Source organism: Marinobacter sp. DSM 26671, assembly GCF_900112835.1.
GTDB lineage: Bacteria > Pseudomonadota > Gammaproteobacteria > Pseudomonadales > Oleiphilaceae > Marinobacter > Marinobacter flavimaris.
In genome coordinates this window covers 172,335-229,531 of record NZ_FONF01000005.1, presented here as the reverse complement: position 1 = coordinate 229,531, position 57,197 = coordinate 172,335, and the positions used below count along the sequence as shown (strand labels likewise).

General features: G+C 57.9%; 54 protein-coding genes (2 of these 54 cut by a window edge). 29 read left to right on the top strand and 25 right to left on the bottom strand.

What is annotated here, in order from left to right; translation table 11 throughout:
* Positions 1-171: the start of a GTPase gene (locus BM035_RS07875; RefSeq protein ID WP_092031024.1), read on the bottom strand. The gene continues 1,635 nt to the left of window position 1, outside the view; 171 of the gene's 1,806 nt are visible here — the first part of the coding sequence; its start codon is at positions 169-171; the stop codon falls past the left edge of the window.
* Positions 172-393: 222 nt separating this feature from the next.
* On the bottom strand, positions 394-1,434 hold the full coding sequence (epmB, locus tag BM035_RS07870; RefSeq protein ID WP_008174110.1) for an EF-P beta-lysylation protein EpmB: 1,041 nt from the start codon (positions 1,432-1,434) through the stop codon (positions 394-396).
* A gap of 45 nt (positions 1,435-1,479) precedes the next feature.
* On the opposite strand from epmB, the gene efp reads away from it, so the two are divergent.
* Positions 1,480-2,055 carry an elongation factor P gene (gene efp, locus BM035_RS07865; RefSeq protein ID WP_092031022.1) on the top strand — a complete coding sequence of 192 codons (576 nt, stop codon included), beginning with the start codon at positions 1,480-1,482 and terminating at the stop codon, positions 2,053-2,055.
* A 7-nt stretch (positions 2,056-2,062) separates the two neighbouring features.
* A complete protein-coding gene (gene epmA, locus BM035_RS07860) occupies positions 2,063-3,031 on the top strand; it encodes an EF-P lysine aminoacylase EpmA (RefSeq protein ID WP_092031021.1) in 969 nt (322 codons plus the stop codon).
* A gap of 15 nt (positions 3,032-3,046) precedes the next feature.
* On the opposite strand, the gene asd is transcribed toward epmA, so the two are convergent.
* The gene (asd, locus tag BM035_RS07855; protein WP_092031019.1) at positions 3,047-3,901 is read right to left on the bottom strand and encodes an archaetidylserine decarboxylase; all 855 of its coding nucleotides are present in this window, start codon (positions 3,899-3,901) and stop codon (positions 3,047-3,049) included.
* Between the two features lie 174 nt (positions 3,902-4,075).
* Here asd and motA point away from each other — a divergent pair, with 174 nt between their 5' ends.
* Positions 4,076-4,927, top strand: a complete 852-nt coding sequence (motA, locus tag BM035_RS07850; protein WP_008174118.1) for a flagellar motor stator protein MotA — start codon at positions 4,076-4,078, stop codon at positions 4,925-4,927.
* A 31-nt stretch (positions 4,928-4,958) separates the two neighbouring features.
* Positions 4,959-5,918 carry a flagellar motor protein MotB gene (motB, locus tag BM035_RS07845; protein ID WP_092031018.1) on the top strand — a complete coding sequence of 320 codons (960 nt, stop codon included), beginning with the start codon at positions 4,959-4,961 and terminating at the stop codon, positions 5,916-5,918.
* Between the two features lie 11 nt (positions 5,919-5,929).
* On the opposite strand, the gene rsgA is transcribed toward motB, so the two are convergent.
* Positions 5,930-6,985 carry a small ribosomal subunit biogenesis GTPase RsgA gene (gene rsgA / locus BM035_RS07840; RefSeq protein ID WP_092031016.1) on the bottom strand — a complete coding sequence of 352 codons (1,056 nt, stop codon included), beginning with the start codon at positions 6,983-6,985 and terminating at the stop codon, positions 5,930-5,932.
* Positions 6,986-7,238: 253 nt separating this feature from the next.
* Here rsgA and orn point away from each other — a divergent pair, with 253 nt between their 5' ends.
* The gene (gene orn, locus BM035_RS07835) at positions 7,239-7,781 is read left to right on the top strand and encodes an oligoribonuclease (RefSeq protein ID WP_092031015.1); all 543 of its coding nucleotides are present in this window, start codon (positions 7,239-7,241) and stop codon (positions 7,779-7,781) included.
* On the opposite strand, the gene queG is transcribed toward orn, so the two are convergent.
* Positions 7,776-8,855: a tRNA epoxyqueuosine(34) reductase QueG gene (queG, locus tag BM035_RS07830; RefSeq protein ID WP_008174130.1), complete on the bottom strand. Its 1,080-nt coding sequence runs from the start codon at positions 8,853-8,855 to the stop codon at positions 7,776-7,778. The genes orn and queG overlap by 6 nt on opposite strands.
* A gap of 147 nt (positions 8,856-9,002) precedes the next feature.
* On the opposite strand from queG, the gene BM035_RS07825 reads away from it, so the two are divergent.
* The 11 genes from BM035_RS07825 (at position 9,003) to BM035_RS07775 (ending at position 21,998) form a co-directional block, all read left to right on the top strand.
* On the top strand, positions 9,003-10,556 hold the full coding sequence (locus tag BM035_RS07825; RefSeq protein WP_008174132.1) for a bifunctional ADP-dependent NAD(P)H-hydrate dehydratase/NAD(P)H-hydrate epimerase: 1,554 nt from the start codon (positions 9,003-9,005) through the stop codon (positions 10,554-10,556).
* Positions 10,553-11,050, top strand: coding sequence for a tRNA (adenosine(37)-N6)-threonylcarbamoyltransferase complex ATPase subunit type 1 TsaE (tsaE, locus tag BM035_RS07820; protein ID WP_092031013.1), 498 nt, complete (start codon positions 10,553-10,555; stop codon positions 11,048-11,050). The genes BM035_RS07825 and tsaE overlap by 4 nt, the downstream gene beginning before the upstream one ends.
* A 92-nt stretch (positions 11,051-11,142) precedes the next feature.
* Entirely contained in the window at positions 11,143-12,447 is a 1,305-nt protein-coding gene (locus BM035_RS07815; protein WP_405421045.1) for an N-acetylmuramoyl-L-alanine amidase, read from the top strand.
* A 20-nt stretch (positions 12,448-12,467) separates the two neighbouring features.
* The gene (gene mutL, locus BM035_RS07810; RefSeq protein ID WP_092031010.1) at positions 12,468-14,378 is read left to right on the top strand and encodes a DNA mismatch repair endonuclease MutL; all 1,911 of its coding nucleotides are present in this window, start codon (positions 12,468-12,470) and stop codon (positions 14,376-14,378) included.
* 28 nt (positions 14,379-14,406) lie between these two features.
* The gene (miaA, locus tag BM035_RS07805; RefSeq protein WP_081467497.1) at positions 14,407-15,411 is read left to right on the top strand and encodes a tRNA (adenosine(37)-N6)-dimethylallyltransferase MiaA; all 1,005 of its coding nucleotides are present in this window, start codon (positions 14,407-14,409) and stop codon (positions 15,409-15,411) included.
* 33 nt (positions 15,412-15,444) lie between these two features.
* Complete coding sequence (gene hfq, locus BM035_RS07800) at positions 15,445-15,696, top strand: RNA chaperone Hfq (RefSeq protein ID WP_008170056.1); 252 nt, start codon at positions 15,445-15,447, stop codon at positions 15,694-15,696.
* 118 nt (positions 15,697-15,814) lie between these two features.
* Entirely contained in the window at positions 15,815-17,113 is a 1,299-nt protein-coding gene (hflX, locus tag BM035_RS07795) for a ribosome rescue GTPase HflX (RefSeq protein ID WP_008170060.1), read from the top strand.
* 83 nt (positions 17,114-17,196) lie between these two features.
* The gene (gene hflK, locus BM035_RS07790) at positions 17,197-18,384 is read left to right on the top strand and encodes an FtsH protease activity modulator HflK (protein WP_053112707.1); all 1,188 of its coding nucleotides are present in this window, start codon (positions 17,197-17,199) and stop codon (positions 18,382-18,384) included.
* Between the two features lie 2 nt (positions 18,385-18,386).
* The gene (gene hflC, locus BM035_RS07785; RefSeq protein ID WP_008170064.1) at positions 18,387-19,262 is read left to right on the top strand and encodes a protease modulator HflC; all 876 of its coding nucleotides are present in this window, start codon (positions 18,387-18,389) and stop codon (positions 19,260-19,262) included.
* Between the two features lie 175 nt (positions 19,263-19,437).
* Entirely contained in the window at positions 19,438-20,619 is a 1,182-nt protein-coding gene (locus tag BM035_RS07780; protein ID WP_062781852.1) for an ATP phosphoribosyltransferase regulatory subunit, read from the top strand.
* 83 nt (positions 20,620-20,702) lie between these two features.
* A complete protein-coding gene (locus tag BM035_RS07775) occupies positions 20,703-21,998 on the top strand; it encodes an adenylosuccinate synthase (protein ID WP_008170068.1) in 1,296 nt (431 codons plus the stop codon).
* A gap of 55 nt (positions 21,999-22,053) precedes the next feature.
* On the opposite strand, the gene cmoB is transcribed toward BM035_RS07775, so the two are convergent.
* From cmoB to BM035_RS07750, 5 genes are read right to left on the bottom strand one after another with little or no spacing between them, the layout of a single operon-like run.
* Positions 22,054-23,046, bottom strand: coding sequence for a tRNA 5-methoxyuridine(34)/uridine 5-oxyacetic acid(34) synthase CmoB (cmoB, locus tag BM035_RS07770; protein ID WP_175497361.1), 993 nt, complete (start codon positions 23,044-23,046; stop codon positions 22,054-22,056).
* Between the two features lie 2 nt (positions 23,047-23,048).
* Complete coding sequence (gene cmoA, locus BM035_RS07765) at positions 23,049-23,825, bottom strand: carboxy-S-adenosyl-L-methionine synthase CmoA (protein WP_008170072.1); 777 nt, start codon at positions 23,823-23,825, stop codon at positions 23,049-23,051.
* The gene (locus BM035_RS07760) at positions 23,818-24,186 is read right to left on the bottom strand and encodes a hypothetical protein (RefSeq protein ID WP_008170074.1); all 369 of its coding nucleotides are present in this window, start codon (positions 24,184-24,186) and stop codon (positions 23,818-23,820) included. Before BM035_RS07760 ends, cmoA begins: the two co-directional genes overlap by 8 nt.
* Before the next feature lie 34 nt (positions 24,187-24,220).
* Positions 24,221-25,237: a serine/threonine protein kinase gene (locus BM035_RS07755; RefSeq protein WP_092031007.1), complete on the bottom strand. Its 1,017-nt coding sequence runs from the start codon at positions 25,235-25,237 to the stop codon at positions 24,221-24,223.
* Positions 25,238-25,247: 10 nt separating this feature from the next.
* On the bottom strand, positions 25,248-25,673 hold the full coding sequence (locus BM035_RS07750; RefSeq protein WP_008170078.1) for a hypothetical protein: 426 nt from the start codon (positions 25,671-25,673) through the stop codon (positions 25,248-25,250).
* 161 nt (positions 25,674-25,834) lie between these two features.
* On the opposite strand from BM035_RS07750, the gene BM035_RS07745 reads away from it, so the two are divergent.
* The gene (locus tag BM035_RS07745) at positions 25,835-26,932 is read left to right on the top strand and encodes an NAD(P)/FAD-dependent oxidoreductase (protein ID WP_092031005.1); all 1,098 of its coding nucleotides are present in this window, start codon (positions 25,835-25,837) and stop codon (positions 26,930-26,932) included.
* Here BM035_RS07745 and BM035_RS07740 read toward each other — a convergent pair.
* Entirely contained in the window at positions 26,929-27,450 is a 522-nt protein-coding gene (locus BM035_RS07740) for a ComF family protein (RefSeq protein WP_227497727.1), read from the bottom strand. The genes BM035_RS07745 and BM035_RS07740 overlap by 4 nt on opposite strands.
* A gap of 263 nt (positions 27,451-27,713) precedes the next feature.
* Here BM035_RS07740 and bioB point away from each other — a divergent pair, with 263 nt between their 5' ends.
* The 9 genes from bioB (at position 27,714) to BM035_RS07695 (ending at position 37,364) form a co-directional block, all read left to right on the top strand.
* The gene (bioB, locus tag BM035_RS07735) at positions 27,714-28,772 is read left to right on the top strand and encodes a biotin synthase BioB (RefSeq protein WP_092031003.1); all 1,059 of its coding nucleotides are present in this window, start codon (positions 27,714-27,716) and stop codon (positions 28,770-28,772) included.
* 73 nt (positions 28,773-28,845) lie between these two features.
* Complete coding sequence (bioF, locus tag BM035_RS07730; RefSeq protein ID WP_092031001.1) at positions 28,846-30,021, top strand: 8-amino-7-oxononanoate synthase; 1,176 nt, start codon at positions 28,846-28,848, stop codon at positions 30,019-30,021.
* Positions 30,018-30,773 carry an alpha/beta fold hydrolase gene (locus BM035_RS07725; RefSeq protein ID WP_092031000.1) on the top strand — a complete coding sequence of 252 codons (756 nt, stop codon included), beginning with the start codon at positions 30,018-30,020 and terminating at the stop codon, positions 30,771-30,773. Before bioF ends, BM035_RS07725 begins: the two co-directional genes overlap by 4 nt.
* Positions 30,761-31,591, top strand: a complete 831-nt coding sequence (gene bioC, locus BM035_RS07720) for a malonyl-ACP O-methyltransferase BioC (RefSeq protein WP_338355301.1) — start codon at positions 30,761-30,763, stop codon at positions 31,589-31,591. The genes BM035_RS07725 and bioC overlap by 13 nt, the downstream gene beginning before the upstream one ends.
* A gap of 22 nt (positions 31,592-31,613) precedes the next feature.
* Entirely contained in the window at positions 31,614-32,306 is a 693-nt protein-coding gene (bioD, locus tag BM035_RS07715; protein WP_053112697.1) for a dethiobiotin synthase, read from the top strand.
* Between the two features lie 51 nt (positions 32,307-32,357).
* A complete protein-coding gene (locus BM035_RS07710; RefSeq protein ID WP_092030998.1) occupies positions 32,358-32,603 on the top strand; it encodes a flagellar biosynthesis protein FlgE in 246 nt (81 codons plus the stop codon).
* A 22-nt stretch (positions 32,604-32,625) separates the two neighbouring features.
* Positions 32,626-33,294, top strand: a complete 669-nt coding sequence (locus BM035_RS07705) for a putative metalloprotease CJM1_0395 family protein (RefSeq protein WP_092030996.1) — start codon at positions 32,626-32,628, stop codon at positions 33,292-33,294.
* 269 nt (positions 33,295-33,563) lie between these two features.
* The gene (locus BM035_RS07700) at positions 33,564-35,363 is read left to right on the top strand and encodes an acyl-CoA dehydrogenase C-terminal domain-containing protein (RefSeq protein WP_092031066.1); all 1,800 of its coding nucleotides are present in this window, start codon (positions 33,564-33,566) and stop codon (positions 35,361-35,363) included.
* Positions 35,364-35,573: 210 nt separating this feature from the next.
* A complete protein-coding gene (locus BM035_RS07695; protein WP_092030995.1) occupies positions 35,574-37,364 on the top strand; it encodes an acyl-CoA dehydrogenase C-terminal domain-containing protein in 1,791 nt (596 codons plus the stop codon).
* Between the two features lie 89 nt (positions 37,365-37,453).
* Here BM035_RS07695 and BM035_RS07690 read toward each other — a convergent pair whose 3' ends face one another.
* The 5 genes from BM035_RS07690 to leuS all read right to left on the bottom strand — a co-directional run bounded on the left by BM035_RS07690 (position 37,454) and on the right by leuS (position 42,830).
* Positions 37,454-38,089, bottom strand: coding sequence for an endonuclease (locus tag BM035_RS07690; protein WP_008170100.1), 636 nt, complete (start codon positions 38,087-38,089; stop codon positions 37,454-37,456).
* Positions 38,090-38,276: 187 nt separating this feature from the next.
* Positions 38,277-38,540, bottom strand: coding sequence for a hypothetical protein (locus BM035_RS07685; protein ID WP_008170101.1), 264 nt, complete (start codon positions 38,538-38,540; stop codon positions 38,277-38,279).
* Positions 38,541-38,651: 111 nt separating this feature from the next.
* The gene (gene holA, locus BM035_RS07680) at positions 38,652-39,659 is read right to left on the bottom strand and encodes a DNA polymerase III subunit delta (protein WP_008170102.1); all 1,008 of its coding nucleotides are present in this window, start codon (positions 39,657-39,659) and stop codon (positions 38,652-38,654) included.
* Positions 39,656-40,243, bottom strand: coding sequence for an LPS-assembly lipoprotein LptE (locus BM035_RS07675; protein ID WP_092030994.1), 588 nt, complete (start codon positions 40,241-40,243; stop codon positions 39,656-39,658). Before BM035_RS07675 ends, holA begins: the two co-directional genes overlap by 4 nt.
* Before the next feature lies 1 nt (position 40,244).
* Positions 40,245-42,830 (bottom strand): leucine--tRNA ligase, encoded by a 2,586-nt coding sequence (leuS, locus tag BM035_RS07670; RefSeq protein WP_092031064.1) that lies wholly within the window; start codon positions 42,828-42,830, stop codon positions 40,245-40,247.
* A 449-nt stretch (positions 42,831-43,279) separates the two neighbouring features.
* On the opposite strand from leuS, the gene BM035_RS07665 reads away from it, so the two are divergent.
* Positions 43,280-43,828, top strand: a complete 549-nt coding sequence (locus tag BM035_RS07665) for a zinc ribbon-containing protein (RefSeq protein WP_092030992.1) — start codon at positions 43,280-43,282, stop codon at positions 43,826-43,828.
* On the opposite strand, the gene lnt is transcribed toward BM035_RS07665, so the two are convergent.
* The 6 genes from lnt to BM035_RS07635 form a co-directional block, all read right to left on the bottom strand.
* Positions 43,797-45,359 (bottom strand): apolipoprotein N-acyltransferase, encoded by a 1,563-nt coding sequence (lnt, locus tag BM035_RS07660; protein WP_092030990.1) that lies wholly within the window; start codon positions 45,357-45,359, stop codon positions 43,797-43,799. The genes BM035_RS07665 and lnt overlap by 32 nt on opposite strands.
* Positions 45,349-46,194, bottom strand: a complete 846-nt coding sequence (locus BM035_RS07655) for an HlyC/CorC family transporter (RefSeq protein ID WP_088827602.1) — start codon at positions 46,192-46,194, stop codon at positions 45,349-45,351. Before BM035_RS07655 ends, lnt begins: the two co-directional genes overlap by 11 nt.
* A complete protein-coding gene (ybeY, locus tag BM035_RS07650) occupies positions 46,191-46,664 on the bottom strand; it encodes an rRNA maturation RNase YbeY (RefSeq protein WP_008170109.1) in 474 nt (157 codons plus the stop codon). The genes BM035_RS07655 and ybeY overlap by 4 nt, the downstream gene beginning before the upstream one ends.
* Complete coding sequence (locus BM035_RS07645) at positions 46,661-47,644, bottom strand: PhoH family protein (protein ID WP_008170111.1); 984 nt, start codon at positions 47,642-47,644, stop codon at positions 46,661-46,663. The genes ybeY and BM035_RS07645 overlap by 4 nt, the downstream gene beginning before the upstream one ends.
* A gap of 475 nt (positions 47,645-48,119) precedes the next feature.
* Positions 48,120-49,466 (bottom strand): tRNA (N6-isopentenyl adenosine(37)-C2)-methylthiotransferase MiaB, encoded by a 1,347-nt coding sequence (miaB, locus tag BM035_RS07640; protein WP_092030989.1) that lies wholly within the window; start codon positions 49,464-49,466, stop codon positions 48,120-48,122.
* A 223-nt stretch (positions 49,467-49,689) separates the two neighbouring features.
* Positions 49,690-50,706, bottom strand: a complete 1,017-nt coding sequence (locus BM035_RS07635; RefSeq protein WP_092030987.1) for a nucleoid-associated protein — start codon at positions 50,704-50,706, stop codon at positions 49,690-49,692.
* A gap of 613 nt (positions 50,707-51,319) precedes the next feature.
* Between BM035_RS07635 and BM035_RS07630 the strand changes: the two genes are divergently transcribed.
* Positions 51,320-52,528, top strand: a complete 1,209-nt coding sequence (locus tag BM035_RS07630; protein ID WP_039881807.1) for an alginate export family protein — start codon at positions 51,320-51,322, stop codon at positions 52,526-52,528.
* A gap of 68 nt (positions 52,529-52,596) precedes the next feature.
* On the opposite strand, the gene cysN is transcribed toward BM035_RS07630, so the two are convergent.
* The 3 genes from cysN to BM035_RS07615 form a co-directional block, all read right to left on the bottom strand.
* Positions 52,597-54,255 carry a sulfate adenylyltransferase subunit CysN gene (gene cysN / locus BM035_RS07625; protein WP_008170122.1) on the bottom strand — a complete coding sequence of 553 codons (1,659 nt, stop codon included), beginning with the start codon at positions 54,253-54,255 and terminating at the stop codon, positions 52,597-52,599.
* Position 54,256: 1 nt separating this feature from the next.
* A complete protein-coding gene (gene cysD / locus BM035_RS07620) occupies positions 54,257-55,165 on the bottom strand; it encodes a sulfate adenylyltransferase subunit CysD (RefSeq protein WP_008170124.1) in 909 nt (302 codons plus the stop codon).
* Positions 55,166-55,325: 160 nt separating this feature from the next.
* Positions 55,326-55,736 carry a PilZ domain-containing protein gene (locus tag BM035_RS07615; RefSeq protein WP_008170127.1) on the bottom strand — a complete coding sequence of 137 codons (411 nt, stop codon included), beginning with the start codon at positions 55,734-55,736 and terminating at the stop codon, positions 55,326-55,328.
* Positions 55,737-56,051: 315 nt separating this feature from the next.
* Between BM035_RS07615 and rimO the strand changes: the two genes are divergently transcribed.
* On the top strand, positions 56,052-57,197 hold the 5' portion of the coding sequence (gene rimO, locus BM035_RS07610) for a 30S ribosomal protein S12 methylthiotransferase RimO (protein ID WP_092030986.1). Its footprint extends 201 nt past the window's final position; the window shows 1,146 of its 1,347 coding nt (coding positions 1-1,146); the start codon lies at positions 56,052-56,054; its stop codon lies beyond the right edge, outside the window.

The window sequence follows — 57,197 nt, the reverse complement described above, 5'->3', positions numbered from 1 at the left end:
GTTCAGTTCGATAATGGCGTGGTAAAGCTGTCGTGACACCTCGCCGATATTGGCCATCGGCAATTGGTCTATCCAGACCCGGAACGCCTTGGGCGTCGTGTCACAGAACGACAGGCTGGCCGTTTTCTGTTCGGGAACGCGGAGATCAGGTTTCAGGGTCTTACCTTCCATGAATGCATGCCAATGTCTGGACCACAGGTGGTATTCCGGGGTTGGCCCTGCCTGGCTGGCGGTTACCGGGTGTCCGCCGGCCTGTCAGGAAAACGCCGTAAATACATGTTTTTATCGTTAACGGTACTGGACTTTAAAGTAGCAAACCAGTCGTAAAAAGCGAGAAGATCATGAGTTGACAATCTTTGACAAGTGAATTTGGGCCGTTTTTTGCGAAACCGGTCACGGGAACAGGTTGATCGGGGTCTTGCTTTCCTTGCCAGGCTCTTCTCTCACCAGCTTCGGCACCAGAAAACCGGGCAGGCGCGCCAGCAGCTCACGCACCAGATTTCGGGCCTCATCATCGGATACGTCGAAATGGTGAGCGCCTGTCACTGGATCAAATGCATGCAGGTAATAGGGCAGGACGCCCGCATCAAACAGGGTCTCGCTCAACTCTTCAAGCACCGCCGTTCGATCATTTACACCCCTGAGGATCACGCTCTGGTTCAGGAGCGTTGCGCCTGCGGCCCGGAGGTATCCGAGCGCACGGCGAGTGGGGCCGTCGATCTCTGCCGGGTGGTTGATGTGCAGGACAATCACTACCTGGAGCGGAGTCGTCGACAGCCACTTCAGTAACTCGTCGCAAACCCTCTGGGGAATCACAACTGGCAAGCGGGTATGCAGGCGCAGCCGGCGGATGTGGGGTATCCCGCTGATAGCGCTTGCCCACTGACTGAGTAGGCGATCATTGACGGCCAGGGGATCGCCGCCGCTGAAGATGACTTCGTTGATTTCCGGGCTGGCGCCAAGGGTATCAATTACCCGCTGCCGGTCGTGAGGGCTCAGGCGTTGCTCGTCGTAGGGAAAGTGCCTGCGGAAGCAGTACCGGCAGTTGATCGCGCACTGTCCGGTCACCATGAGCAGGGCACGGCTGCGGTACTTGCGGATGAGCCCGGTGGTGGCGATGGCGCCGGATTCTTCGAGAGGATCGCTGACAAAACCGGGCGCGTGGCCGGCTTCGTCCGCCAGCGGAAGCACCTGTCTAAGCAAAGGGTCGGCCGGATTGCCCTTTTCCATCCGGTTGAGGAAGGGTTCAGGTACCCGGATCTGAAAAAGCCGGTGGCCTTGTTCTGCCCCTGCAAGCCACGGTTCCTCGGGCAACTCCAGGCGGCGGAGCAGCTCCTTCGGCGACTTAACAGCGCCCGACAGCAGTTGCTGCCAGCTGCGTTGTTCGTGGTCGGAAAGGTGGGCTTCTATACGGGCGGGGGTTCGCTGTATCATAACGCCCTTCGAATTCTAAACAGCATTTTGTCAGGTGGACATTTCATGGCTTCATATTCTACCAACGAATTTCGCGGCGGTCTTAAGGTTTTGCTGGATGGCGACCCCTGCATCATTCTCGAGAATGAGTTCGTCAAACCCGGGAAGGGTCAGGCCTTCAACCGGGTAAGGCTGCGTAACCTCATGACCAACCGGGTCTGGGAGCGCACGTTCAAGTCCGGCGAAAGTCTGGAAGCCGCAGATGTCATTGATCAGGACATGGAATACCTCTATACCGACGGTGAATTCTGGCACTTCATGCTGACTGACGGTTCCTTCGAGCAGTACCCGGCTGATGCCAAAGCGGTTGGCGACGCGCTGAAGTGGCTGAAAGAGCAGGACGTTTATACGGTAACGCTCTACAACGGCTCGCCGCTGTCCGTAACGCCCCCCAACTTCGTTGAACTTGAGGTGGTTGATACCGATCCGGGCATGAAAGGTGACACCGCCCAGGGTGGTTCCAAGCCGGCAACACTTTCTACCGGTGCGGTTGTCAACGTACCCCTGTTCATCACCATCGGCGAAATCCTGAAGGTTGATACCCGCTCTGGCGAGTACGTGAGCCGGGTAAAGAGCAGTTGATCCGGTCATGACCCGCGAACCTGTCTGGCAGCCCTCTGCCTCGCAGGCTGCCCTGAAAAGCCGCGCACAACAACTGTCGTTTGTGCGCGGCTTTTTTGCGAAGCGAGGAGTGCTGGAAGTCGAAACCCCAGTGCTTGGGCGATGTGGCGTTACTGATGTCAATCTTGACGGCATCCCCGCGCAGGTTTCTGCCGGCACACGCAAAGGCGGGTGGCTCCAGACGTCTCCCGAGTACCACATGAAGCGATTGCTTGCGGCCGGCTGTGGATCCATTTTTCAGATCTCCAGGGTGTTCCGCAATGGCGAACAGGGGCGTCGTCACAACCCCGAATTCTCCATGCTCGAATGGTATCGGACAGGCTTTGATGATGTGACGCTCATGGCTGAGGTGTCGGACCTTGTCTGCGGCTGGCTGGGCTGCGAGCGGCCGGAAATCATTCAGTATCGCGAGGCACTCAGGCGATGGGCGCACATTGACCCGTTCGCAGCGACGGACCGTGAACTGATGCGCCGCTGTGAGGAGTGGCTGGAGCCAGAGCAATTGGCTGACCTTGGTCGGGATGGCTGCCTCGATCTGCTGATGAGTTTTGCCGTGGAGCCGAATCTGGGACGGGGCAGGCCCGTATTTATAACGGGATATCCGGCCTCGCAGGCTTCACTGGCCAGAGTTTCGAAGTCTAGCGGCTATGAGACCGCGCATCGTTTTGAACTCTATGTTGATGGTCTGGAGCTCTGTAACGGTTACTGGGAATTGACCGATCCAGGAGAACAGAGGCTGCGCTTTGAGACTGATAACGAGCTGCGCAAGCGATCCGGAAAGCCTGAAATGGGGCTGGATGAGGCTTTTCTCGCTGCGCTTGATCAGGGCTTGCCCGAGTGCTCCGGTGTCGCACTCGGGCTGGACAGGCTGCTGATGCTCAAGCTGGGAGTCCAGGACATCCGTGAGGTTTTGGCGTTTCCGTTCGAGCGGGCTTGAGCCTGCCGAACGTGATCACGCCAGGGCGCCGAACGCCTCGCCCATGCGAACGGTTTTGCCGGCCACCTGATTGCTGTTCCAACTGACGGAGCCTTTTGGCATAACCATAATCACAGTGGAGCCCAGGCGGAACCGGCCCATTTCTTCACCCTTATCGAAGCTGATGGCCTGCTCGCCTTCGTACAGTGTTGATGTGACCTGCCGACTGCCGGGCACAACAACGCCTGCCCAGCGGGTTTCCACGCTGCCGACAATCATGGCGCCAACCAGTACCAGGGCCATGGGGCCGGAAGCGGTGTCGAAGATGCAGACAACCCGCTCATTGCGGGCGAACAGATTCGGGACATTTTCGGCGGTTACCGGGTTGACCGAAAAAAGCTTGCCGGGAACATGGATCATCTGTCGAAGCGTGCCGGCCATCGGCATGTGGATCCGGTGATAGTCCTTGGGCGAGAGGTAGATTGTAGAAAATTCGCCATCGGCAAACGGGGCTGTGGTCGCCTCTTCGCCACCGAGCAGCTCGCTCAGGCTGAACGACTGGCCCTTTGCCTGGAAAACCCGGTCTCCGGTGACCTGGCCGAGCTGGCTGATGGCGCCGTCAACGGGGCTGACCAGGGTTTTTTCGCCGTCCGCCAGGGGGCGGATGCCCGGCTTCAGCTCCCGGGTGAAGAAATCGTTGAACGTGGCGTAAGCTTCAGGGTTAGGCTCGGCGGCTTCGCTCATGTCAACGCCATAGCGGCCGATAAACCATTTTATAACCCGGTTCTTGAGCGCAGGGGAGCGGTCATTGTCCGCCAGGCGGCCGGCGAGGTTGGATACCCCCAGTTGCGGCGTTATGTACTGGCTAAGAACAAAAAGCTTGTCGAACATTAGATGTGATCCTTTGCGCTCAAAGGCGCGAAGTTTAACAAAGACTGCTACCTGTATAGAAATTGTTTCACGGCTTCGCGGTTATGACGCGGCCTTGCTATTATCGTGTCACCTTTTGCGTGACAGCTTCCGGCTCCGGCCGATAACCAATAAAATAAGGCGTGCGTAGATTCTATGTTACTGATCGTCGGTTCGATTATTGTTCTGGCCAGCGTACTGACTGGCTATGTTCTCCACGGCGGCAATCTGATGGTGCTCTGGCAGCCAACCGAAGTGTTAATAATTTTCGGGGCAGCTCTGGGCTCGTTCATCATTGCTAACCCCGTCCATACGCTCAAAGAGGTCTTTGGTAAGGGAGTCCAGTTACTAACAGGCTCACCCTACAAAAAGGCTTTCTACATGGATCTGTTGAGTCTGCTTTACGAGATCTTCGATAAATCCCGTAAACAAGGCGTCATGGCGATCGAGGAGGACATCGATAATCCCGAGGCAAGCCAGATTTTCAGTCGATACCCAGCTGTCATGAAGTCCAAGGAACTGCTTGCGTTCATCACGGACTATCTCCGCATCATCAGTTCCGGAAATATGGCGACCCACGAGCTGGAAGGCATGATGGAGAATGAGATCGACAGTCGTCAGCACGAGCTTGAGGAGCCTGCTCACGCGGTCAACAAAATTGCCGATGCGCTGCCGGGGCTTGGTATTGTCGCTGCGGTACTGGGTATCGTAATTACCATGAACTTTCTCACTGAAGGCCCGGAAAAGATTGGTCTCAGTGTGGCTGCAGCACTGGTGGGTACCTTTCTGGGTATTTTCATGGGGTATGGTTTTGTGGGTCCTGCTTCTATCGCCATGGAACACGCTGCGAAGTATGAGCTGAAGGCTTACGAGTGCGTCAAATCAGCGATTGTGGCGACGGTTTCCGGGCAAGCACCCCAAATGGCCATTGAGTTTGGCCGCAAGGCGTTGCCCACGGATAAGCGCCCTGGGTTCCAGGAGCTTAATGATCACGTTCGTTCCAAGTAAAAACGCCCTCATCTGAACCCGGAGCCGATTCGTGGAAGAGCAACCGATCATCATCAAGCGGAAAAAGGTTGTTGCAGGTGGCCATCACGGTGGCTCCTGGAAGGTCGCGTTTGCCGATTTCGCCACCGCCATGATGGCTTTCTTTCTGGTTCTCTGGTTAACCGCTACGGCATCGCCGGAGCAAAAAAAAGCGGTTGAGGGTTATTTCCGGGATCCTGTCGGCTTTACCGAGGGCGGCTCGCCCAATCCAGTTGATCTTGAGGGCAGTGCTTCGGTGGTCAATGAGGCAAGCCCGGATATTGAATCCAGCCAGATCCAGATTGAAGACGAGATGGTCGATGAGCTCTCCGAAACTCTGGAGCAGCGACGGATGCGTGAGCTGTTCCAGGAGTTGAAGGAACAGATCAAACAGGATGCAACCTTGCAGGAATTCAAGGACCAACTGTTGCTCGATATTACCGACGAAGGTTTGCGCATCCAGGTTGTCGATCGTTCCAACCGCCCCATGTTTGACAGCGGGCGGGCAGAACTCAAGTACTACTCTCAAGACATTCTGTTTGAGCTTGCGAAGACTCTGGGTTCAGTTAACAACAAGCTCAGCATTACCGGCCATACCGACTCGACACCGTTTAACGGCCGGCCTGGTTACACCAACTGGGAGTTGTCGGCAGACCGCGCAAACACGGCCCGTAGGGCGCTTGTTGCCGGGGGCGTGCGTCAGCAGCAAATTGCCCGCGTTGTGGGGCTGAGCGATTCCGTGCTGTTCGACAAGGATGACCCGAATGCGCCGGTGAACCGCCGCATATCCATCATCGTCCTGAACAAGAAAACCGTCGATAACATACAGACAAGTGCTGGCCGGTACGATGAACCTCTCATCGACCTCACCAAGCCGGCCGAAGACGAGCAAGAGGAGGCCCGTGAGCGCCTGGAAAGCGGCGAATGGCTGGAGGAACAAGAAGAGCCGGCGCCAGGAGAGCTAAACTGGTAGCGCTGGGATAGTCATTCCAGTTTTAGACCGCGGGCCTGCTGCTCCGTCATATCCTGAAGAATCCGGTGAAAGCTTTTCAGCCGCTCCGGGCTGATTTTCCCTTCCTCCGCAGCTCTGTCGATGGCGCAACCGGGGTCACCCATGTGCCGGCAGTTGCGGAACTTGCAGGTGCCGATCACCTCCCGAATTTCCCGAAAGCCATACTCGATCTCCTGCGCTGTCATATGCCAGAGCCCGAACTCACGGATCCCCGGCGAGTCAATCAGATCGCCTCCGAGCGGCAGGTGGAACAGTTTAGCCGTGGTTGTCGTGTGAATCCCCTTGCCGGTGCTCTCAGACACAGCCCCCACGCGAATGGCCTCATCGGGCATCAGAGTCTGGATAATGGATGACTTGCCCACCCCGGATTGCCCGACGAATACGCTGGTCTGATCTTTCACCAGTGCCTCAACCTCTGGCGAAGGTTTAGCACCGGACTCAGCGGCAGACGTTCGAACCACCTCATAGCCCAGTGCCTCATACCGGCCCAGAAGCGCGTCGATGTACTCCCGGTTGCTGTCGGTGATCAGATCGGTCTTGTTCAACAGAATCACTGCCGGAATGTCTGTGATCTCGGATGCCACCAGATACCGGTCAATCAGGTTATCGTGAGGTTCCGGCTCCGGCGCAATCACAAGAATAATATGATCAATGTTTGCGGCCACCGGCTTCAGGGCACCAAAATTATCCGGCCGCTGCAGCAGATTGCGGCGCTCACTGCGGGCAACGATAACGCCCGTCTCATTCTTCCCCGGCCGCCAGACAACCTTGTCGCCAGTTACCAGGCTATCGATATTGGCCCGAACAAAGCAGCGAACCACATCGCCTTCCTGGTCGCCTTCAAGCGCTTCGACATCCAGCTGTTGCCCGTAGTGAGCAATAACCAGCCCTTCCTGCTCTGGCCCGAGCTCGCCGGCGTCGGCCTGCTCCTGAACCTTCTTCTCCTTGCGCGCCGCCCGGGCCGCACGCTCCTCCTGGACTTTCTTGATGCGGAATTGCTGCTGTTTGTTCAGTCGCCGTTTTGCCATTTATGTCCCGGATAACCAGATGAAAGTTTCGCCCTTGGTGTGCCATCATACTGCAATCGTAGCTACTCGGCTTGGGCAATGCCGAGACGTTCAAGGTATATCACCTGATTTCGCAGTGGGGCTGGGTCCGGCTTTCCGGAAATGTCGGCGGCCATGGATGGCCGACGCCATGCGCACATGGATGTGCTCGTAGCGGTTTCCGGAAAGCCGGACCCAGCCCCACTATCACCGCACTTAGAAGGTTGGTAACAAAATGGCAGAAGGCAATCGCCTCGTTTGGATCGATCTGGAAATGACAGGCCTGGATCCGGAAAAAGAACGGATCATCGAAATGGCCACAATTATCACCGATTCGGAACTCAATATTGTCGCGGAAGGACCGGTTATTGCCGTCCATCAGCCACAATCCTTTCTGGATTCCATGGACGAATGGTGTACCCGTACCCATGGTGAAAGCGGACTCACCAAGCGCGTTCAGGAAAGCGATATCTCCGAGTCTCAAGCCGAACAGCAGACCATCGAATTCCTGAAAAAACACGTAGAAAAGGGCCAGTCACCCCTGTGCGGCAACAGCATTGGCCAGGATCGCCGGTTCCTCGTCAAATACATGCCCGAACTGGAAGACTTCTTCCATTACCGGAATCTCGATGTATCCACAGTGAAAGAACTTGCCCGCCGCTGGCGCCCGGATGTCCTCGCCGGCGTAAAAAAGAAAGGTAGCCACCTTGCACTCGACGACATCCGGGACTCCATCAACGAACTGCGTCATTACCGGGAACAGTTCTTCAAGCTATAGGCCATGCCGCTTCAGAGCCCACTGGACGTGCTCGCGGACCATCTCGGAAGGGTGGTCCGCGCGCTTTTTCAGGGCCTCAATTACCGGAATGGTTGACGGCGCATTGCCCAGCCCGACCGCCAGGTTGCGGAGCCAGCCCTCGTAGCCTGTTCGCCGAATTGCAGAGCCCTCGGTGCGTTTGAGGAATTGCTCCTTGGTCCAGAGAAAAAGCTCTGCCAGCGAGCTGTTGTCCAGTCCGTGCCTCGGTTGAAAGTCCTTTTCGCTGGTTGGTTTGCTGAACTTCTGCCATGGACACACCAACTGGCAGTCATCGCAACCGAAAACCCGGTTGCCCATCAGCGGCCGGAGTTCCTCTGGGATACTCCCTTTTAGCTCGATGGTTAGATAGCTGATGCAACGCCGGGCATCAAGCTTGTGCGAGCCAACAAAGGCGTCCGTCGGGCAAAGGTCGAGGCAGGCCGAACAGCTGCCGCAATGATCCGTTTCAAAGGGTTCATCAATGGGCAGGGGGGCGCTGGTGAAGATTTCCCCGAGGAAAAAGAACGAGCCGGCCTTCGGGTGAATCAGCATATTGTTCTTGCCGATCCAGCCGAGGCCTGCTCTCTGCGCCAGTGCGCGTTCCAGCACCGGAGCGCTGTCTACAAAAGCCCGGTAATCGTATCCGCTAACGGCCTCATCAATCTTCGCTGCCAGCTGTGCAAGACGCTTACGGATCAGTTTATGGTAATCCCGACCCAGCGCATAACGCGTGACATAAGCACCCTCCCGGTTAGTAAGCGCTTCTTTCGGACTGTCTGGTGAGGGCAAATAGTCCATTCTCACGGATATAACCCGCGTGGTGCCCGGCGCCAGAGAGGCAGGCGTATAGCGCTTGTCACCGTGGTGGGCCATGTAATCCATCTCGCCCTGGTAACCTGCCGCAAGCCAGTCCTTCAGATGGTCGGCGTGCTCGCCCGTGTCCGCGTTGGTAATGCCCACATCGGCAAACCCGAATTCAGCTGCCCACCGGCGGATGAGCGACGGCAGATCCGCAAGTTCCGGGTGTGTCGTGGTACAGGTTGCTGTGGTGCTCATAGTGACTGCCGATGCTGGAATTCGGTGCTGAACCCGTGTACGGATATTTAATCTGATTAAGTTATGACCTTTTCTACTGTTTTGCTATGCTTTACAGGTATCTGGCCAATTTTCTTAAACCGGTTTCTGTAACGGGAGCAAAGGTTCATGCCGCCGTCCGCTGGGCACAGTCTACCAGACGCACTGTTTTCCGCCGATGCGGTGAGGCAGATCGATCGCTATGTGATTGATCAGCAAGGTGTTGATGGTTTTGAACTGATGCAGTCCGCCGCCCACGCCGCTTTTCGCTGCCTGGTACGGCATTGGCCAAACTGCGGCTCGGTGCTGGTCCTGTGCGGTGCGGGTAACAACGGTGGTGACGGTTACCTGGTCGCGGCAAGTGCGAAAAGGCACGATCTGGACGTCAGCTGTGTCGCGGTTGCGCCAACCGGCAAATTGTCCGGCGACGCCCGTAAAGCCTGGCAAAAGGCCCTGGCGGACGGTGTAGATGTTCTTGACCTCGAGGCTCTCGGCGAGTCATCGCTGGACGATCTGTTTGCCAGCGCGGGCCTGATTGTTGATGCCATGCTCGGTACTGGCGTGTCCGGTGCCCCCCGGGAACCGTTTGCGACTCTGATAAGCCGGTGTAACAGCGCTTTAGCGCCTGTCCTTGCAGTGGATCTGCCCTCCGGGCTTAATGCGACCACGGGAGCGGCCGAGGGGGATGTGGTTAATGCGGCCAGGACAGTGACCTTTATCGGGCTCAAGGCTGGCTTGTTCACGGGGCAAGGTGCAGCAGCGTGCGGCGAGGTGGTTTTCGAATCTCTGGATACCGACGAGGGTATCGCCGGTAGCGGCCAGAAGCCCGTCGCCCGCCGTCGTGACTGGGGTTCTGTGATGCCCTGGCTACCACCCCGGCCTGCCAACGCTCACAAGGGAAGATTCGGGCATGTGCTGGTGGTTGCGGGTGATCGCGGATTCGGTGGGGCCGGTCTGCTGGCGGCAGAGGCTGCGGCGCGATCGGGTGCCGGGCTCGTGTCGTTGGCGACCCGCCCCGAGCATGTGACAGCGGCCCTGGCAAGATGTCCATCCGTCATGGTTCATGGCCTGATCCATGGCTCGGAGTTGCCGACGTTGCTTGATGCTGCCTCGGTTGTCGTGTGTGGCCCGGGTATCGGGCGAAGCGCCTGGGGCCAGCAGATGCTCGAGCAGGTGGTTGCCAGCGGCAAGCCGCGGGTGCTGGATGCGGATGCGCTGAACCTTTTGTCTGGTCGGGTAGCCATCCCAGCGGATAATCACATCCTGACTCCTCATCCGGGCGAGGCGGCCAGGTTGCTGAATTGCCTGGTGCCCGAGGTTGAGGCAGACAGGATGGCCGCCGCCAGAAATCTGCAGGCGCTGTATGGCGGCACGGTGCTTTTGAAAGGCGCCGGCACCGTTGTCGCGTCTGAGGACGGTGGCCTGGATATCATCAGTGGCAGCAATCCCGGAATGGCGACTGGCGGAATGGGAGATGTGCTCTCAGGTATTGTTGCGGCTGTTCTGGCTCAGATTGGCGACGGACAGAAAGCGGCCGTGCTGGGTGCATCCGTGCACCTTGCTGCGGCTGACCGTGCTGCGAGAACCACGGGGTTTATCGGGCTGATACCGACCGATGTTATCGATGCGCTGCCGTTGGTGTTTCGGGAATCTGAAAGGAGTCCGGGGGCTGAATCGTTATGAGCATAATGGGTAACGAGCGTCGGGTTTTTCTGGAGAACGAGGCCGAAACCGAGCATCTCGGTCGGGAGCTGGCCAGAACCGTCGTGGAATCTGGCCATGGCCTGGTTGTTTATCTGGATGGTGAGCTTGGCATGGGTAAAACCACCATCAGTCGGGGCGTCATGCGCGGATTGGGTCATGAGGGGGCCGTAAAGAGCCCGACCTATACCCTGGTAGAGCCCTACGAGACTCTGAATCCACCGACATACCATTTTGATCTTTATCGCCTGGGCGACGCCGAAGAACTGGAATACATGGGCATCCGCGATTATTTTTCCGCCGAAAACCTGTGCCTGATCGAGTGGCCCGAGAGAGGCAAGGGCATATTGCCCGAGCCGGACCTGGAGGTTCATCTCGAAACCCGGGGAGAGGGGCGCTCTGTAGTCCTCAGGGCCCGCTCAGAGCCGGGCGCCGGGGTGCTGAACGAACTGGAGTTGATTGGTCCGGCGTCATAGTGAGCCCGGAACCGGGAATAAACTGGCAGGTAAGCTTTATGAATTGTGCAAAGCTGAGTAAACAACTGGTCTGGCCGATTGCGCTATTGCTTATGACATTGGCGTTTCACGGTTCGGCGGCGACACAGGTTGAGAGTGCCCGTATCTGGCCCGCGCCCGATCATACCCGGCTGGTTCTGGACACTGGCGGGCAGGTGGAGCACAACATTTTCTCCCTGAGCGGCCCGGCGCGGCTGGTGATCGATCTCAAGAATGCCAACCTGAAGACCGATTTTTCCGGTCTGGACCTTTCCGGCAGTCCGATCAAGCGAATCCGCAGCGCCCCCAGAAACGGCACCGATTTGCGCGTCGTTCTGGATCTCAAGGCTGACATCAAACCGCGGAGTTTTCAGCTCGAGCCGAATCAGCAGTACGGCCACAGACTGGTGGTCGACCTGATTGATGAAAGCGGTAGCCGGCTGGAAAAGGCGACAACGCCCACCGTGACCCAGGATTCATCCGGAAAGCGGGACGTTATTGTGGTCATTGATGCCGGGCACGGCGGGGAAGATCCGGGTGCTATTGGTACGCGGGGAACCCGTGAAAAGGATGTGGTTCTGAAAATGGCGAAAACCCTGGCCAACCTCATCAATGATCGGCCGGGTTATACCGCCAAGCTGACCAGAACCGGGGACTACTACATTGGCCTTCGCAATCGCACGATTCTGGCCAGGAAATACAACGCTGACCTGTTCGTCTCGGTCCATGCCGACGCCTTCCGTACACCACAACCCAAAGGTGCCTCGGTCTTCGCCCTTTCCCAACGCGGCGCCACCAGTGAAACCGCCCGTTGGCTGGCCAATAGTGAGAACCGGTCGGATCTGATCGGTGGTGCCGGCGGGCTGTCCCTCGATGGCCGTGACGACATGCTTGCCGGTGTTCTGCTGGACCTCTCCATGACGGCCAGTATCAACGCCAGTCTGGGGGTTGGCAGTTCGGTCCTGGGCAAATTGGGCGGCGTGGCGAAGTTGCACAAGCCTGGCGTTGAGCAGGCCGCTTTTGCGGTTCTGAAATCACCGGATATTCCCTCCATCCTCGTGGAAGCAGGCTTCGTATCGAATCCCCAGGAAGAGAAAAACCTGGCCACTGAGTGGTATCGCAACAAGCTGGCCGGCGCCATCATGAAAGGCATAGATGACTACTTCCAGAAAACGCCCCCGCCTGGAACCCTGCTGGCGTGGCAAAAACAGAATCGCCAGGGTGGAAACAGCATCAGCCACTATCGGATACAGCGTGGAGACACGCTATCCGGCGTGGCCCGGAAAAATCAGACGACCGTCAGTGAGCTGATGCAGTTTAACGACCTTCGGGACGACCGTGTTATGGTAGGGCAAACCATTCGTATTCCCGCGTCCTGATCAAGAGGTTTTTCTGTAACATGCCCCCCATTCGATTGCTGTCACCGCGGCTCGCGAACCAGATTGCCGCGGGTGAGGTGGTTGAGCGCCCCGCGTCTGTCGTCAAAGAACTGGTTGAAAATGCCCTGGATGCCGGCGCCAACCGCGTCGATGTTGAGGTGGAGCAGGGCGGCGTCAAGCTGATTCGAGTTCGGGATGACGGCAGTGGTATTGAGGAAGACGATCTTCCCCTGGCGCTAAGCCGCCATGCGACCAGCAAGATTGCCAGTCTGGACGATCTGGAAGCCGTGGCGTCCCTGGGTTTCCGGGGAGAAGCGCTTGCCAGTATCAGCTCTGTCTCTCGTCTTACCCTGACCTCAAGGACCGAGTCGCAGGAAGCGGCCTCTCGGGTCGAGGTCGAGGGCCGGGAAATGGACGCGAGAATTTCGCCTGCAGCGCATCCGGTCGGAACGACCGTTGAAGTGCGCGACCTGTTTTTTAACACCCCGGCTCGCCGCAAATTCCTGCGTACTGAAAAGACAGAATTCAATCACGTCGAAGAATGTGTGCGGCGCCAGGCGCTGAGCCGTTTCGATGCTGGCTTCACGTTGCGCCATAACCAGCGTGTCGTTCAAAGCCTCAGGCCAGCGGAATCGGCCCTCGATCGCGAGCGTCGGATTGGATCCCTGTGCGGCCAGCAGTTTATCGATAACGCGGTGGTTATTGATGCGGAGGCCACCGGGCTGCGCCTCTGGGGTTGGGTCGCTCTTCCCACATTTTCGCGCAGCCAGGCCGATCTTCAGTATTTTTTCGTCAACGGCCGCGTTATTCGTGACCGCCTGGTAGCTCATGCCGTGCGCCAGGCCTATCGGGATGTACTCTACAATAACCGGCACCCGGCGTTTGTATTGTATCTGGAAGTCGACCCCGCCACCGTCGATGTAAACGTCCACCCGACCAAGCACGAGGTCCGGTTCCGGGATGGTCGGCTGGTTCACGATTTCATCTTCAGAACCCTGCACAAGGCGCTGGCCGATGTCCGGCCGGACGATCATTTCCGCGGCGCGGTGGCGCAGTCCTTTGGTCGCGAAGCAGTCACCCAGGGTCAGGAAGCCGTTCCGTCCACCGGTGCCTCTGCAGAGGCGGGCTGGAACGGCCAGCCATCGGTATCCAGCTATGGTTACCCCGGCAGCTCAGGCGCCGGCTTTGGCGGACAGTCGCAGCCCCAACAGGAGTGGCGCGCCAGCGATCAGATGGCGTTTTATCAGTCCCTGAATGCCGGTGGCGGAAGCGACGGACAGCAGGCTATGCCCGTAAGCGATCGCGCCGCCACACCAATGCCAACACCGCCTGCAGACAGTGACCAGGAGCCGCCGCTCGGATATGCCATCGCCCAGCTGCACGGGATCTATATTCTTGCCCAGGGTCGTGCGGGGCTCATTGTTGTGGACATGCACGCGGCCCACGAGCGCATTACCTATGAGCGAATGAAGCGGGCGCTTGCCGAGCAGGACCTTAAAAGCCAGCCGTTGCTGGTGCCGCTGTCGCTGGCGGTCAGCCAGAAAGAAGCCGCCCTGACCGAGAGTCACGGTGAAGAACTGCAGAAGCTTGGTCTCCAGATTGAGCGGATTGGTCCGGAAACCCTCGCTGTGCGGCAGGTGCCCGCGCTTCTGCGGGGTGCTGACACAGAACAGCTGGTGCGTGACGTTCTGGCGGATCTCACTGAGCACGGTCAGAGTGATCGTGTCGAGGCGGTGACGCATGAGCTGCTCGGCACCATGGCATGCCATGGTTCAGTGCGTGCCAACCGGCAGTTGACCATTCCGGAGATGAATTCGCTGCTCAGGGACATGGAGGCGACCGAGCGCAGTGGCCAGTGCAACCATGGCCGGCCGACATGGACCCTGGTGACCATGTCTGAGCTGGACAAGCTGTTTCTCCGGGGGCGCTGAGGTGTCACTGCCTCCTGCCATCTTTCTGATGGGGCCCACGGCTTCCGGAAAGACAGACCTGGCCATGGCGCTCTGCGACCACCTGCCTTGCGACATCATCAGCGTAGATTCCGCAATGATCTATCGGGGTATGGATATCGGAACGGCCAAACCCACGGCCGCAGAGCTCGCGCGGGCGCCCCACAGGCTGATTGATATCTGCGATCCGGCGGAAACATACTCCGCTGCGGATTTCCGTCGGGACGCGCTGACCGCCATGGCCGAAATAACGGCCGCAGGCAGGATCCCGCTTCTAGTCGGCGGCACCATGATGTATTTCAAAGCGTTGCTGCATGGAATGTCCGGTCTGCCATCGGCCAGCCCCGACGTACGACGGGCGCTGGAGCAGGAGGCAGAGGAGCGGGGTTGGGAGGCTTTGCATGAAGAGCTGCGGGCCAGTGATCCGGTGGCAGCCGAGCGGATCCATCCGAACAACCGGCAGCGTCTGATGCGGGCCCTGGAGGTATTGCGCCTTACCGGCAAGCCGATTTCGGAGTTCTGGCGAGCCGATCAGGGTGGCTGTGAGCAAACGACGGCAGTGGCGCAGGTCGGCGACATTGAGGATTACACCTATTTCACTCGCTGGCAGGCAGACGAAACATCTTTGCTTCCGTATACTGTAATTCAACTTGCCGTGACGCCGCCTGAGCGGCGGGTGCTTCATGAGCGGATTCGCCTGCGGTTTCTAAAAATGCTGGAGGCGGGGTTCGTTGATGAAGTTCGGGCTCTGATGATCCGGGACGACCTGCACCCTGATCTCCCTTCCATGCGTTGTGTCGGATATCGCCAGGCCTGGAGCTATTTGTCCGGGGAAGACGACTACGAGACATTTGTCAGCAAGGGAGTGGCAGCAACACGCCAACTGGCGAAGCGGCAGTTGACCTGGTTGCGCAAGTGGTCAGATGTGGACTGGCTGGACAGCGGCGACAAACATATCGCTGAGGTAGCCTTGAAAAAAATCCGACTTCGCACCACATTTAATTTTGACAAATGACGATCTGCATTTACTAAAAACAGGAGAAAACACATGTCAAAAGGGCATTCGTTACAAGACCCTTACCTCAATGCATTGCGCAAGGAACGCATTCCGGTTTCCATCTTTCTGGTCAACGGTATCAAGCTTCAGGGCCAGATTGAGTCTTTCGACCAGTTCGTGATTTTGCTGAAAAATACTGTCAGCCAGATGGTCTACAAGCACGCTATTTCCACTGTGGTTCCTGCCCGAAATGTCCGCATTCCGCAGCAGGCTCCGGGAGGAGAGGGCGAGTCTGAAGACTGATCCATCCGTTTCCCGATCTTGCCACCCGCGTTCCAGAGGATCCCGACAAGGGGTCTTGTGGCTGCGGGTGTTTGTTTTTATGACCCTCATCATGTGTTTACCCCGGAGTTGATGCCAATTGTTTGAACGTCCTGATGTCGGTGAGCGCGCGGTCCTCGTCCACATCGATTTTACTGCCCACGATGGTACCGAAGACCCCGGTGAGTTCCGGGAGCTGGTCACCTCTGCCGGTGTTGAGCCTGTCTCAACCGTTACCGGGTCCCGCAAGCAGCCCAGCCCCAGATTTTTCGTTGGTGAGGGCAAGCTGGAAGAAATTCGTGATGCAGTAGCGGCGAACGAAGCGGATGTGGTGTTGTTCAACCATGCCCTGAGCCCACGCCAGGAGCGCAACATTGAGCACGAGCTCAAGTGCCGTGTGCTGGACCGCACCGGTGTGATTCTTGATATCTTCGCTCAGCGGGCACGGACTCACGAAGGTAAGCTTCAGGTAGAGTTGGCGCAGCTCGAGCATATGTCCACGCGACTGGTTCGGGGCTGGACCCACCTTGAGCGACAGAAAGGTGGTATCGGGCTGCGCGGGCCTGGTGAAACCCAGCTGGAAACCGACCGCCGGCTCTTGCGGGAGCGCATCAAGTCTATCCACAAGCGTCTGGAAAAGGTTCGTCGCCAGCGCAACCAGGGCCGCAGGGCCCGTCAGCGGGCTGACATCCCCACCGTATCGCTGGTTGGATATACCAACGCCGGTAAATCCACTTTATTCAACCGTATTACCACTTCCTCCGTATATGCTGCAGACCAGCTGTTCGCCACGCTGGATCCGACGTTGCGGCGGCTGGAACTTCCGGATGTCGGGCCGGTCGTAATGGCGGACACCGTGGGCTTCATCCGGCATCTGCCGCACAAGCTGGTTGAGGCGTTCCGGGCGACGCTTGAGGAAACAACGCAGGCGACGCTGCTGCTTCACATCATCGACAGCCATGACCCGCGCCGCGAGGAGAACATTGAGCAGGTTGAGGAAGTGCTTGCGGAGATCGGGGCGGACGACATTCCCATGCTGCAGGTGTTCAACAAGATTGATCTGCTTGAAAATTTCACGCCTCGGGTTGAGCGCAACGAAGAGGGTATCCCGGTGAGAGCGTGGGTTTCCGCGGTTACTGGCGAAGGCCTGGACGGCTTGTTCGATGCGATCGTGGAGCGTGTGGCCGAAGACGTCGTTCACCACTTTGTCCTGCTGGGTCCCGCGGATGGCAAACTGCGTGCACTTTTGCATGAGGCAGGATCGGTGATCAGCGAGGAATACCGGGATACCGGCGACACGGTGGTTGAGGTGCGCCTGCAGAACCGGGATTGGCATCAGCTGCTGAGCCGCGCCGGTGTGAATGAAAAGTCAGTCAGGCTGGACGTGGGTCACGCCTGAAACCGCAGCGGCTATTGCCGGGGCGGAGATAAATCCCTAGTATTTGCAGTCATTCTATTTATAAGTCAGTAACGGAGAGCACTATGGCCTGGAACGAACCGGGTGGAAACCGTAACGACAATGACCCCTGGGGTACCGGTGGTGGTCGACGCGGCAATGATCAGGGGCCGCCAGACCTCGATGAGGCGCTGAAAAAAGGTCTCGACAAGCTCAACAAGATGCTGGGCGGCAAGGGTGGCAAGTCCGGCGGCAGCGGTGGCAGTAGCGGCGGCAGCGCCGGTGGTTTTGGTGCGATTCTCGCACTGGCAGCCATACTGGTGGTCGGCTATGTCATCTTCCAGTCCTTCTATACCGTGGACGAACAGGAGCGGGCGGTGGTTCTCCGTTTCGGTGAATACCACCAGACCGAGAATCCTGGCCTGAGATTCAAGGTGCCACTGATCGATAGCGTCACCAAGGTCCGCGTGACTAACGTGCGTACCGCTGAGTCCAGTGGCCAGATGCTGACCCAGGACGAAAACCTGGTAACGGTTGACCTCCAGGTGCAGTACCGCGTTGGCGACGCAGAAGCCTACGTGCTGAATGTGCGTGACTCCAACCAGGCGCTGGCCTTTGCAACGGATAGTGCGATCCGTCACGAGGTCGGTAGCTCGACACTCGACGACGTACTGACCGAAGGTCGTGCAGAACTGGCCGTGCGGGTCGAGCAAAGGCTCCAGATGTTCCTGCGGGAATACGGCACTGGTCTGGAGTTGGTGCGGGTTAACGTTGAAAGCACCCAGCCACCACCAGCGGTCCAGGATGCCTTCCGTGAAGTCCAGAGGGCCCGTGAGGACGAGCAGCGGGTGAAGGAAGAAGCTGAAACCTACCGCAACCGGATCGTTCCGGAGGCTCGTGGTGAGGCCCAGCGCATGATCGAAGAAGCCAACGCCTACAAGGAAGAGGTGATCGAGCGGGCCCGTGGTGAGACCTCGCGTTTCCTTGAGCTACTGGCCGTCTATCAGATGTCTCCGACAGTCACTCGCGAACGTTTGTACTTACAGACGGTCGAAGAAGTCCTTGCTAACAGCAGCAAGATCCTGGTTGATACGGAGAGCAGTGGCAACATGATGTACCTGCCGCTTGATCGACTGACCCAGGGCTCGCTGCCCCGTACCGGTGGATCATCCTCCGGCAACAACCAGGGCAACGTGGACATCCAGACCCTGACTGATCAGGTTCTTCAGGAACTGCGAAGCAGGCAGGATACTACCGTTCGGAGGAGCAGATAATTATGGGACCTAAAGGTGTAGTGGGCCTTGCAGGCGCCCTGATCGTTGTCCTGCTGGTACTGTCCAGTGTGTACATCATTCCGGAAACCCATCGGGGTGTTCTGCTCCGGTTCGGTGAGCTGGTAGAGACCGATATCCAGGCCGGTATCCATTTCAAGGTTCCGGTCATCGACCAGGTTCGTGAATTCGACATCCGGGTTCTCACCATGGATCTGCCCTCGCGGCAGTATCTGACCGTGGAGAAGAAACCGCTGGATGTGGATTCGTATATTGCCTGGAAGATCCGTGATGTGGACCAGTTCTATCGAGCGACTGGCGGTGACGAGTTCCGCGCTCAGTCCCTGTTGTCCTCCCGTGTTGATAACGGCCTGCGGGACGAGTTTGGTATCCGGACCATGGTCGAAGTGGTCTCGGGCCAGCGGGATGAGCTGATGCACACGCTGCGGGATCGCGTAAACCAGACTGCCCAGAACGAATTCGGTATCGAGGTTCTCGACATTCGTGTAAAGGCTATCGAATTCCCGGGTCAGGTGAGCGAAAACGTCTACCGTCGGATGGCGACCGAGCGTGAGAAACTGGCTCAGGAATTCCGTTCGCGGGGTCGGGAGTTGGCCGAAGGTATTCGCGCCGATGCGGATCGTCAGAGAACCGTTATTCTCGCGGAAGCCTTCGCTCAGTCAGAAGAAACCCGGGGTGAAGGTGACGGTCAAGCGGCCAGAATCTACGCCGATGCCTACGGCTCCGACGCGGAATTCTACAGCTTCTACCGGAGCCTGCAGGCTTACCGCAATACCTTCATGAGCAAGGATGACATCATGGTGATTGATTCCAACAGCGCGTTCATGAAGTTCCTGAACGATCCGCAGGGTGCCCGTTAACCCTGCACGTTGAGACCAAAAACCGGAATACCTCTGTATTCCGGTTTTTTTGTGCCCGGCAACCGTGTAAAATTCTGCCGGTTTTGTGTCGGGCTTTTGCCGAGTGCCGCCTTAAATCCTGTGTGATCCCCCCAGCCACCTGTGCCGGAGCGGATATAACGGACAACGGAATCTCATGACAGTATCTGATCGCTGGTTACTGCCAGACGGGGTAGAGGACATTCTTCCCCCGCTGGCCGGACGGATCGAATCCCTGCGTCGGGATGTAATGGATACCTGCCAGCGCTGGGGCTACCAGCTGGTAATCCCACCGCTCATTGAATATCTCGAATCCCTGTTTACCGGAACCGGAAACGATCTGGAGCTTCAGACCTTCAAGCTCACCGATCAGTTGACCGGGCGGATGATGGGTGTTCGCGCCGATATGACGCCTCAGGCGGCGCGCATTGATGCCCATACCCTGGGCCAGGAAGGGATCACCCGTCTTTGCTATGCAGGGCACGTACTCCACACCCGCCCAAGGCATATGCTGACAGGTCGAACACCGATTCAGGCCGGCTGCGAACTGTTTGGCAGTGGCTCTGAAGCGGCGGATATGGAAGTGATCAGCCTGATGCTGGAAACCCTCAGGGTTGCCGGCTTGCCCCGTATCCATCTGGATCTGGCTCACGTTGCCATCTATGAGAGTCTGATCGGCGAGGCGGACTTTGATCGGGATACGGAGAGCGCCATTTTTGATGCCATGGCCCGCAAATCGGTGCCGGAGCTTGATCAACTGCTCGGTCAATGCCCTCCAGGCTCTGCGGGTGCTCGTTTGCGTGAGCTTGCCCGGGTCAGTGGTGGCCCGGAAGCCTTGAACGAGGCCCGTCGGATCCTGCAGGGTGCCTCTGACAGCCTGGACGCGGCACTCGACCAGCTTGGGCGTGTGTCTGACATGCTGGGAAGGGATTACCCGGATATCAGCTTCGGATTCGATTTCTGTGAGCTTCGTGGCTACAACTACCACACGGGCCTGGTGTTTGCAGCCTACGTGCCGGGCCACGGCGATTCCGTGGCCAAGGGTGGCCGTTATGATGCGATTGGAAGTGACTTTGGCCGCGCCCGCCCGGCAACGGGGTTCAGTCTTGATATTCGCTCGCTCGTCTCTCTTGGCGAGCGCGTGACTCGCAGTGCCGGCGCTGTCTGGGCGCCGGCGGATGACGACCCCGCCCTGGAAGGCGTGATCTCCGGTCTGAGAATGACGGAAACCGTTGTTCGTGCCCTTCCCGAAGACGAGGGCGTTAACCCTGCCGCCAGAGGCTGTGACCGTGAGCTGGTCAAACAGGGTGGCCAATGGGTTGTGCAGAAGCTGGGCTGATGCCCCCGGGGCCTCGGTGAATTCATTTACAGGTAAACTTGCGAAACGCCTGTCCTGCGGGGCAGCCGCATTGAGAGAGAATCATGGGTAAAAATGTTGTTGTGCTGGGCACCCAGTGGGGTGATGAAGGCAAGGGTAAGATTGTTGACCTGCTGACCGACAAGGTTGCAGCGGTTGTCCGCTTCCAGGGCGGGCACAATGCCGGTCATACCCTGGTAATTGACGGCAAGAAAACAGCGCTTCACCTGATTCCTTCCGGCATTCTGCGGCAACACGTCTATTGCCTCATCGGCAACGGTGTTGTCCTGTCGCCCGAGGCTCTGCTGAAAGAAGTGCGCGAGCTGGAAGCCAATGACGTGGCGGTTCGCGATCGCCTCCGCATCAGTCTGGCGTGCCCGATCATTCTGCGTACTCATGTTCGAATTGATCAGGCCCGTGAAAGGGCTCGTGGTGTCGACAAGATCGGCACAACCGGTCGCGGTATTGGCCCGGCCTATGAAGACAAGGTTTCCCGTCGTGGCCTGCGCCTGGGCGATCTGTGCAATCCCGCCGACTTCGAAATGAAGCTCCGGGAGATCATGTCATACCACAACTTCATCCTGACCGAGTACTTCAAGGAAGAGGCTGAGGACATTGATGCCGCACTGGAAGAGCTGAAGCAGATGGGCGAGGAAATTTTGCCCATGGCGGCAGACGTGACTGACATGCTGCATGATTTCCGTAAGCGTGGAGAGAATATCCTGTTCGAGGGTGCCCAGGGCTCGCTGCTGGATATCGATCTTGGCACCTATCCGTATGTGACTTCTTCCAACACCACCGCTGGCGGCACGGCCACCGGTTCCGGCTTCGGCCCGCTGTTCCTCGACTATGTGCTGGGGATCACCAAGGCGTATACCACCCGTGTAGGCTCCGGACCGTTCCCGACCGAACTGTTCGACGATATGGGCAACCACCTGGCGGTGAAGGGCAACGAAGTCGGCACTACAACCGGGCGCGCCCGCCGTTGTGGCTGGTTCGATGCGGTGGCTCTGCGCCACGCCATCCAGATCAACAGTGTGTCCGGTATCTGTCTGACCAAGCTGGATGTGCTGGACGGACTGGAAACCGTGAAGGTTTGCGTAGGCTACAAGACGCCTAACGGCGAGATTTTCCGGCCGCCCATCGGCTGCGACAGCTACAAGGACATCGAGCCGGTTTATGAGGAACTGCCCGGCTGGAGCGAAAGCACCGTTGGCCTGACCAGCGTTGATCAGTTGCCGGAGAACGCCAAGGCCTACATCCGTTTCCTGGAAGAGCAGATCGAAGCGCCGATCGATGTGATATCTACTGGTCCGGATCGTATCGAGACGATTACATTGCGTCACCCGTTCGGCGAGTAATCGCCAACGTTAAAAAAAACCGCCCTGCTTAAAAGGCACGGCGGTTTTTTTGTGTTCAGGGCTTCTCGGCAATCACGGTAGCACGCAACGGCCCCGGGTATCCTTCCACGGTTTTTGAGGGGTCGTTCGGATCCAGAAAATCCTGGAGGGAGTTGAAACGCATCCAGTCGGTGCTTCGCTGTTCGTCTGTGGTCGTAGGGGTGACATCGACCACCCGGGCATTCCGGAAGCCGGTGCGCTCCAGCCAGCGCAGCAGTGTGTCGCAGGAGGGGAGGAACCAGACGTTCCGCATCTGCCCATAGCGATCCTCGGGCATCAGGCTGAAGCCCTCAGGGCCTTCAACGACAAGTGTTTCCAGTACCAGTTCCCCGTCCCTGCGAAGCGTCCCCTTCAGTTCAAGCAGATGATCGAGCGGTGAGCGCCGATGATAGAGAACCCCCATGGAAAAGGTGGTGTCGAAGGTTTCAAGGTCGGCGGGGAGGTCTTCCATCCGAACGGGCAGCAGGTCTATCGGGACATCACCGAGGTAGTCCTTGACGCTGAAGAACTGGAACAGGAACAGCAGCCCCGGGTCGATGCCGATCACCCGGCCCGCGCCCTCGCCCAGCATGCGCCAACAGTGATACCCGGAGCCACAACCCACATCCAGTATGCGGCGACCGGAAAGGTCTGAAAGATAGGGCGACACGCGGTCCCACTTCCAGTCAGAGTGCCATTCGGTATCGATGTATGTACCGAAGAAGTCGAAGGGGCCTTTGCGCCAGGGCATCAGGCCGCGTAATCCGAGTTCCAGTTGCTCCCGTTGTGCCACGGTCAGGGGCTGCCTGGAGGTCAGGGTTACCGCGGATTGGTCCAGTTGCGCGTCTACCTGAGTCAGACCGGGTAGCTGGTCAAGGGCAGCTTGCCAGCGATCGAGATCGCCGTGGGGGCGGTCCTCAAAGCGGTGGGTCAGTTGCTGTTGGAGTTGCGTCGCCCAGTGCTCCAGGCCGTCTTTCTCAAGTTCATCGATGATAGGCCCGAACCGGGCTTTCCAGTCAAAGTCTGCCATGGTCATTCGGTGGTTTGGTTGGCCTTTATGGCGAGCATGGAAACAAAGTTGAAGCACTGATACCACACCACCACGTCATCGAAACCTGCCGACAACAGGCGCGCCTTGTGCGCAGCCAGTGTTTCGGGAATCAGCACCTGTTCGATCGCCGTGCGTTTCTGGCTTATTTCAAGATCCGAATAGCCGTTGGCGCGCTTGAATTCGTGATGCAGTCGGGTCTGAATGGCTTGCTCGTCGTCAGATTCAAAGCGAACTTTCTCCGACAGGATCAGGACACCGCCAGGACGCGTGGCATCAGCAATGCGCGCAAGCAGGCCGGCCCGCTTCTCCGGATCGACAAACTGCAAGGTGAAATTCAGAGTGGTCACCGAGGCATTACTCAGCTCGGTGTCCAGAATATCCTCGCACCTGAGGGTAACGGGGAGCGCACTGTCGTCCAGTGCAATGTAATGCTCGCAGCGTTCGATCATGGCGCTCGAGTTATCCACTCCGATCAGGTTGCAGTCCGCATTGGCGATACCATGGCGCATTGCCAGCGTGGAAGCGCCGAGTGAGCAGCCCAGGTCATAGCAGTTGGTGGCGGGCTGGGCATATTGCTCCGAGATAACCTCGATCATCGGAATGACGGTGGTGTAGCCCGGCACCGAGCGCCGGATCATGTCCGGAAACACCCTTGCCACCGATGCGTCGAATCGGAAGTCCTCCGGCCGGCGCTCTGTGGCAAACAGCCGGTCCGTGGTCTGCTCGGGTGCCTCCGACGGCTTGCGGGATTTATTCATTGGTGTCCGGAGTCTCGGGGGCGGGCAGAACGGCAGGCCCGGTTGGGGAGGGCCTTGAGCAGCGTACGCCGCGATTTTTATAGTCCACCAGGATTCCCCGGAACGAGGGATCCACATCGGCGGCAATTGCCAGGTAACCATTTTCGCAAACGGCGTGCAGTTCCGAGGCTTTGGGCGACATGCGAAACGGATCCTCCTCGGTTACATGGATGGCCTGGAAATCGCCAACAGGCATATGATCCTTGTTCTCGCTGTGGTTGATCCTGCCGCTCATCTCCAATACAAGAACGGTGCCAATAGCCGCAACCACAGCGGTTACGATCAGGCTACGGACGGTGTAACGGGCCTCATTCTGGCTCATGCATACCTCAAATCAAACGAATTAAAAGTGTTGGTCAGTATTGTCCCGGCACCGTGATGGCCGGTGACTGCAAGGCTGATAACTGCTCCCGGAGCGACAGAATCTGGTCTGACCAGAACCGTGGCTGGGCAAACCAGGGAAAGAATCGCGGAAATGCAGGGTCATCCCAGCGCTTTGCCAGCCACGCGCAATGGGCAATCTGCCGGAAGCAGCGTAGCGGCTCAATCAGGTGGCGCTCGCGGCGATTGAAATCACGGAACATTTCATAGCCTTCCAGCAACTCTCCCAGCTGGGCGCCGCGCTCGAAGTCGTCTCCGTTCAGCAGCAACCACATATCCTGAATGGCGGGCCCGGTGCGGCAATCGTCGAGATCCACGAACAGCATCTGTTCGTCCCGGCAGAGAATATTACCGGCATGGCAGTCGCCATGAAGTCGCAGGGTTTCCACCGGACCGGCTTCGTCAACCCGAGCGGCACAGAGTCTTTGCAGGTCAGGAATCAGGCTGTCCCAGGCTGGCCTCAGATCCGTGGGAATCCAGTCTCCCCGTAACAAAAGCCGATTGCTGGCTTCGATGCCATCCAGCAAATCCATGCCCGAGCGATGGGCAAACGGTTTTTTGGCGCCAATATTGTGGATCTGACCCAGCCATTGCCCCAGCCGGTAAAGGGTATCGGTAACACTGGTGTCTGGTGCTTGCCCGCCACGCTGCGGAAATACCGCAAACAGGAACTCACCATGGCGCCCGAGCGTGTCCCCGGTCGCCAGCTTCATAGGTGCTACAACCGGAATGTCGGCTTCCAGGAGCTCCAGGGTGAATGTATGTTCCTCGCGGATTTCCGCTTCGCTCCATCGGCCCGGCCGATAGAACTTGGTAATTACCGGGGCGCCTTCATCCAGGCCTACCTGATAGACCCGGTTTTCATAGCTGTTCAACGCGAACAGCCGGCCACTTACCGCAAACCCTGCCTCTTCCATCGCATCCAGAATGATATCCGGCGTCAGGGAATCGTAGGGGTGGGTGGATGCCGCAAGTGAGGGGTCATGGGTCATAAAGGGCGTTTCAGAGCCTTGTGTCGTATTTGGATTTCATGGTTTGCAGATGGTACCAGTTTTCGTCCAGCTCCCAGCGGATACGGCTGATGCCAGAAGCCCCAAGAATAACGTCTCCGGCACGGGCCTGAACCTGTGCAAGCTCGCGTTCTGCCCGCTGCCAGTCGCGATGACTGTCCCCAAGATTGCGCATACTCGGAAATACCGCACTCAGCGCCTTGTGGGTGGACGTGGTGTGGGACCGCAGTGAGCTCATAATGGCCGTGTCGCCCTCCACCCTCAGTACCCGGTGCTTGTAGGGGTAGCTGGCAACCACCTCATCCGCTTTCAGCCGCTCGTTCAGGCTGATTACTTCAAAGCCCCGCCAGCCTAGCCACCCGACAAAGAGGGCCGCCACCACCATTACCAGAACAAACTGCTTCCTGTCAGACATCATAAGCCGGGCTCCATGCACTACTTTCCGGAGCCAAGTATAACCGGTATGGGCTCTTGAGTAATGTATTGAGCCCGCCGGCGCCCGTTTTCGCCGGGCTGGCGGTATAGGATATGCTCAACCTCTTGTCAGTGGAGCAGGGCCAACCATAAGTGTCGACAGAAGTGCTGGAAATCCAAACCGTTGTTATCGGCGCCGGTGTCATTGGGCTGGCTATTGCCCGCGCTCTGGCTAGAGCCGGGCATGAGGTCATCGTTCTGGAAAGCTCAGACCGGTTTGGTGAGGGCATCTCCTCACGAAACAGCGAAGTCATTCACGGCGGCATTTATTATCCGCAAGGATCACTGAAGGCGGAGTTGTGTGTTGAGGGTCGACGGCAGCTTTACGACTATTGCCTGACGCACAAGGTTGGACACCGTAAATGCGGTAAGTGGATTGTTGCCGTCGACGAGGCACAGAATGACAAGCTCTTTGATATTCAGGCTGCGGCAGCCAGCAACGGTGTTGAACTTGAGCTGTATGATGGCGAAAGAGTCGCCCGAGGCGCTCCGGGTATTTGCGCCAGCTCGGGGCTCTGGTCCCCCGAAACCGGTATTGTCGACAGCCACGGGCTGATGCTCTCCTTGCTTGGCGAGCTCCATGATGCCGGCGGCCAGCTCGCTCTACGCTCACCGGTAGCGGCTGCTGAATCGGATAGCCAGCGGCACCGTCTAAACGTGGCAGGCGAAACCCCGCTAATTCTGGAAGCGAAAAATGTCATTAACGCCGCCGGGCTCGGCGCCGTCCCGCTGGCAAAAAACTGGGCAGGTCTGCCCGACGACTGCATTCCCCGGCAATGGTTCGCGAGGGGCGTCTACTTCAGCTACAGCGGACGAACACCTTTCAGGACCCTGATCTATCCGGTTCCTGAACCCGGGGGCCTGGGTATCCACCTGACTCTCGATCTCGCTGGCCAGGCCCGTTTCGGTCCGGATGTAGAGTGGATCGAAAAGGAAGACTACACCGTGGAACCCAGCCGCCAGGAAGGCTTCGCCAGAGGCATCCGCCAATGGTGGCCAGGACTCGACCCGACCCGACTTCAGCCCGCCTATGCCGGCATCCGACCGAAGCTGATAGGCCCCGATGGTGGCTTCGCGGATTTCCGGATTGATGGTCCAGAGACGCACGGTATGCCGGGACTGGTTAATCTGTTCGGTATCGAATCGCCGGGTTTAACATCCTGCCTGGCAATTGCTGAGCGTGTAAAAGCTTTGCTGTCTTAACCTGGCGTCCGGGCTAGTGCCCAAACCTGAATGTTCCGGGCCCCGGCCTCCCGAAGTGCTGATGATAAAACCCTGACGGTCGCGCCGGTGGTCACCACATCATCGACAATCGCTATTCGCTCTGGCACTGGCGGGATGACCTCAAATACCCCGCGAAGATTCGCCAGTCGGGCCTCCCGGTTCAACTCCCGTTGAGACCGGACACGGCGAACCCTTCTGACAAGTCCGTTGTCGACCGGGAGATCCAGGGCGCTGGCAATCGTCTCGGCAATGTCCTGGGCCTGATTGAACCCGCGTTGCCGGCGTCGCCGCGCATCCATTGGCGCGGGTACCAGTACTTCTGGCATTGCGATAGCACCATCGAGCCGAGCCTTCTGCACCAAGTCAGCAAAATCCGCCATCAATGGTCTTCCGAACTTGCGCTGGCCCCGATACTTGTATCGGCCAATCATGCCGTCGAGTGGGTACTGGTAGCGCCAGGGAATAAAAGAGCTATCGAAAGCCGGCGGGTGTTTCATACAGTCACCGCAGAGCAGCTCCGAGGAGGGAAAAGCCAGGGGCAGGGCGCAGCAGCGACAGTGCCAGCGGTTCACTGGTAGGTCGCCCCGGCAAGGCTGGCATAAGCCGTTGAATGCCTGTGAGGAAAGGCAGGCGACACACAGTCCGCCGTGCCTGATGCTGTTAACCTTTTTGTCCACGAAGGTTGACAGCCAGTTCAGTCCCTTTATCATCTGATTCATCCGTAAACCCAGAGACCGGGAAAGGTTAACAGGACTTTTACATGACCGCTACAGAACTCCGCCACGACTGGACACTGCAGGAAGCTCGCGAGCTTTTCGAACTCCCTTTTAACGATCTACTGTTCCGTGCCCAGAGTGTGCATCGCCAGTATTTTGATCCTAACGAGGTTCAGGTAAGCACCTTGCTGTCGATCAAGACCGGCGCCTGCCCGGAGGATTGCAAATACTGTCCCCAGAGCGGTCATTACAACACCGGTCTTGAGAAAGAGAAGCTGCTGGAAATCGAAAAAGTTGTGGCTGAGGCCAGGGCCGCGAAAGAAAAGGGGGCTTCCCGGTTTTGCATGGGCGCCGCCTGGCGCAGTCCTTCGAAGAAGGACATGCCTTATGTTCTGGACATGGTCAAACAGGTGAAGTCCCTGGGGCTTGAGACCTGCATGACCCTTGGCATGCTCAAAGAGGAGCAGGCGGCAGAACTGGCCGATGCCGGGTTGGATTACTACAACCATAACCTGGATACCTCTGAGAAGTACTACAGCCACATCATCACCACTCGAACCTACCAGGATCGACTGGACACTCTCGACAATGTTCGCAAGGCCGGAATGAAGGTTTGTTGCGGTGGCATTATGGGTATGGGCGAAGACGAGGATGACCGGGTTGGTCTGCTGATGCAGTTGGCAAACCTTCCTCACCATCCGGAGAGTGTGCCGGTGAACATGTTGGTGAAGGTGAAAGGTACGCCCATGGAGGATGTCGAGGATCTGGATCCATTCGAGTTCATCCGCATCATTGCGGTGGCGCGGATCTTGATGCCGGCTTCCCACGTTCGCCTGTCAGCTGGGCGTGAAAACATGAATGAGCAGATGCAGGCTCTGTGTTTCATGGCTGGTGCCAACTCGATCTTCTACGGCGAAAAGCTCCTGACCACCTCCAATCCGGAGGCCGATGCCGATATGCTGTTGTTCAAACGCCTCGGTATTCGCCCAGAGCAGCGGGAGCAGTGTGCGTCGGAGGAGCAGGAAGAGGAGGCGATTGCCGAGGCCGTGGAGTATGAGGCGACCCGTCACATGTTCTACGACGCTACGCGGGAGTCTGCCTGAGTATTTGATCTTGGGAGGCAGCGAGCTCACCCGCTCGTTGCCCGGATCGTTGAGTTAACCTCCAGGTGCTATCGTGCGGGATTTTGCCCTTGAACTCGAAGAGCGGAAACAGGCCGGTCTGTATCGGACGCGTCGGCATGTAGCCGGTCCTCAGAGGCCCTCTCTCATTGCTGACGGCAAACCTTTGTTGTCGTTCTGCAGTAATGATTACCTTGGTCTTGCCAATAACCCTGCCAATATCGAGGCCCTCCGTGATGCGCTTTCCAAAACAGGCCTTGGGGGCGCGGCTTCCCATCTGATTTGTGGTCACCATGATGCCCATCACCAGTTGGAGCTTCGTCTGGCGGAGTTTACCGGACGCAGTTCGGCGCTGTTTTTCTCCACTGGCTACATGGCGAATATGGGCGTTATTTCGGCACTGGCCGGGCGGGGCGATACGATTTTTTCGGATCGCCTGAATCATGCATCCATCATCGACGGCTGTATCCTGAGCCGGGCCAGGGTTCGCCGTTATGCCCATGGCGATGTCGCGGCGCTGGAGGCGATGCTGGCGGAGACGTCCGGGCACAAGTTGGTGGTGACCGACGGGGTCTTCAGCATGGACGGCGATATTGCGCCCCTGGCGGAGCTGGCCCGGGTCTGCCGGTTCCACGATGCGTTACTGGTGGTTGATGATGCTCACGGAATTGGCGTACTCGGACCTGAAGGGCGGGGCAGCGTCGCTGAAGCGGGGTTGTCCGAAGAGGATGTCCCCGTGTTGATCGGCACCCTGGGCAAGGGGGTCGGAACCAGTGGCGCATTCGTGGCCGGGCCATCGCTGCTGATGGATTATCTGGTTCAGAAAGCCAGAACCTATATCTATACGACGGCGATGCCGCCGGCTCTTGCCATGGCAACCATTTCGAGTCTGGATCTTATTGAGCGGGATCAGGGGCGCCGCGAGCATGTATTGGGTCTGGTTTCGCGGTTTCGTCGGGAGGCCTCGGCCATGGGGTATGAATTGATGCCTTCACATACTCCGATCCAGCCGATCATGGTTGGCGACAATCACGACGCGCTGGCGCTCAGTCAGGCATTGGAGGAGCGCGGCTTGCTGGTCTCGGCCATTCGCCCGCCGACGGTTCCCGCGGGGGAGGCGCGATTGCGGGTTACATTCAGTGCCGCTCATTCCCAGGCGAACCTGGATTGTCTGTTGACCGCGCTGTCAGACTGCCGGCATCTGGTTCAAAAAGCGGACATGGCGGTATGAGTTCCTGCAGGGTCTGTCCGCGTCTGGTGGTGGTTGCTGGCTGGGGCGTTCGTGCAGAGATGTTATCTGGGCTCTATGGCTATTGGCCGGGGGAGGTGGTTCCCGTGTCTCTGGACGATGAGCTGCTGAGCCGCTGCCAGTCGCTCTCGGAGGTGACGGACGAGCTGTTGTCACTTTATCCGGAGCCGTCAGTTTGGATGGGCTGGTCCCTGGGCAGTCAGGTTGTGATGGAGGCCGCCGGGCGTGAGACCGGTGCAGTGTCCTGTGTTATTACCCTCGGTGGTTTTCCGAAGTTCGTGGCCGACGAACGCTGGCTCAATGGTATGGCGGAAAGCGACTTTCGGGCGTTTGCCCGTGGTATCCGCCGTGACCCACAGCGCTACTGGCTGCATTTTCTGTTGTTGATGATCAACGGTTCTGCGGACGAAAAACAGGAGCGCCAGAGGCTCAAGACGTGGCTTGAGAAAGGCACTCTGGTCTCGCATGAACACCTCGTCACGAGTCTTGCCTGGCTGGAAAGCGGAGATCAGAGGGCGTTATGGCGTTCACTCGCCACACCGGCTCTTCATGTGATGGGTGAGAACGATATTGTGGTCAGGTCGTGGGCGGATGATCTCGCTGTCCCGACGTCAAGCGGTCATGCGCTCGTACCGGGTATGGCGCACTGGCCGGGCGGCTGCTCGGCTTCGGATTGCTGGGAGGCGATACAGGCGTTTTTTGCCACTCAAAAGGCGTTGCCATGGGCGTTATGAGCATCTCTACCGACCAGATAGCCCGGGGCATTTCCGACACTCGCAAGTCTGATATTGCCCGGGGCTTTGGCATTGCCAGTGGCACCTATGAAAATGCCTCAAGACTGCAGCGCTTCATGGGCAATACCATGCTGCAGAAGTTTGAGTTCCGGGAAAGTCAGGATCATGATCTAACATTGCTGGACCTGGGGTGTGGCACAGGTTGGTTTACCCGAAAGTTTGCGGATTTCGGGCAGATTGAATCGTTGAGTGGGGTTGATCTGTCGCCTGGCATGTTGGAACAGGCTCGCAAGAATGGGCCTGCGGGAATCAGCTGGATCGTGGGCGATGCCGAACACCTGCCTTTGCCGGATAGCAGTGTCGATGTGATTTTCAGCAATCTCATGATTCAGTGGTGTGATGACCCCGGCGCCGTGCTTCGGGAATGCCGGCGGATCCTGCGGCCAGGTGGGAATCTGATGGTCTCCACACTCCTTGACGGTACGCTCCGTGAGTTGAAATCGGCCTGGCAGGCGGCGGATCCTGGCCATCAGCACGTAAATCGCTTCGAGACTGACCTTGCCTTGCAGGCCAAGGTGCGGGCCGAGTTACCGGATGCCGTTGTTGAAGAGCGCACTATCAGCTTACCCTACGAATCGCCGATGGCCCTTGCGGGTGAGCTTCGCCATCTTGGCGCGGGCTTCCGCGGCGCTGGCCGGCGACGAGCGGCCACGGCACCGGGGCGGATGCGGGAAATGTGCAGGCAGTACCCCAAAGAGCCGGATGGCACTATCATGGCAAGCTATGAGGCTGCCTGGGTTTACTGGCAGAAACCATAAGAGTCGTTAACTGGAAATACACATGGCCAAGCAATCCTTTTTCGTAACGGGCACCGACACCGGGGTTGGGAAAACCCTGGTATCCGCAGCCATTCTTCAGGCGGCAAAGGCCATGGGTAAGCACACCTTGGCGATGAAGCCCATCGCATCGGGTTGCGATCGGACGCCGGAGGGCCTTCGCAACGAAGATGCTCTTATTCTGCAGAATGCCATTACTGAGCCACTGGCCTACGAGTTGATCAACCCGGTGGCGCTGGAGCCTGCCATTGCACCGCATGTTGCGGCTGAACAGGCTGGGCGACACATTACGTCTGATCGTCTGGTTGGATTCTGCCGCGGATTGCAGATTCGTCCGGCGGATCTTCTGCTGGTTGAGGGTGCCGGCGGCTGGCGGGTCCCGCTTAACGATCGGGAAACCTATTCAGAGTTTCCGCGCCAGCTGTCCATGCCGGTCATTCTCGTGGTTTCTTTGCGTCTTGGCTGTATTAATCATGCGCTTCTTACGGCAGAGGCCATCAGAAGTGATGGTCTCAGAGTGGCAGGGTGGGTTGCCAATCGCACCGAGCCTGAGCCCATGAGTTGCGAACAGGACACCCTGAACTATCTGGTTAATCATATGGGAGCGCCCTGTCTGGGTATTCTTCCGTGGCTGGAGCAGGCGCGGCCTGAAATGCTGGCTGGTTATCTGAATATCGATGGGCTGTTTGAAAATTGACCAGGTTTGTGGCTTAATAAAGCCAATTTATGGTCATCGGGCAGCGTAGTTATGATCAGTAACACTCTCTCAGTTGGGATCCAGGGCATCCAAGATGGCATGGTCGGTATGGAAAATGCCGCCCGCAAGATTGCTCGTGGTGGTACCGATGGTCCCCAGGGAACCGCGGGAGGCGCGGGTAGCCTCGTTGAACCCATTGTTGATCTCAAGATTTACGAGCGAAGTGTCGAAGCGTCCGCACAAGTGGTAAAAACCGCCGACGAAACACTGGGAACGCTTCTTGATATCATGGCCTGATTACTGAAAGGACGCCTGGCTCGTGCTTTCATCTCTCCCTCCTGTTCCGCCTCCTTTTCCCGGGGCTTCTTTCCAAGGCCAGGTTTCTCCGCGCGTTCAGACCCCGGGCTCAGCAGCGGCTGAGCCAGAGGCGCCGACCTCCGGAGCAAGATCCACTGAGGCGTCGGGCAAATCCGAGTCTGCACGGGAGAATCCCGAGTCCAAAGCCGGTGACAGGGGAGGCGATAATCCTCAGGGGCTGTCTGAACAAGAGCTGAAACAACTCACTGAGCTGAAAGCGCGGGACCGTGAAGTCCGTGCCCATGAGGCCGCGCACCAGGCCGTTGGGGGCCAGTATGCAGGCGCCATGTCCTTCACCTACCAGCGTGGGCCGGACGGGGCCCAGTATGCAGTAGGTGGGGAAGTCTCTATCGATCTGTCTCCCGTGCAGGGGGATCCCCAGGCAACCATTGAGAAGATGCGGATTGTCCGGGCGGCGGCCATGGCGCCGGCTGAGCCGTCCGGCCAGGATCGAGCGGTGGCTGCCCAGGCGATGCAGATCATGCTCCAGGCCCAGTCGGAGCTGGCCGCCGAAACGGGCGCTTCGTCAAGAACCGCGAGCGATGCTTATCGTGAGGTCTCCGCCATGGGAGAGTCTGATCAGAGCGGTGACGAAAATCGCGTTTCCTCTTTCCAACCGGTGTCTGCCTGACCGGTTAATTTCCAACATCCAGGTCCTTCCAGAGATATCCGGCACTTAAGGTGCGATCCGGCCCCATGCGCTGTTGTGGCGCGTGATCCGGTGACAGTTCGCAACACAAATTTTGCATCCGGCTATTGACAATTCTGTGCCTGTAAACGTATGTTTCAAACAAGTGTTTAATTAAGGCTGCAGCGCAGAGCGTTGCGGTGTCTGAGCAAACCCAAGGCCAGAAGCTGTCAAACCTGATTCAGCTGAGACCGAGAACCGAGGTGGATCCCATGCCTGAGTACAAAGCGCCCCTGCGTGACATCAAATTCGTAATGAACGAGCTGCTTAACAGTGAGCAGCACTATGCCAACCTGGAAGGTGCCGAAGACGCTACTCCGGATATGGTGGATGCCATTATCGCGGAAGGTGCCAAGTTCTGTGAGCAGGTTCTGTCTCCGTTGAACCAGGTAGGTGACAAAGAAGGCTGTACCTGGAGCGAAGACGGTGTGAAGACACCGACTGGCTTCAAGGAAGCCTATCAGCAATACGTTGAGGGCGGCTGGCCGTCCATGAACGCTGATCCCAACTATGGTGGGCAAGGGTTGCCGGGTTCCCTGGGCATTGTTATGAGCGAGATGGTTGGTACTGCCAACTGGTCCTTTGGCATGTACCCCGGCCTGAGCCACGGCGCAACCAACACCATTGAAGAGCATGGCACCGAAGAGCAGAAGCAGACTTACCTCACCAAGCTGATCAGCGGCGAGTGGACTGGTACGATGTGTCTGACCGAGCCGCACTGCGGTTCTGATCTCGGCACCCTTCGCACCAAGGCGGAGCCGAATGCCGATGGCACTTACGCTATCACCGGCACCAAGATCTTTATTTCTGCCGGTGAGCACGACATGGCCGAGAACATCGTCCATATCGTCCTGGCACGTCTGCCGGGTGCACCGGAAGGCACCAAGGGTATCTCCCTGTTCATCGTGCCAAAGTGCCTGCCGAACGAAGATGGCTCGGCCGGTGAGCGCAACGCCGTTTCCTGCGGTTCCATTGAGCACAAGATGGGTATCCACGGCAACGCCACTTGCGTGATGAACTTCGACGGCGCCAAGGGCTGGCTGATCGGGCCGGAGAACAAAGGCCTGAACTGCATGTTCACCTTCATGAACGTGGCCCGTATCGGTACCGCCATCCAGGGGCTGGGTGCCGCCGAGCTGGGCTTCCAGGGTTCACTTGCCTACGCCAAGGAGCGTCTGGCAATGCGTTCACTGAGCGGTCCGAAGAATCCGGAAGGTATTGCCGATCCGATCATTGTTCACCCGGACGTTCGTCGGATGCTGCTGACACAGAAGGCGGTTGCAGAAGGCGCCCGTGCCCTGATTTACCTGACTGCGCAGCAGGCAGACGTTGTTCACAGCGGCAAGACCGAAGAAGAGCGCAAGGCGGCCGATGAGGCGCTGGGCTTCCTGACACCGATTGCCAAGGCGTTCCTCACCGAAATCGGTTACGAGGCAGCGAACCTTGGTATGCAGGTCTTTGGTGGTCACGGCTTTATCTCCGAGTGGGGCATGGAGCAGAACGTTCGTGACGCCCGTATCGGCATGATCTATGAAGGCACCACCGGTATTCAGGCGCTGGATCTGTTGGGCCGCAAGGTTCTGATGACCCAGGGCGAATCCCTGAAAGGCTTCACCAAGCAGGTGCATCTGTTCTGCAAGGAAAACGCGGAAGACGAGCAGCTGAAGGAATTCATCGAGCCGCTGGCGGCGATGAACAAGGAATGGGGCGAGCTGACCACCAAAATTGGTATGTCTGCCATGAAGAATCGTGAGGAAGTGGGCGCGGCCTCTGTGGACTACCTGATGTACTCCGGTTACGCAGTGTTTGCCTACCTGTGGGCCCGTATGGCCAAGGTTGCCCTGGACAAGATGGTTGAGGGTACCACTGAAGAGATGTTCTACAACGCCAAGATCCAGACTGCGCGCTTCTACTTCAAGCGTATGCTGCCCAGGGCCAAGGGCCACGCAGAAAGCATGCTGGCTGGCGCTGACAGCCTGATGGACATGCCGGAGGAAGCATTCGCCATCTAAGGCGCGGGCACCGAAGGACGGTTCCAAAGGACACAAAGCCCGCGCTCCCCGGAGGCGGGCTTTTTTCATGAGTTGCGGTCCGTTTTTAGGGTAGAATAAACGCCCATAAAAATAATCTTCAGCGGACACATAGCCCGAGCAGGTGTGACCGGCCGGAACAACGGCCCTATTGCCACCTGAACAGACTGACAGAATTTTGGAGAGTTTTAGATGGCTGATTATCAGGCACCCCTACGTGACATGCGTTTCGTTCTGAATGAGGTTTTCGACGCCCCTTCCCTGTGGGCCTCACTGCCCAAGGTTGCCGAGAATGTGGACCCGGAAACGGCCGACGCGATTCTTGAAGAAGCCGGCAAGATCAGCAGTGGTGTACTTGCGCCCCTGAATCGCGAAGGTGATGAACAGGGCTGCAAATGGAACGACGGTGAGGTGACCTCTCCGGACGGCTTCAAGGAAGCCTACCAGACCATCGTTGAAGGCGGCTGGAACGGCCTCGGTGGTAACCCGGACTTTGGCGGCATGGGCATGCCCAAGACCCTGGTGGCCCAGTTCGAGGAAATGATGCAGGGTGCCAACATGGCCTTTGGTCTCGCTCCCATGCTGACGGCCGGTGCCTGCCTGGCCCTGGACGCCCATGGCAGTGATGAGCTGAAAGAAAAATACCTGCCCAACATGTACTCCGGCGTCTGGTCCGGGGCCATGGACCTGACCGAGCCCCATGCCGGTACTGACCTGGGTATTATCCGTAGCAAGGCCGAGCCCAAGGACGACGGCTCCTTCAATGTCACAGGTACCAAGATCTTCATCACCTGGGGCGAGCACGACATGGCGGAGAACATCATCCACCTGGTGCTGGCCAAGCTTCCGGACGCACCGAAAGGCCCGAAGGGTATTTCCCTGTTCCTGGTGCCCAAGTTCCTGGTGAATGACGATGGTTCCCTGGGTGAGCGTAACAGCTTCAGCTGTGGTTCCATCGAGAAGAAGATGGGCATCAAGGGCTCTGCGACCTGCGTCATGAACTTTGATGGCGCCAAAGGCTGGCTCGTCGGCGAGGAGAACAAGGGCCTGGCGGCCATGTTCACCATGATGAACTATGAGCGTCTCGGGGTTGGCATTCAGGGTATCGGTGCTGCCGAGGCGTCACTGCAAAGTGCCCGGGACTATGCCCTCGACCGCACCCAGAGCCGTGCGCCTACGGGTGCCCAGCAGCCCGAGAAGGCGGCTGATCCGATTCTGGTACACCCGGATGTCCGTCGCATGCTGCTGACCATGAAAGGCTATGTGGAGGGCGGTCGTGCTTTCTCAACCTACGTGGCCCAGTGGCTGGATATCGCCAAGTATGCCGAGGACGACGAGCGGCGCAAGCACGCCGAGGGCATGGTGGCGCTGCTGACACCGGTGGCCAAGGCTTTCCTGACCGATCGCGGCCTGGATGCCTGCATCATGGGCCAGCAGGTTTTCGGTGGCCATGGCTTCATCCGTGAGTGGGGTCAGGAGCAACTGGTTCGTGACTGCCGCATTACCCAGATCTACGAAGGAACCAATGGTATCCAGGCGCTGGACCTGATGGGCCGGAAGGTGGTCGGTACCCAGGGTAAGCTCTACGAACTGTTTGCCCAGGATGTCGCGAGCTTCCTTGAAGAGAACAGTGGTGACGAGCACCTGCGCCCGTTCCTCGAGCCTCTTGCGGCAGCGGTTGAGCGCCTTGACGATGTAACCGAGCACGTGATCAAACAGGCTGGCGATAACCCGAATGCCATTGGGGCAGCGTCTGTGGACTATCTGGATCTGTTTGGCCTGACCGCTCTGGGTTATATGTGGGCGAAGATCGTCAAAGCGGCTGCGCCCCAGGCGGATTCAGATACCTCCGGATTCTACAGCGGTAAACTGAAGACCGCGCGCTTCTACTTTGACCGCCTGCTGCCCAAGACCGTTTCACTGGCTGAAGGTATTCGCAGCGGCAGCGACTCCATGATGGCGCTGACGGCTGAAGAGTTCTGATTAGCCAGCAAGACTCAGGCACAAAAAAACAGGCCCTCGGGCCTGTTTTTTTATGGTTAATTGGTCAGCAGGGCAAGCTTCCCGGACTCTCAGAGTCGCTCCATTCTCTCCGGGTTGGTAATAAAGGGATTGGCACTACCCTGGATTTCGACAATGCGCCCGTGACGGGTCAGCTCGCTATCATCCGGCGGGTCCAGCCTGTTCCAGCCCTTGAACACCGCCGAGGAGCCAAGCCAGGGCAAATCATAGGTGTCCACCATGTAGGCCACCGTGCGCGCCACATCTCCCTTTACCCGCCCCGGGGGCTCAAAGAACTGGGCGCTCTGGCGAATGCCGCATTCGTCTTCGCTTACTGACGAGCCCAGGTCCTCGTAACGAGCGTTTCGCCGGCCCATCTCGGTCCGGCTGCGCACCGGTACCATGTTGTGCATGTCAGACGCGATCTGACGGTAGCGGTTATCCTGTTCACATTGACGCGAGGTGCCACAGTCGAGTGCGCTGCGGACATCGGCCAATGGATAGACATAACCGTCCGTCAGAACGAATCCTTTGCTTGTAAAGGCGGTGTTGCAGAAGAAGGAATTGCCGCCACTGGCGTAAAGGTCACCCCAGAAGTGATCGGTAACAACGGTTTTTGGATCACTGAACCGGGTATTCTGGCCAATCACGAGGGTAGTGGTGAGCAATAGGCCAAGTGCTGTGGGTATCAGTAAGAATCTTTTCATACGCCTTTTATACCTCGCAGTGTGTTCAAGCACCCTGTCAATTCGGGCCTCACTGGTCAGGATCTGATCAAGCGGGTCAAAACTATGACGCTTTGTTCACGGATACTGTAAAGTATGGCACAGAGGCTCCAAACCACGGAGCCTCCAGGCTAGAAATTTGTGGCGTAATGTTAACGGGTTAACAGTATTACTTCAGTTTGTTGCGGATGTTCTGGTAACCGGTTTTCAGGTCTTCGCCAAGTTTTGATGCGGTCTGACGAGCTTCCTGGGACGCGTTCTCGGCATCGTGCAGAACTTCATCGATCTTGCTTCTGAAACGATCCCAATCCTGTTCGAGATCCTCCCATTCGTCCTTAACGTCTTCACGGGCCAGATGCATCTGGACGCGCGCCTCATCCCGGTATTGTTTCACTTTTTCCGACAGCTTCTTGAGTTCTTCTTGAAGACTCATATCAAGCACCTCCTTGGATTGTTGGTGTGCTTACAATGCGCCCGATCGTAAAAAACTGTCAAGGGGCCGGCAGGGCCAACAGGGCACAACGAAGGCTGAGTTTGATTCAGATCAGGAACGGCCGGCGAGCAGGGCAGACATATCCCGCAAATAGTGCCAGGGGGAGAGGGAATCGAAGCCTTTCGCCGCGCGGTCGATCTGGCTGCACAGGGTGATGGCCTCATTCAGTTGGTTCCGGTTCAGCCGGCGAGCGGCCTGTTCCATTGCGCGGGCACGTTGCGGCTGGAATACGCCCCGTTTTTTCAGGAATGCGGCGGGATTTTCCGACTGGCCGGCCGCAGATTTCAACTCAAGCAGCAGGTTCAGATCCCGGCTGAGAACGGATAGCAAACCGAGCGGGTTTTCTCCCTCTTGCTGAAGCACAGTGATCATCTTGCCGGCGTGGGGCGCGCGGCCACTGATCAGCTCGGTCACGAGTTCAAAGCCATTGAATCGGGAACTGTCCTGGACCGCCTGTTCAACGGTTTCCTCATCAATGGTATTGCCGTTTGCGAGCAGTGACAGTCTGTCGAGCTCCTGGCTCGCGGCGAGCAGATTGCCCTCGAGGCGTTCGCTCATGATGGCCAGGGCACCCCGGGTCAGGCTGAGGCCGCGGTTGCTGGCCCTCTGCTGTAGCCAACCCTGGAACTTGTCGGCATCGACGGGCCACACCGGTACGTGTACGCCCTTTCCCTGAAGCTCCTTGTACCATTTGCGGCGGGTTTCCGCCGCGTCCAGACGGGCACTGATGAGCACGAGGATGATATCGTCTGGAGGGTCGGCCAGGACTCGTTCCAGTACCGCGCGGCCGTCGCCCAGCTTGCCGGTTGGCAAGTGAATCTCGATGCGCCGCTTTTCCGCGAACAGGGACATGGCACTGAATTCCTCGCCAACGGCGTTCCAGTCCAGTTGGTGGTCAGCGTGAAAGGTCAGGCGGTCATGAAAACCGGCGTCTTTTGCGGCCTTACGAACCTGGTCACAACATTCCTGAACCAGCAGGGGTTCGTCCCCGGATATAAGATAGACGGGCGAGAGGCCCTTTTTTAGCAGCTGGGATAACTGGCCTGGATTGGTCTTCATGGCTGGCCTGTGGCTGGGGCGTCGGCTTCCTGTTCACGCTGGTAATCCGCCCGGATGGCGTCGATGCGCTGCGGGGTCAATGGTGCCAGCCGGAATATCACCTGCTGCGCAAGACGATCGTCCATTTGCTGGCGGAGGGTCTCCTCTTCCCGCTGTCTTGCCAGCACGTTGGTTTCGTCGTAGCGGTAACTCTCGCTGGTGGTCAGGCGTGTCGTGCCCACCATGGGAATCCGATCCGCGCTGATTACTTCTAGATCAACAGAGTGACGCAGCGTGTATTCCGCGGCTGCGGCCTGGGCGGTGATGGCACTTGCGCGACGGTCACGCTCGAAGTTCTTCAGACGCAGAATGTAGTCGGCCTCCGCCACTGGCGCCACACGGACCTTGCCCAGGTTCAGCTGTTCACGCAAGGAACGGCAAAGCGTGTCGGGCACCTGTGAGGAGCAATCCACGGCAAGAGGCTCGAGGGCCGAAGAAACCGGTGGCGCACCCCGCAACTGGAATCCGCAACCACCAAGCAGCGCCGCCATTACAGCGGTCAGCATCAGGCGTGCTGACGATTTCAGGGCGGAGTGCCGGGACATATCAGTTGGCCACCACGTTCACCAGTTTGCCGGGGACCACGATAACCTTGCGCACCGTCGCTCCCTCTGTAAAGCGCATGACATTCTCGTTTTCCAGGGCAAGCTTTTCGAGGTCCGCCTTACTGATGTCGGCAGGCACATCTTCTTTGGCCCGCACCTTGCCATTCACCTGCAGTACCACCTGGATCTGGCTGCGAACCATGGCGGCTTCATCGGCTTTTGGCCAGGTTACATCAACCACGGGCTCCTGGTGGCCGAGCGCCTGCCAGAGGGTGTGGCAGATGTGCGGGACGATCGGCGACAGCACAAGCACTGCGGTGTCCAGCGCTTCCTGGCGTACCGCCCGGGTCTGGGGTTCGTCACCTTGCAGTTTGCCGACCTCGTTAAGCAGCTCCATCACCGCGGCAATGGCCGTGTTGAAGGTCAGCCGACGGCTGATGTCGTCACTGACTTTGGCAATGGTTTCGTGAGTCTTGCGTCGCAGGTTTTTCTGGTCATCGTTCAGGCTTGCCGCGTCCAGAGCGGGTGCCGGACCAGCGGCGGCGTGTTCGTTCACCAGACGCCAGACCCGCTTGAGGAACCTGTGTGCGCCTTCAACACCGCTGTCCGACCACTCCAGGGACTGTTCTGGCGGGGCCGCAAACATCATGAACAGGCGAACCGTATCGGCGCCGTGCTCATCAATAATAGCCTGGGGATCGATACCGTTGTTCTTGGACTTGGACATCTTGGTGACACCGCCGGAAACCACCGGCTCACCATCTTCCCTGTGTACTGCTCGAACGGGCTGCCCCTTTTCGTCACGCTCGACGGTCACGTCGGCGGGCGAAATCCATACCTTGCCGCCTTTGCCATCGTCGCGGTAATAGGTCTCCGCCAGAACCATGCCCTGGCAAAGCAGCCGGTTGAATGGCTCTGAACTGGTTACCAGCCCGACATCCCGCAAGAGCTTGTGGAAGAAGCGGGCGTAGAGCAGGTGCAGGATCGCGTGTTCAATGCCACCGATGTACTGATCCACTGGCAACCAATAGTTGGCCGCGGACGGGTCCAGCATGCCCTGGTCGTAATTGGGGCTGCAGAACCGTGCGTAGTACCAGGAGGACTCCATGAACGTATCAAAGGTGTCGGTTTCCAGCGTCGCCGGCTGGCCGTTGAACTCCGTCTTGCACCACTCAGGGTCGGCCTTGATGGGAGACTGGACACCGTCCATTTCCACATCTTCCGGCAGACGTACCGGCAGCTTGTCATCGGGCACCGGCATCTCTGTGCCATCTTCCAGGGTCATCATCGGGATCGGTGCACCCCAGTAACGCTGGCGGGATACGCCCCAGTCGCGCAGGCGGTAGTTGACGGTGCGCTTGCCGATATTCTGTTCTTCCAGGTAGCTGGCAATCTCGTCGAAGGCTTCCTCGCTGGTCAGGCCGCTGTATTTGCCAGAAGACACCAGCGTGCCTTTTTCGGTAAACGCTTCTTCCTGCACATCAATCTCGCGGCCATCGCGGGCAGCAATAACCTGCTTGATGGGCAGCTTGTATTTGCGGGCAAACTCATGGTCCCGCTCGTCGTGGCCAGGAACCGCCATCAGGGCACCGGTGCCGTAGTCAGTCAGCACGAAGTTGGCGACCCAGATCGGGATCTCTTCCTGGGTCAGCGGGTGAATTGCCTTGAAACCGGTGTCGATGCCGCGCTTTTCCATGGTGGCCAGCTCGGCCTCCGCGGTCTTGCTGTTTCGGCACTCCTCGACAAACTCAGCCACGTCCCGATGGCGCTCCGCCGCCTCTTTCGCCAGCGGATGCTCTGCGGCCACGGCCATGTAGCTCACCCCCATCAGGGTGTCGGGGCGCGTGGTGTAAACGGTCAGGCCACTGTCCCGGTCTTTCAGCGGGAAGGTCAGCTCGGTACCTTCAGACTTGCCGATCCAGTTGCGCTGCATGGTCTTGACCTGCTCAGGCCAGTCTTCCAGCTGGTCCAGATCGTTCAGCAGCTCTTCGGCGTAATCGGTAATGCGGATAAACCACTGGGGAATCTTCTTCTGTTCCACCAGGGCCCCGGAACGCCAGCCCCGGCCATCCACAACCTGCTCGTTGGCCAGAACCGTCTGATCTACCGGGTCCCAGTTCACCGTGGACATCTTCTTGTACACCAGCCCCTTTTCGTAAAGGCGTGCGAAGAACCACTGCTCCCAACGGTAATAATCCGGCTTGCAGGTAGCCAGCTCCCGGTTCCAGTCGTAACCAAAGCCCAACTGCTTGAGCTGGTTCTTCATATATTCGATGTTGGCGTAGGTCCACTTGGCCGGCGCGGTCTTGTTGGCAATGGCGGCGTTCTCGGCGGGCAGACCAAATGCGTCCCAGCCCATGGGCTGCATCACGTTCTTGCCCTGCATGCGCTGATAGCGGGAAATCACATCGCCGATGGTGTAGTTACGGACATGCCCCATGTGCAGCTTGCCACTGGGGTAGGGGAACATGGACAGGCAGTAGTACTTGGGCTTGCCCGGCTCTTCCTTGACCATAAAGGTCTTGTTCTCTTCCCAGAAATCACGGGCATTCTGTTCTACGTCACGGGGATTGTATTGCTCGTCCATTCCTGCCATTACCGAAATTACCTTGTGTGGAAAAATAAAAGCCTGTATCAAAAATCACGTCTGGAGCGAGCCGGACATTCTAACGCACACTAGCCTTTACAGGTAGTCTGCCAATTTTCTGTTCTTGTGCCAGACTTGCTGATATGGGGGTAGCGCTGGCGGCGATGACTCCCCGGGACACGCCGTGAATACGTCCGTGTAGGCTTGATCGCAGCATCCATGCTGCTCACAGTCCCGGGGAGTCATCGCCGCCAGCGCCCCAGGCATAAGCAGTGGAGTCGGCAGGTGTTTTCCCAAGGTTTGGGAGACGGGCTTCGACCTCTCTTTCCGGGACTGTCTGCAGCATGGATGCTGCAGTCAAGCGTACAGGGATGTATTCACAGCGTGTCCCGGAAAGAGAGGGCGCAGTCCGGCTCTTGCACCCAGATTTGCGGTATCAAGGAGTCAACATGACACAACCAGAAAGAAGTCATCTCTCAGGCAAGGCACTGGAAGTTTACGACCGTATGCTGGAGCGGGTAAAAACGCGTCTCCATGACCTGGAGGAAACATCGCTCCAGAACCTTGAGGAAGAAGTCCAGAGGGCGGTGGAGTTCGAGTACGAACTCGAGGAAATGACCCGGGATGAGGCAAACCTCCTGGGGGCTTATCTGCAGCGGGATCTTGAACACCTGCTGCATTTTGTCGAGGAGACTGGTGAAGGCCTGAGCGAATGGTTGCAGCTTGATATCGCGCTGCTGGAACACCAGTTGGCGGACAGTTTGTTCTCGGTTGCTGATAAAACCGTCGTCGACTTCCTGGAACTCAGACAGAAACTGGAAAACAAGGAAGTGGGCCAGTACATTTCAGGCGAGGTGGCCACTGCTGGCATGTTCCAGTGCCTGAACTGCGGGCACATGCGCTGCCTGACAGCCACCAGCCACCTTGAACCCTGTGAAGCCTGCGGCTCCCACTACTACGAGCGGGTTACGAGCCGCTGGCCGAAACAGGAGGAATGACCCGCTCCCGGACAAAGACAATCAGAATGACCGCCAGGGTCAGGACGGGCCAGGAGCCGGTCTGCATGTAAGGCGTGCTGCCGGTGGCGGTGAATACCTCGCCAGTCAGGGTGGCGCGCTCGAAATGGGGGATGGTTTCGGTCAGCTGACCGCGGTTGTTAATGATCGCGGTGACGCCATTGTTGGTGCCGCGGAGCATGTAACGACCCGTCTCCAGAGCCCGCATTCTGGCAATCTGCAGGTGCTGCAACGGGCCAATGGAGTCGCCGAACCAGCCATCGTTGCTGATGGTCAGTAGCAGGCCCGCGCCCCGGGCATTGAAGGCGACAAAATCCGGGTAGGCGACCTCGTAGCAAATGAACGGCATCACATTGACGCCATTGGCCTTGAGCGGATCCTGCCACGCCGGTCCTCGGCTGAAATCGCTCATTGGCAAATCGAAGAAACCGATCAGGCCTCGCAGCACGCTTTGCAGTGGCACGTACTCGCCGAAAGGCACCAGCTTCTGCTTGTGGTAGATCCCTTCGCCATTGCCGATGGCCATGATGCTGTTGTGAAACGTGAAATCTTCAATACGGTCGCTGAAGCCGTACCAGGGTATCCCGGTAATCAGCGTACTGTTGTCGCCCAGCTGTTCACTGATGTGATCAATGATCTTGCCAGCCTGGTCCTGAGGGATCGGAATGGCGGTCTCGGGCCACAGGATCAGATCCGTGTCCCAGTGATCCTCGGTCATGCCGAGGTAGGTAACGATCTGATCCTTCAGGAACTCAGGATCCCATTTGATCTGCTGGGGAATATTGCCCTGCATGGCGGCAAACGAGGTAGGCTCCTCGTTTAGCTCCGTCCACTCGACACGGTTCATGGCCGGGGCAATCAGCCAGGGAATCAGCGCCACCGCAAGAGTGGCGCCCGCAGCAACCGGCTTGGCGTGTTTCAGGAGCCACCAACTCCCGTAGAGTGCGGCCCCTGTGGCCGTTATCCAGAAAGTGATGCCATGCACGCCGGTCAGAGGTGCCAGCCCGGCGAGCGGGCCGTCCGTGTGTGCTGTGCCCAGATACAGCCAGGGAAAACCGGTAAGCAGCCAGCCCCGAAGCCAGTCGCCAAGTATCCAGATAGCGGGAAACAGGATCAGACGCCGGGCGGCACTCTCCTTGGCAAGCTTGCCCCAGAACCAGAACGCCAGACCGTGGAACAGCGCCAGCCCTGCAACAAAGAGAACCGTCAACAAAACGGCAATCGGAATGGCGGTATTACCGTGTTCGCTGATACTGACGTAGACCCAGCTGGCGCCGCTGCCGAACAGCCCCAGGCCAGTAAGCCAACCGGCCCGGAAGAGCTTCTCTGGAGCCAGCGGAACCGTCACGAGGAGAATAAGAAGGACTGAAACCGGTCCCAGCCACCAGAGGTTGAACGGTGAAAAGGTCAGGGTTTGCATGGCGCCGGCAACCAGAAGGGTTGCCGCGCCAAGTAATGCGTTTGAGGAAAGCGGGGTCTTCAGCGCTCTGGTATTTTTCGCGTCACTGTTCACTTCGGGTTACCTGCAGCAGACGGATTACACGGTTATCGGCGTTGGCAATGGTAAAGCGCAAACCGCCGAATTCAACCGATTCGCCCCGTCTGGGCAGGTGTCCGAATTCCTTGAGAACCACGCCACCGATGGTGTCGAATTCCTCTTCGTCCATTTCGGTTTCGAAGAACTCATTGAAATCATCAATGGGGGTCACCGCTTTCACGGCGTAGCTGCCATCGCCCCGGGCCTTGATGTGGGTTTCTTCATCAAAATCGTGCTCGTCTTCGATTTCGCCGACAATCTGTTCAAGCACGTCTTCAATGGTGATAAGCCCGGCAGTGCCACCGTACTCGTCCACCACAATGGCCATGTGGTTGCGATTTTCCTTGAACTCCTTGAGCAGCTGGTTCAGGCGCTTGCTCTCGGGCACGAAGGTGGGCGGGCGCAGGATTTCCCGGATACGGTTCCAGTTCAGATCATTGTTCAGGGCCAGGGGAAGCAGATCTTTGGCCAGAAGAACGCCAATCACATCGTCCTGGCTGTCCCCGATGACCGGGAACCGGCTGTGTGCGGAATCCATGATTTCACCCAGAAACTCTTTGGGCTCCTGGGAGGCCTTGACGGTGACCATTTGCGAACGGGGGATCATGATCTCATCCACCCGCATGTCGATCACCTGCATGGCACCTTCGATGATGCTCATGGCATCAACATCGATGATGTTCTGGGACTCGGCGTCCCGCAGGATTTCCAGCACGTCCTCAACGGACTCAGGCCCGCTGGAGAAGGCCTGGGATATACGTTCCAGCCAGGACTTGCCGCCCTGACTGCGACTCGACTGATCGTCGCTCATGAGTCTTGTTCCGTTTCCTCTGCTTCGTAGGGATTGCCGAATCCGAGCTGCGCAAGCAGTCGGACTTCGAGGGCTTCCATGACCTCGGCATCTTCGTCTTCAATATGATCAAAACCCTGGAGATGCAACATGCCGTGCACCACCATGTGCGCCCAGTGGGCGACCAGGGTTTTTTCCTGTTCCATGGCCTCTTTCTCGACAACCGGTGCACAAATCACCAGATCTCCGGCCAATGGCACCGTTATACCGGCTGGCGCCTCAAATGGGAAGGACAACACGTTGGTCGCGTAGTCCCGCCCACGGTACTGATGATTCAGGGCCTGGCTTTCTTCGGTTCCGACAATACGGACCGTCACCTCGGACGGATCCTCGCCCTGCCAGGCAAGTTGCGCCCATTTTTGAACCTGCGTCTCCGAAGGTATTCCTGGCGCCTCAAAAACCTGCTGAAAATCCACAGTCAGCTTATTCACTGGCCCGTCGCACTCCCGTCGTCAAAGGAATCGTAGGCTTCAACAATCCGCTGTACCAGCGGGTGCCGAACAACGTCCTTTGCTTCGAACCGTGTGAACCCAATACCTGATACCTTGCTCAGAACCCCGGCAGCGTGAATAAGCCCCGAATTCTGACCCCGTGGCAGGTCTACCTGAGTGGTGTCGCCGGTAATCACAGCCGTGGAGCCAAAGCCGATCCGGGTCAGAAACATCTTCATCTGCTCCCGGGTGGTGTTCTGGCTTTCGTCCAGAATGATGAATGAGTTGTTCAGCGTCCGGCCGCGCATGAACGCCAGCGGCGCAATCTCGATCACGCTTTTCTCAATCAGCCGGGTAACCTGGTCAAACCCAAGCATTTCATAGAGAGCGTCATACAGCGGACGCAGGTATGGGTCGACCTTTTGTGCGAGATCGCCGGGAAGAAAACCAAGCTTCTCGCCGGCCTCGACCGCGGGCCGAACCAGCAAAATCCGCTTCACCTGCTCGTCTTTCAGTGCTTCAACGGCACAGGCCACCGCCAACCAGGTCTTGCCGGTACCCGCCGGCCCAATCCCGAAGTTGATATCGTGGGTGCGGATATTGTGCACATACTTCTGCTGATTCGCGCCCCTCGGCTTGGCCTGAAGCTTGGGGGTCTTGATGACCGTCACAGCGCCATCGTAGGGCACGTCTTCGGGCAGGCGTTCAAAACCGGTTTCCCGGATAAACAGATGCACGGTATCCGGAGGAAGGTCATCGGTAGCCTCGGTTTCCCGATAAAGATGCCGGATAACCTCAACGGCCGCCGCCACATGCTCGGTCTCACCCTCAACTCGGAAATGATGGCCGCGCCTGCCGACTTTCACGTGCAGGCGTTTTTCAATCATCTTCAGGTTTTCATCAAACTGGCCACAAAGCGTCGCCAGCCGACGCTGGTCCACCGGGTGCAGGTCAAATTGTCTGTGATCGTTGGCGTTCAAAAGTGCTCCGTTTTGGTTTGGGAGAACGAGTATCTGATGTTGGTGAAACGGGCAAGGGCCGGAAGGTGTTTCCAAAAAGCGCCCGTAAATACGTCCCTGTAGGGCTCGGTCGCGCCATCCCTGGCGCTCCACGTTTTTGGAAACACCTTCCGGCCCTCGCCCTGATCATTCTATGTGCAGGCCCGAATGCTAAAAAACAAGTAGATCGGAGTAGCTGGAGGCGTAATCCGACTGGTTTCTTCGTTACAGGCATGTTGCTCGATTACGAATTCGTCCAATCCAACCTACGAATGCGGAGCATAAACTGGGCAGACGGCTCTGGGGCCTACGGAGAGTGGTGGGGCTCCCCTCCCAAAAATGTCGGCGGCCAAGGATGGCCGACGCCAAGCGCACACGGATGTGCTCGTAGCGTTTTTTGGGAGGGGAGCCCCACCACTCGCCAAACTCCAAACCCCAGACGAATAGGATCCGAGCTTTAGTACAACTCCGAATTCACGGGCACACCGCGAAGTGAGTTGGGATAGGCCTCCACAATATCGACATCAATAAAGTGCCCAACAACCTCCGGATTCTCATGCCGGAAATTCACAATCCGGTTGTTCTCGGTACGCCCCGCATACTCACCAGGGTCTTTCTTGGACAAGCCAGTCACCAGAATCCGCTGAGTAGAACCCACCATCTTGCGGCTGATGTCCATCACGTTCTGGTTCAGGCGATCCTGCAGGATGCTCAGCCGCTGTTTCTTGATGTCCATCGGCGTATCGTCCGGCAGATCTGATGCCGGCGTGCCGGGCCGTGCGCTGTAAACGAAGCTGAAGGACATGTCGAAGCCGATGTCGTTGATCAGCTTCATGGTGTCTTCAAAGTCCTTCTCGGTTTCGCCCGGGAAGCCGATGATGAAGTCCGACGAGAAACTGATATCCGGGCGGATCTTGCGCAAGCGGCGGAGTTTGGATTTGTACTCCAGCGCTGTATGGCCGCGCTTCATGGCCGCCAGGATGCGGTCGGAACCGCTCTGAACTGGCAGATGCAGATGGCTGACCAGCTCCGGAACGCGCTCATAGACATCAATGAGAGCATCAGAGAACTCCACCGGGTGTGACGTGGTGTACCGGATGCGATCAATGCCGTCGATGGTGGCGATCAGCTCAATCAGTTCCGCCAGGTCCATCGTGTCGCCGTCGTGGGTTTCGCCACGGTAGGCATTCACGTTCTGGCCCAACAGGTTAACCTCGCGAACACCCTGGCTGGCGAGGTGGGCCACTTCGGCGATCACATCGTCTGCCGGGCGGCTGACTTCTTCACCGCGGGTATAGGGCACCACGCAGAACGTGCAGTACTTGCTGCAGCCTTCCATGATTGAAACAAACGCGGAAGGGCCGTCTGCGCCGGGCTCGGGCAGGTTGTCGAATTTTTCGATTTCCGGGAAGCTGACGTCCACCACGCCAACACCGTTACCCTTGGCGCGCACTTCGGTAATCATGTCCGGCAGGCGATGCAGAGTCTGGGGGCCGAAGACCATGTCCACGTAGGGTGCGCGGTCAATGATCGCCTGGCCTTCCTGGGAAGCCACACAGCCACCCACGCCGATGATCATTTCCGGCTTTTTGCTTTTCAGCCTTTTCCAGCGGCCAAGCTGGTGGAACACCTTCTCCTGGGCTTTTTCCCGAATGGAGCAGGTGTTCAGCAGCAGGATGTCGGCGTCATCGGGTGAATCGGTCATTTCGACGGTTTCACCGGTTTTGAGCAGGTCTGCCATGCGGGCAGAGTCATACTCGTTCATCTGACAGCCGTGGGTTTTGATGTACAGCTTTTTAGCCATGGGTCTCACGTAATCTGGTGGATGGTGCGCCGGGAACTGGTTTTTGAAACGGGGCGCCAGCAAAAAGGAACTGCGTATTATAACGGGGTGCTTAAACTTCAACCACCTTTGTCTCGGCTTGTTGCTAGTGTCCGTCTGGCTCTGGTGTTATCCGTTGCGATCTGATTTGGGTGCAGGATACCCGCCCGGCTCTCAGGTTACGAAGCGGGCCACTCCGGACGCCTCACTCCTCGCGAGCCTCCAGATACCGCTGCAGCTGCTCCCGCAACGCCCTGGGAAGCCGGGTAATCGTCAAAGCATCTTTATCGCGGTCGTAATAAACCGCCTGATTCACCAGGTCGGATGAAAACGACACGCTCATGCCACCCCCGGAGCCCGCGATACGCACCAGTTTCTTCACCTTGCGATGATCCGGGTGCAGCACGCCGCTCTCCGGAAGCTCTGCGGTTTTCGATGCAAATTCCCTGAAACGTTGCGGCTCGTTTTCGTCCAGATAGCCAGACAGTGCCTCGATTTCGACCGGCTCGCCCAGGGCATGCTGCTCCTTACAGAACTCATAGGCCTTGTTGCGAACCTCCCCGGCTTTCTCAGGCTCGGAGGACTTGGCAAAAGCTTCCACCGCATCCAGGAAGGTCATGGTTTCCTTTTCCACATCCACCTGATTGGTAAACCCGCACAAACGGATAAACAGCTCTCCTGGCTCGCCGGTGCCGCGGCCGTGGACCAGTGTCAGGTAGTTTTCCGCCGGGTTGTTGCCGCGCCAGTCGTCCAGCTCGATGCGAACGGCCAGGTTCAGACGGGAGAGGCTCAGGACGTCGGTCGCATCCAGTGACTGGTTGCCATCGAACCGCATGGCGCTGTCGGTTTCCAGGATAAACAGGTAAACCACCTCGGCGTCCGCTAGGGCATCGTGGACGATCATCAGATGGCCATCGAACTCCTCCTGACTGTCGGTCAGGAGCTCCTGCCACTGTCCGAACAGGCGGTCGGTCATGGCGCTGAAGGTTTGCTTGTCTTCCAGGTAGTCGTTCAGCCAGGCGCTGAACGGGCACTCGCCCAGATCTTCGGAAAACCGGCCGTATTTCTTACCGGGCTTGCTGTTGAACAGCCGCTTCATCTGCTTGTGCAGGCCCTCGTAGTCGCCACCGGGCTCCCTCAGAGAGTCTCCGGCACTGAGATGGGCTGCCTGGTCCGGCTGGAAATGCGTAAAAAAGGCAGACCTCAGGTGTTTGATTGCCATGGTTAATTACCCTGTTGCCGTTGTCCTGACTGAAAGGCCTCCATGATGAGCGTTTCATCGGGATGGTAAAGCCAGTCAAATCCAATGGGTTGCGCAGTGAGTGATATGGGAGAGAAGGCCATAGTCCAAGGAGCGGCAGCTTATTATGAAAAACGCGGAAATCCAAATTTCCACCCATCCTGATGCATTATCGTTCAAAGCCGATTTTGACACGTGAGAATTCCGCAATATCGCCTTTTCAGCTCTGAAGCCGCCTTCGGGACCCGCACTTTGACTGCTCCATGTCTGTGCCTGTGCCTGAATAAGGGGCAGTTTTCAGGCTTGGCAGGGCTACCCCGCAGAGGTTGGGAAAGGGTCGGAAGCGCCAGAGTAAAGGCCTGAACAAGAATTGGCGCAATCCATGCTTATGGTTCAGGTCAGCGGGAAGAGTCGCGTTGTGTCGTGCGACACAATTCTCGTGGAATAAGTCACTCAAGCAAAAGCGCTTATTGGCCCGGAGATTTCTTCGGTTCAATAGGCGCTTTTTTTTTTTGGCAAATGGCCAGTGAGGCGGCTCGGAATTTTTCTTCGGTCTCCTCTTGACCAGTCAGTTTAACAGAAACGGAGAACTGCGATGCAATGTGTAATGAAAAAGGCCGGATTGGCGATAGCGATTGCCCTGATGGGTGGCTCGGTGCAGGCCGCACAGACCGGGTTTCATGAAGCCCTGAGTAAGGGCGAGGTATACGGAGATCTTCGCTTGCGTTTCGAACAGGTGCAACAGGACAATGCACTCAGGGACGCGGAAAGCGTAACTTTGCGAACCCGCCTTGGCTATCGTACTGCGGATTACAATGGGTTATCCGGGCTTGTCGAGTTTGAGGACGTTCGGAACGTGGCTGGGCTTGACGACTACAACGACACGCTGGGGAAGAATCCAAATTACTCTGTTATTGCCGATCCCGAGACAACAGAGCTGGACCAGGCTTACCTTCAGTACAGGTTCGGAGATATAACCGGTCGGTTGGGGCGTCAGGTGATAACTTACGACAATCACCGGTTTATTGGCGACGTTGGCTGGCGCCAGGATCGCCAGACGTTTGATGCGGCCCGCCTGACTTACACCCCGTCAACCAACCTCGCAATCGACTACGCCTTCCTGAGTCAGCGCAACCGCATCTTTGCCGAGAGCCAGGACCTGCCATCCAAGGATCACATAGTCAACGTTGCCTACCAAACACCCCTCGGCAAGCTGACCGGCTATGCCTATCTGCTGGAAATTGATGAAGGCGTTGACAACTCGCTCGACACCGTCGGGCTTCGTTATGTTGGCGGGTATGACCTTGAGCCGCTGGGGATAATCTACGAAGCCGAATATGCGATCCAGGAGGCAGAATCGGGCGGTGCTGATTTTGATGCCGAGTATTACAAACTGAATGCGGGCATTGATATCGCGGGCGTCATTGTTTCAGCGGGACTTGAAGTCCTTGGGTCGGATAATGGCAACTACGGCTTCTCTACACCACTGGCAACCCTGCACGGTCAGAACGGCTGGGCTGACCAGTTTCTGAACACCCCGCTGGTCGGGTTGGAAGACGCGTCGCTCAGCGTAAAGGCACCCGTGGCGGGCGGCGGCCTGACCCTTAAATATCATGACTTCAGGGCCAGTGACTCGCCTGGCGGTGCCAGTGACTTGGGTAGCGAGGTTGATGTGGTCTATCAGCGCAAGTTTGCGGAGAACTACTCAGCAGGTATTAAATACGCTCGCTACATGGCCGGAGATGCAGCAACCGGAAAAGTGGATACTGACAAGCTCTGGCTGACTCTGGCCGCCAAGTTCTGAGGCTGATATCCGAAAAAAAGCCCCGGCGGCGTCCACTGCCAGCGGGGGCCTTTCATCCGTCATTCGGCTCAGATTCGCTTGTTGCGCACCAGGTCTTGCACCAGTTTGCTGACCGCGCCTGCGATTTCTTCACTGTCGTCTGCGCAGATGGAAGCCGAGGCGATGTCCGAGCCGAGCTTTGCCGCAATCGCGATGACGCCGTGGGCGCTGATGACCTGTGCGAAGCGGCGGCGATCATCGACAGTGCCGGCGTTGTCTTCGCTGAGCACGATGGACGTTTTACCCTGATCAAACAGCGCCCGTTCCAGGGACAAGGCCAGGGCCGCTGCCTGCTTGCCATTGCACGCGATGATGGCAGGCTTCTGGGCCAGACGACGCCGGCGCTCGTCAGCGCTGACCGGGTCCAGCGATTCCACCGTTTCCGAGGTTCCTGCGATCATGCCCGCGCCGATGGTCACGTTGCTCAGCCGGTCGATAACGATAAAACTGCCGGTTGCGTGGTTGTTGGGATAAGGATCGAACGCAACGGGTTGGCTCAGGGTCAGTTCGCACAGGCCGATTTCGTTCAAGTTCAGTTCCGGAGGGTTTTCCCGTTTTTCCAGCGTGTTTACGTCTGTCTGATGCTGAATCTTTCTCACCGTGGCCGATGAGAAGGTGGGGCCCAGCTTGATGTCATAGAGGCGACCGGTTTCCAGCGGCGCGTCGGTCATCCAGACGATGTTGGCGAGGAAACGGTTGCCCACTTCAGGCTCATCTTCCGCTTTTACCAGCATGTCGCCACGGCTGACGTCGATTTCGTCGGTCAGCGTGAGGGTGATCGCCTGGTCGATATAGGCTTCTTCAAGGTTGCCGTCGAAGGTTACCACCTCTTTCACCGTGCTGGTGCGCCGGGAGGGCAGCGCCATGATTTTCTCGCCCGGGCGGATCACGCCGGAGGCGATGGTGCCGCAGAAGCCGCGAAAGTTCAGGTTCGGGCGGGTTACGTACTGAACCGGGAAGCGGAAATGCTCCAGGTTCTTGTCCCGACCGACTTCCACGGTTTCCAGGATTTCCATCAGCGGCTGGCCGGTGAACCAGGGGGTGTGCTCGCTCTTGTTCACCACGTTATCGCCTTCCAGGGCGGAAATCGGCACGAAGCGGATGTCCTTCAGGCCCAGTTTGGCGGCAAACGCCAGATAGTCGTCCCGGATCTCGTTGAAGCGCTCTTCGCTGAAATCCACCAGATCCATCTTGTTGATGGCGACCACAATGTGGCGGATGCCCAACAGCGAGGCAATGTAGGAATGCCGGCGGGTCTGGGTCAGCACACCGTGGCGGGCATCGATCATCAGGATCGCCACCTGCGCCGTGGACGCGCCGGTGGCCATGTTGCGGGTATACTGCTCGTGGCCCGGAGTGTCGGCGATGATGAACTTGCGCTTGTCGGTGGAGAAATACCGGTAGGCAACATCAATGGTGATGCCCTGTTCGCGCTCCGCCTGCAGGCCGTCTACCAGCAGGGCCAGGTCCAGCTTCTCGCCGGTGGTGCCCATCTTGGCACTGTCGGTTTTCAGGCTGGCCATGTGATCTTCATAGATCATCTTGGTGTCATGCAGCAGGCGACCAATCAGCGTGCTCTTGCCGTCGTCCACGCTGCCGCAGGTGAGCAGGCGCAGGAGTTCCTTGTTTTCGTGCTGTTTCAGGTAGGCCTGAATATCTTCCGCAATCAGATCAGACTGGTGTGACATCTTAGAAGTACCCTTCCCGCTTTTTCTGTTCCATGGAGCCGGCTGAATCATGGTCGATAACGCGACCCTGACGCTCGGAACTGGTGGCCAGCAGCATTTCCTGGATGATCTCCGGCAACGTGGTGGCTTCGGATTCAATGGCGCCGGTTAACGGGTAGCAGCCGAGGGTGCGGAAGCGGATGGATTTCATCATCGGCTTCTCGCCTTCTTTCAGCGGCATTCGGTCATCGTCCACCATGATCAGGGTGCCGTCGCGCTCAACCACCGGGCGCACCGCGGAGTAGTAAAGGGGAACGATCTCGATATTTTCCAGGTAGATGTACTGCCAGATATCCAGCTCGGTCCAGTTGGACAGCGGGAATACCCGAATGCTTTCGCCCTTGTTGATCTTGCCGTTGTAGATGTTCCAGAGTTCAGGACGTTGGTTCTTGGGGTCCCAGCGGTGGTATTCGTCGCGGAAGGAATAGACACGCTCCTTGGCACGGGATTTTTCTTCGTCCCGGCGGGCGCCGCCGAACGCCGCATCAAACTTGTACTTGTCCAGGGCTTGCTTGAGGGCCTGGGTTTTCATTACGTCGGTGTGCTTGGCACTGCCGTGAGTGAATGGGCCAATGCCCTGTCTGATGCCGTCCTCGTTCTTGTGAACGATCAGGTCCAGACCGTATTCCTTCACCTTGCGGTCCCGGAAGTTGATCATATCCCGGAATTTCCAGGTGGTGTCCACGTGCATGAGAGGGAAGGGCGGTTTACCCGGATAAAAGGCCTTGCGGGCCAGGTGCAGCATTACCGCGGAGTCCTTGCCGATGGAATACAGCATTACCGGATTGTCGAACTCGGCTGCCACTTCCCGGATGATGTGGATGCTTTCCGCTTCCAGCTGTTTCAGGTGCGTGAGGTTATATGTGGTCATGATAATCCGTTGCCGCCGTGCGGGCCGTGTTGGCTGTGCGAATGAATACGGCAACTATACCAGAGGGGGTAAGGGCATAAGAAGACGGCCAACTAGACATTGGCGTTATAACAATATAGCAGTGGTGGGCCCTGGTTGTTCGTCAGCCGGCAGGTCGAGGTCAGGCAGGATTGCGGGAGTCAGCCAACAGTTTGGCAACGTATCGATCGACGTAATCGAAGCCGTTACCTTCAAACTCAGCGAACTGGATGCCCAGCTGAAATTCGTCCCTTGCGATGCGTCGCATGTGAACGATGTTGCCGTCGGCAATAATGGAAACCGGTTGCGTTGCAACCACCGGCACGGAGAATCGGGTCTTCACGGCAATCCAGTGTCCTGGAGCCGGGGCCTTTTGCTCGGGAATGAGTTGTTTCACCGTTTCCTGATTACAGGAAATCATAACGCCCGTGCGGGAGAGATTGGATACCGAACAGGTCAGGCAGCAGCCGTCCGATTTCTCAATAGTAATGTCGGTGGCTACGTCCACTCGCTGTTGGTTGCGCAAATTCAATTTGGCGGCGACAGGTTTCATGTTGACTCTTCTGGCGTGTCTGGTTGCGAATGATGCTGCCTTTCCCATAAATCCCTTCCAGAAAAACACTTAAACGCATGATAAGCGAATGAAAGTGTAGTTGTTTACTTTGTGATCAGCAAGAAGCCTGCCGCCTATAGTGGCAGATTTGTTAAATCTTTCTGAACAAGACGTCACAAATTTTGACGTCCGTCAGTTTCCATCCGTTCCAATACTCGTCGGACTTTTGCTGCAGGCGGTCCCTGAGCTGGTGTAAAATATAGCCCTTCATTCATTTGTGGGCTCGCGCTGAGCTCCGGGAATTCCAAGCCTTCTATGACAGATAACACCCAGACCCCCGCCTCGTCCGGCAACGGCAAAGTCGGTTTCATCAGCCTCGGTTGTCCCAAGGCTCTCGTCGACTCCGAGCGCATTCTCACGCAGCTCAGGCTGGACGGCTACGACGTTGTCCCGTCCTATGGCGACGCCGACATTGTTGTGGTCAACACCTGCGGATTTATCGATGCCGCCAAACAGGAGTCGCTGGACGCGATCGGTGAGGCCATCAGCGAAAACGGCAAGGTAATTGTCACCGGTTGTATGGGTGTAGAGGCCGACAAGATTCGCGATACTCACCCGGGTGTTCTGGCGGTTTCCGGTCCCCACGCCTATGAAGAAGTGGTCGGCGCGGTTCACGAGTTCGTTCCGCAGAAAAAGCAGCACGATCCGTTCACCGATCTGGTTCCGCCGCAGGGAATCAAGCTGACCCCCCGGCACTACGCCTACCTCAAGATCTCCGAAGGTTGTAACCATCGCTGCACCTTCTGCATCATCCCCTCCATGCGCGGTGATCTGGTCAGTCGGCCCATTGGCGATGTGATGGACGAAGCCCAGCGCCTGGTGGATGCCGGTGTAAAAGAGCTGTTGGTCATCTCCCAGGATACCTCCGCCTACGGCGTCGACACCAAATACCGCACCGGTTTCTGGCAGGGGCGGCCGCTCAAGACCAAGATGCAGTCACTGTGCGAAGCGCTCGGCGAAATGGGCGTTTGGGTACGCCTGCACTACGTTTATCCCTATCCTCATGTCGACGACATCATTCCACTGATGGCCGAGGGAAAAATCCTGCCGTACCTGGACATCCCGTTCCAGCACGCCAGCCCGAAAGTACTCAAGGCCATGAAGCGCCCGGCCCACGACAGCAAAACCCTGGAGCGCATCCGCAAATGGCGGGAAATCTGCCCCGAGCTCACCATCCGCTCCACCTTCATCGTCGGCTTCCCCGGTGAAACCGAGGAAGACTTCCAGTACCTGCTGGACTGGCTCGACGAGGCTCAACTGGATCGTGTTGGCGCGTTCAAATACAGCCCGGTGGAGGGTGCCAAAGCCAACGAACTGGAAGGTGCGGTTCCCGAGGAAGTCAAAGAAGAGCGCCTGGCCCGTTTCATGGAAAAACAGGCAGAGATCTCAGCAGCCCGCCTA

Excerpts from the sequence above, each read along its gene's own strand:
- orn (WP_092031015.1), top strand. The coding sequence starts at position 7,239 with ATGGCAGAAGGCAATCGCCTCGTTTGGATCGATCTGGAAATGACAGGC.
- BM035_RS07630 (WP_039881807.1), top strand. The coding sequence starts at position 51,320 with ATGCAATGTGTAATGAAAAAGGCCGGATTGGCGATAGCGATTGCCCTG.
- BM035_RS07815 (WP_405421045.1), top strand. The coding sequence starts at position 11,143 with ATGACATTGGCGTTTCACGGTTCGGCGGCGACACAGGTTGAGAGTGCC.
- cmoA (WP_008170072.1), bottom strand. The coding sequence starts at position 23,825 with ATGAATAAATCCCGCAAGCCGTCGGAGGCACCCGAGCAGACCACGGAC.
- leuS (WP_092031064.1), bottom strand. The coding sequence starts at position 42,830 with ATGGACGAGCAATACAATCCCCGTGACGTAGAACAGAATGCCCGTGAT.
- bioC (WP_338355301.1), top strand. The coding sequence starts at position 30,761 with ATGGGCGTTATGAGCATCTCTACCGACCAGATAGCCCGGGGCATTTCC.
- holA (WP_008170102.1), bottom strand. The coding sequence starts at position 39,659 with ATGAAGACCAATCCAGGCCAGTTATCCCAGCTGCTAAAAAAGGGCCTC.
- epmB (WP_008174110.1), bottom strand. The coding sequence starts at position 1,434 with ATGATACAGCGAACCCCCGCCCGTATAGAAGCCCACCTTTCCGACCAC.
- hflK (WP_053112707.1), top strand. The coding sequence starts at position 17,197 with ATGGCCTGGAACGAACCGGGTGGAAACCGTAACGACAATGACCCCTGG.
- BM035_RS07695 (WP_092030995.1), top strand. The coding sequence starts at position 35,574 with ATGGCTGATTATCAGGCACCCCTACGTGACATGCGTTTCGTTCTGAAT.
- motA (WP_008174118.1), top strand. The coding sequence starts at position 4,076 with ATGTTACTGATCGTCGGTTCGATTATTGTTCTGGCCAGCGTACTGACT.
- BM035_RS07675 (WP_092030994.1), bottom strand. The coding sequence starts at position 40,243 with ATGTCCCGGCACTCCGCCCTGAAATCGTCAGCACGCCTGATGCTGACC.
- BM035_RS07665 (WP_092030992.1), top strand. The coding sequence starts at position 43,280 with ATGACACAACCAGAAAGAAGTCATCTCTCAGGCAAGGCACTGGAAGTT.
- miaB (WP_092030989.1), bottom strand. The coding sequence starts at position 49,466 with ATGGCTAAAAAGCTGTACATCAAAACCCACGGCTGTCAGATGAACGAG.
- rsgA (WP_092031016.1), bottom strand. The coding sequence starts at position 6,985 with ATGGCAAAACGGCGACTGAACAAACAGCAGCAATTCCGCATCAAGAAA.
- queG (WP_008174130.1), bottom strand. The coding sequence starts at position 8,855 with ATGAGCACCACAGCAACCTGTACCACGACACACCCGGAACTTGCGGAT.
- BM035_RS07760 (WP_008170074.1), bottom strand. The coding sequence starts at position 24,186 with ATGAGCCAGAATGAGGCCCGTTACACCGTCCGTAGCCTGATCGTAACC.
- asd (WP_092031019.1), bottom strand. The coding sequence starts at position 3,901 with ATGTTCGACAAGCTTTTTGTTCTTAGCCAGTACATAACGCCGCAACTG.
- mutL (WP_092031010.1), top strand. The coding sequence starts at position 12,468 with ATGCCCCCCATTCGATTGCTGTCACCGCGGCTCGCGAACCAGATTGCC.
- BM035_RS07725 (WP_092031000.1), top strand. The coding sequence starts at position 30,018 with ATGAGTTCCTGCAGGGTCTGTCCGCGTCTGGTGGTGGTTGCTGGCTGG.
- BM035_RS07615 (WP_008170127.1), bottom strand. The coding sequence starts at position 55,736 with ATGAAACCTGTCGCCGCCAAATTGAATTTGCGCAACCAACAGCGAGTG.
- miaA (WP_081467497.1), top strand. The coding sequence starts at position 14,407 with ATGGGGCCCACGGCTTCCGGAAAGACAGACCTGGCCATGGCGCTCTGC.
- tsaE (WP_092031013.1), top strand. The coding sequence starts at position 10,553 with ATGAGCATAATGGGTAACGAGCGTCGGGTTTTTCTGGAGAACGAGGCC.
- BM035_RS07690 (WP_008170100.1), bottom strand. The coding sequence starts at position 38,089 with ATGAAAAGATTCTTACTGATACCCACAGCACTTGGCCTATTGCTCACC.
- bioB (WP_092031003.1), top strand. The coding sequence starts at position 27,714 with ATGACCGCTACAGAACTCCGCCACGACTGGACACTGCAGGAAGCTCGC.
- BM035_RS07775 (WP_008170068.1), top strand. The coding sequence starts at position 20,703 with ATGGGTAAAAATGTTGTTGTGCTGGGCACCCAGTGGGGTGATGAAGGC.
- BM035_RS07740 (WP_227497727.1), bottom strand. The coding sequence starts at position 27,450 with ATGAAACACCCGCCGGCTTTCGATAGCTCTTTTATTCCCTGGCGCTAC.
- BM035_RS07750 (WP_008170078.1), bottom strand. The coding sequence starts at position 25,673 with ATGATGTCTGACAGGAAGCAGTTTGTTCTGGTAATGGTGGTGGCGGCC.
- efp (WP_092031022.1), top strand. The coding sequence starts at position 1,480 with ATGGCTTCATATTCTACCAACGAATTTCGCGGCGGTCTTAAGGTTTTG.
- cmoB (WP_175497361.1), bottom strand. The coding sequence starts at position 23,046 with ATGGCAGACTTTGACTGGAAAGCCCGGTTCGGGCCTATCATCGATGAA.
- BM035_RS07710 (WP_092030998.1), top strand. The coding sequence starts at position 32,358 with ATGATCAGTAACACTCTCTCAGTTGGGATCCAGGGCATCCAAGATGGC.
- BM035_RS07635 (WP_092030987.1), bottom strand. The coding sequence starts at position 50,706 with ATGGCAATCAAACACCTGAGGTCTGCCTTTTTTACGCATTTCCAGCCG.
- BM035_RS07780 (WP_062781852.1), top strand. The coding sequence starts at position 19,438 with ATGACAGTATCTGATCGCTGGTTACTGCCAGACGGGGTAGAGGACATT.
- hflC (WP_008170064.1), top strand. The coding sequence starts at position 18,387 with ATGGGACCTAAAGGTGTAGTGGGCCTTGCAGGCGCCCTGATCGTTGTC.
- BM035_RS07700 (WP_092031066.1), top strand. The coding sequence starts at position 33,564 with ATGCCTGAGTACAAAGCGCCCCTGCGTGACATCAAATTCGTAATGAAC.
- BM035_RS07685 (WP_008170101.1), bottom strand. The coding sequence starts at position 38,540 with ATGAGTCTTCAAGAAGAACTCAAGAAGCTGTCGGAAAAAGTGAAACAA.
- cysD (WP_008170124.1), bottom strand. The coding sequence starts at position 55,165 with ATGACCACATATAACCTCACGCACCTGAAACAGCTGGAAGCGGAAAGC.
- BM035_RS07655 (WP_088827602.1), bottom strand. The coding sequence starts at position 46,194 with ATGAGCGACGATCAGTCGAGTCGCAGTCAGGGCGGCAAGTCCTGGCTG.
- hfq (WP_008170056.1), top strand. The coding sequence starts at position 15,445 with ATGTCAAAAGGGCATTCGTTACAAGACCCTTACCTCAATGCATTGCGC.
- bioD (WP_053112697.1), top strand. The coding sequence starts at position 31,614 with ATGGCCAAGCAATCCTTTTTCGTAACGGGCACCGACACCGGGGTTGGG.
- BM035_RS07755 (WP_092031007.1), bottom strand. The coding sequence starts at position 25,237 with ATGACCCATGACCCCTCACTTGCGGCATCCACCCACCCCTACGATTCC.
- BM035_RS07825 (WP_008174132.1), top strand. The coding sequence starts at position 9,003 with ATGCCGCCGTCCGCTGGGCACAGTCTACCAGACGCACTGTTTTCCGCC.
- epmA (WP_092031021.1), top strand. The coding sequence starts at position 2,063 with ATGACCCGCGAACCTGTCTGGCAGCCCTCTGCCTCGCAGGCTGCCCTG.
- cysN (WP_008170122.1), bottom strand. The coding sequence starts at position 54,255 with ATGTCACACCAGTCTGATCTGATTGCGGAAGATATTCAGGCCTACCTG.